The 56,163-nt window shown below is 68.0% G+C and carries 55 protein-coding genes and 2 tRNA genes (2 of these 57 running past the window's edge); 37 read left to right on the top strand and 20 right to left on the bottom strand.

All coding sequences use genetic code 11. The annotated features are described in order from the left end of the window. A protein-coding gene (locus QM841_RS37200) for an HNH endonuclease (RefSeq protein ID WP_283335873.1) crosses the window boundary here: on the top strand, positions 1 to 84 show its final stretch. It extends 1,239 nt beyond the left edge of the window; only the last 84 of its 1,323 coding nucleotides appear in the window; its start codon lies beyond the left edge, outside the window; the stop codon is at positions 82 to 84. A gap of 36 nt (positions 85 to 120) precedes the next feature. Further along, positions 121 to 612, top strand: a complete 492-nt coding sequence (locus QM841_RS37205) for a pyridoxamine 5'-phosphate oxidase family protein (RefSeq protein ID WP_005252867.1) — start codon at positions 121 to 123, stop codon at positions 610 to 612. 4 nt (positions 613 to 616) lie between these two features. Here the strand turns inward: QM841_RS37205 and QM841_RS37210 are convergent, their stop codons facing one another. Continuing rightward, a complete protein-coding gene (locus QM841_RS37210) occupies positions 617 to 1,204 on the bottom strand; it encodes a nucleotidyltransferase family protein (RefSeq protein WP_283335874.1) in 588 nt (195 codons plus the stop codon). 99 nt (positions 1,205 to 1,303) lie between these two features. Here QM841_RS37210 and QM841_RS37215 point away from each other — a divergent pair, with 99 nt between their 5' ends. The 5 genes from QM841_RS37215 to QM841_RS37235 are packed head-to-tail and all read left to right on the top strand — an operon-like array spanning position 1,304 to position 6,737. After that, positions 1,304 to 2,806, top strand: coding sequence for a CoA-acylating methylmalonate-semialdehyde dehydrogenase (locus QM841_RS37215; RefSeq protein ID WP_283335875.1), 1,503 nt, complete (start codon positions 1,304 to 1,306; stop codon positions 2,804 to 2,806). A gap of 10 nt (positions 2,807 to 2,816) precedes the next feature. Then, complete coding sequence (locus QM841_RS37220; RefSeq protein WP_283332169.1) at positions 2,817 to 3,968, top strand: isobutyryl-CoA dehydrogenase; 1,152 nt, start codon at positions 2,817 to 2,819, stop codon at positions 3,966 to 3,968. 5 nt (positions 3,969 to 3,973) lie between these two features. Further along, positions 3,974 to 5,032 (top strand): enoyl-CoA hydratase/isomerase family protein, encoded by a 1,059-nt coding sequence (locus tag QM841_RS37225; RefSeq protein ID WP_283335876.1) that lies wholly within the window; start codon positions 3,974 to 3,976, stop codon positions 5,030 to 5,032. Next, positions 5,029 to 5,964 carry a 3-hydroxyisobutyrate dehydrogenase gene (gene mmsB, locus QM841_RS37230; protein WP_274542891.1) on the top strand — a complete coding sequence of 312 codons (936 nt, stop codon included), beginning with the start codon at positions 5,029 to 5,031 and terminating at the stop codon, positions 5,962 to 5,964. The genes QM841_RS37225 and mmsB overlap by 4 nt, the downstream gene beginning before the upstream one ends. After that, positions 5,961 to 6,737, top strand: coding sequence for an enoyl-CoA hydratase (locus QM841_RS37235; RefSeq protein ID WP_283335877.1), 777 nt, complete (start codon positions 5,961 to 5,963; stop codon positions 6,735 to 6,737). The genes mmsB and QM841_RS37235 overlap by 4 nt, the downstream gene beginning before the upstream one ends. Positions 6,738 to 6,795: 58 nt before the next feature. On the opposite strand, the gene QM841_RS37240 is transcribed toward QM841_RS37235, so the two are convergent. Both QM841_RS37240 and QM841_RS37245 read right to left on the bottom strand, forming a co-directional pair. Further along, positions 6,796 to 7,329, bottom strand: a complete 534-nt coding sequence (locus tag QM841_RS37240; RefSeq protein ID WP_009474224.1) for a MarR family winged helix-turn-helix transcriptional regulator — start codon at positions 7,327 to 7,329, stop codon at positions 6,796 to 6,798. Between the two features lie 54 nt (positions 7,330 to 7,383). After that, the gene (locus QM841_RS37245; RefSeq protein ID WP_283335878.1) at positions 7,384 to 8,634 is read right to left on the bottom strand and encodes a multidrug effflux MFS transporter; all 1,251 of its coding nucleotides are present in this window, start codon (positions 8,632 to 8,634) and stop codon (positions 7,384 to 7,386) included. A gap of 93 nt (positions 8,635 to 8,727) precedes the next feature. Here QM841_RS37245 and QM841_RS37250 point away from each other — a divergent pair. Continuing rightward, positions 8,728 to 8,799 (top strand) — tRNA-Cys (locus tag QM841_RS37250). Positions 8,800 to 8,847: 48 nt separating this feature from the next. On the opposite strand, the gene QM841_RS37255 is transcribed toward QM841_RS37250, so the two are convergent. Then, the gene (locus tag QM841_RS37255) at positions 8,848 to 10,152 is read right to left on the bottom strand and encodes an MFS transporter (protein WP_283335879.1); all 1,305 of its coding nucleotides are present in this window, start codon (positions 10,150 to 10,152) and stop codon (positions 8,848 to 8,850) included. 53 nt (positions 10,153 to 10,205) lie between these two features. Beyond that, positions 10,206 to 11,819, bottom strand: a complete 1,614-nt coding sequence (locus QM841_RS37260; protein WP_283335880.1) for a class I adenylate-forming enzyme family protein — start codon at positions 11,817 to 11,819, stop codon at positions 10,206 to 10,208. 207 nt (positions 11,820 to 12,026) lie between these two features. Here QM841_RS37260 and QM841_RS37265 point away from each other — a divergent pair, with 207 nt between their 5' ends. After that, positions 12,027 to 12,329: an ArsR/SmtB family transcription factor gene (locus QM841_RS37265; protein ID WP_280783645.1), complete on the top strand. Its 303-nt coding sequence runs from the start codon at positions 12,027 to 12,029 to the stop codon at positions 12,327 to 12,329. After that, positions 12,326 to 12,844 (top strand): SRPBCC domain-containing protein, encoded by a 519-nt coding sequence (locus QM841_RS37270; protein WP_283335881.1) that lies wholly within the window; start codon positions 12,326 to 12,328, stop codon positions 12,842 to 12,844. Before QM841_RS37265 ends, QM841_RS37270 begins: the two co-directional genes overlap by 4 nt. A gap of 188 nt (positions 12,845 to 13,032) precedes the next feature. Here the strand turns inward: QM841_RS37270 and QM841_RS37275 are convergent, their stop codons facing one another. Continuing rightward, the gene (locus QM841_RS37275) at positions 13,033 to 13,641 is read right to left on the bottom strand and encodes a TetR/AcrR family transcriptional regulator (protein WP_283335882.1); all 609 of its coding nucleotides are present in this window, start codon (positions 13,639 to 13,641) and stop codon (positions 13,033 to 13,035) included. Positions 13,642 to 13,740: 99 nt separating this feature from the next. Between QM841_RS37275 and QM841_RS37280 the strand changes: the two genes are divergently transcribed. The 3 genes from QM841_RS37280 (at position 13,741) to QM841_RS37290 (ending at position 16,827) form a co-directional block, all read left to right on the top strand. Next, positions 13,741 to 15,528, top strand: coding sequence for an N-acyl-D-amino-acid deacylase family protein (locus QM841_RS37280; RefSeq protein WP_283335883.1), 1,788 nt, complete (start codon positions 13,741 to 13,743; stop codon positions 15,526 to 15,528). Further along, positions 15,525 to 16,373 (top strand): alpha/beta fold hydrolase, encoded by an 849-nt coding sequence (locus QM841_RS37285; protein ID WP_280783641.1) that lies wholly within the window; start codon positions 15,525 to 15,527, stop codon positions 16,371 to 16,373. Before QM841_RS37280 ends, QM841_RS37285 begins: the two co-directional genes overlap by 4 nt. Positions 16,374 to 16,479: 106 nt before the next feature. Beyond that, positions 16,480 to 16,827, top strand: a complete 348-nt coding sequence (locus QM841_RS37290) for a helix-turn-helix domain-containing protein (protein WP_280783710.1) — start codon at positions 16,480 to 16,482, stop codon at positions 16,825 to 16,827. Between the two features lie 8 nt (positions 16,828 to 16,835). On the opposite strand, the gene QM841_RS37295 is transcribed toward QM841_RS37290, so the two are convergent. Both QM841_RS37295 and QM841_RS37300 read right to left on the bottom strand, forming a co-directional pair. Then, positions 16,836 to 17,420 (bottom strand): ATP-dependent Clp protease proteolytic subunit, encoded by a 585-nt coding sequence (locus QM841_RS37295; protein WP_005264590.1) that lies wholly within the window; start codon positions 17,418 to 17,420, stop codon positions 16,836 to 16,838. A 4-nt stretch (positions 17,421 to 17,424) separates the two neighbouring features. Next, a complete protein-coding gene (locus QM841_RS37300) occupies positions 17,425 to 18,033 on the bottom strand; it encodes a ClpP family protease (RefSeq protein ID WP_005568279.1) in 609 nt (202 codons plus the stop codon). A 305-nt stretch (positions 18,034 to 18,338) separates the two neighbouring features. On the opposite strand from QM841_RS37300, the gene QM841_RS37305 reads away from it, so the two are divergent. Then, the gene (locus tag QM841_RS37305) at positions 18,339 to 19,028 is read left to right on the top strand and encodes an arsenate reductase/protein-tyrosine-phosphatase family protein (RefSeq protein ID WP_283335884.1); all 690 of its coding nucleotides are present in this window, start codon (positions 18,339 to 18,341) and stop codon (positions 19,026 to 19,028) included. On the opposite strand, the gene QM841_RS37310 is transcribed toward QM841_RS37305, so the two are convergent. Genes QM841_RS37310 through QM841_RS37320 form a run of 3 tightly spaced genes read right to left on the bottom strand, consistent with a single transcriptional unit; the run spans position 19,012 to position 22,149 of the window. Further along, the gene (locus tag QM841_RS37310) at positions 19,012 to 20,169 is read right to left on the bottom strand and encodes a sulfotransferase family protein (protein ID WP_283335885.1); all 1,158 of its coding nucleotides are present in this window, start codon (positions 20,167 to 20,169) and stop codon (positions 19,012 to 19,014) included. The genes QM841_RS37305 and QM841_RS37310 overlap by 17 nt on opposite strands. 19 nt (positions 20,170 to 20,188) lie before the next feature. Continuing rightward, the gene (locus tag QM841_RS37315; protein WP_283335886.1) at positions 20,189 to 20,977 is read right to left on the bottom strand and encodes an SDR family oxidoreductase; all 789 of its coding nucleotides are present in this window, start codon (positions 20,975 to 20,977) and stop codon (positions 20,189 to 20,191) included. A gap of 5 nt (positions 20,978 to 20,982) precedes the next feature. After that, positions 20,983 to 22,149: a hypothetical protein gene (locus tag QM841_RS37320; protein ID WP_280783637.1), complete on the bottom strand. Its 1,167-nt coding sequence runs from the start codon at positions 22,147 to 22,149 to the stop codon at positions 20,983 to 20,985. A gap of 93 nt (positions 22,150 to 22,242) precedes the next feature. Between QM841_RS37320 and QM841_RS37325 the strand changes: the two genes are divergently transcribed. The 8 genes from QM841_RS37325 (at position 22,243) to QM841_RS37360 (ending at position 29,940) form a co-directional block, all read left to right on the top strand. Further along, positions 22,243 to 23,163 (top strand): helix-turn-helix domain-containing protein, encoded by a 921-nt coding sequence (locus tag QM841_RS37325; protein WP_283335887.1) that lies wholly within the window; start codon positions 22,243 to 22,245, stop codon positions 23,161 to 23,163. A 120-nt stretch (positions 23,164 to 23,283) separates the two neighbouring features. Beyond that, positions 23,284 to 24,201: a sulfate adenylyltransferase subunit CysD gene (cysD, locus tag QM841_RS37330; protein WP_065491817.1), complete on the top strand. Its 918-nt coding sequence runs from the start codon at positions 23,284 to 23,286 to the stop codon at positions 24,199 to 24,201. Beyond that, on the top strand, positions 24,201 to 26,051 hold the full coding sequence (gene cysC / locus QM841_RS37335) for an adenylyl-sulfate kinase (protein ID WP_280783634.1): 1,851 nt from the start codon (positions 24,201 to 24,203) through the stop codon (positions 26,049 to 26,051). Before cysD ends, cysC begins: the two co-directional genes overlap by 1 nt. Further along, positions 26,041 to 27,171, top strand: coding sequence for a 3'(2'),5'-bisphosphate nucleotidase CysQ (locus tag QM841_RS37340; RefSeq protein ID WP_065491815.1), 1,131 nt, complete (start codon positions 26,041 to 26,043; stop codon positions 27,169 to 27,171). Before cysC ends, QM841_RS37340 begins: the two co-directional genes overlap by 11 nt. Further along, positions 27,168 to 27,569, top strand: a complete 402-nt coding sequence (locus tag QM841_RS37345; RefSeq protein WP_005252906.1) for a nuclear transport factor 2 family protein — start codon at positions 27,168 to 27,170, stop codon at positions 27,567 to 27,569. The genes QM841_RS37340 and QM841_RS37345 overlap by 4 nt, the downstream gene beginning before the upstream one ends. Positions 27,570 to 27,576: 7 nt before the next feature. Continuing rightward, complete coding sequence (locus QM841_RS37350) at positions 27,577 to 28,227, top strand: formylglycine-generating enzyme family protein (protein WP_283335888.1); 651 nt, start codon at positions 27,577 to 27,579, stop codon at positions 28,225 to 28,227. 80 nt (positions 28,228 to 28,307) lie between these two features. Next, entirely contained in the window at positions 28,308 to 29,300 is a 993-nt protein-coding gene (locus QM841_RS37355; RefSeq protein ID WP_283335890.1) for a phosphotriesterase family protein, read from the top strand. A gap of 1 nt (position 29,301) precedes the next feature. After that, positions 29,302 to 29,940: a TetR/AcrR family transcriptional regulator gene (locus tag QM841_RS37360; RefSeq protein ID WP_283335891.1), complete on the top strand. Its 639-nt coding sequence runs from the start codon at positions 29,302 to 29,304 to the stop codon at positions 29,938 to 29,940. 7 nt (positions 29,941 to 29,947) lie between these two features. Here the strand turns inward: QM841_RS37360 and QM841_RS37365 are convergent, their stop codons facing one another. Then, positions 29,948 to 30,574: a TetR/AcrR family transcriptional regulator gene (locus tag QM841_RS37365; RefSeq protein WP_283335892.1), complete on the bottom strand. Its 627-nt coding sequence runs from the start codon at positions 30,572 to 30,574 to the stop codon at positions 29,948 to 29,950. Between the two features lie 191 nt (positions 30,575 to 30,765). On the opposite strand from QM841_RS37365, the gene QM841_RS37370 reads away from it, so the two are divergent. Beyond that, positions 30,766 to 32,142, top strand: a complete 1,377-nt coding sequence (locus QM841_RS37370; RefSeq protein WP_280783629.1) for an MFS transporter — start codon at positions 30,766 to 30,768, stop codon at positions 32,140 to 32,142. Between the two features lie 52 nt (positions 32,143 to 32,194). On the opposite strand, the gene QM841_RS37375 is transcribed toward QM841_RS37370, so the two are convergent. The 4 genes from QM841_RS37375 to QM841_RS37390 form a co-directional block, all read right to left on the bottom strand. Beyond that, a complete protein-coding gene (locus QM841_RS37375; protein WP_283335893.1) occupies positions 32,195 to 33,178 on the bottom strand; it encodes a quinone oxidoreductase family protein in 984 nt (327 codons plus the stop codon). Positions 33,179 to 33,266: 88 nt separating this feature from the next. Beyond that, the gene (locus QM841_RS37380; protein ID WP_009474199.1) at positions 33,267 to 34,280 is read right to left on the bottom strand and encodes an NADP-dependent oxidoreductase; all 1,014 of its coding nucleotides are present in this window, start codon (positions 34,278 to 34,280) and stop codon (positions 33,267 to 33,269) included. Positions 34,281 to 34,285: 5 nt separating this feature from the next. Beyond that, positions 34,286 to 35,806, bottom strand: a complete 1,521-nt coding sequence (locus tag QM841_RS37385; protein WP_283335894.1) for an AMP-binding protein — start codon at positions 35,804 to 35,806, stop codon at positions 34,286 to 34,288. A 28-nt stretch (positions 35,807 to 35,834) separates the two neighbouring features. Next, entirely contained in the window at positions 35,835 to 36,314 is a 480-nt protein-coding gene (locus QM841_RS37390; protein ID WP_005252926.1) for a MaoC family dehydratase, read from the bottom strand. A 162-nt stretch (positions 36,315 to 36,476) separates the two neighbouring features. On the opposite strand from QM841_RS37390, the gene QM841_RS37395 reads away from it, so the two are divergent. Genes QM841_RS37395 through QM841_RS37445 form a run of 11 tightly spaced genes read left to right on the top strand, consistent with a single transcriptional unit; the run spans position 36,477 to position 47,751 of the window. Beyond that, positions 36,477 to 37,295, top strand: coding sequence for an SDR family oxidoreductase (locus QM841_RS37395; protein WP_283335895.1), 819 nt, complete (start codon positions 36,477 to 36,479; stop codon positions 37,293 to 37,295). Next, the gene (locus QM841_RS37400) at positions 37,292 to 38,104 is read left to right on the top strand and encodes an enoyl-CoA hydratase-related protein (RefSeq protein ID WP_283335896.1); all 813 of its coding nucleotides are present in this window, start codon (positions 37,292 to 37,294) and stop codon (positions 38,102 to 38,104) included. Before QM841_RS37395 ends, QM841_RS37400 begins: the two co-directional genes overlap by 4 nt. Continuing rightward, positions 38,091 to 39,344, top strand: a complete 1,254-nt coding sequence (locus QM841_RS37405; protein ID WP_283335897.1) for an acyl-CoA dehydrogenase family protein — start codon at positions 38,091 to 38,093, stop codon at positions 39,342 to 39,344. The genes QM841_RS37400 and QM841_RS37405 overlap by 14 nt, the downstream gene beginning before the upstream one ends. A 1-nt stretch (position 39,345) precedes the next feature. Beyond that, on the top strand, positions 39,346 to 40,128 hold the full coding sequence (locus tag QM841_RS37410) for an SDR family oxidoreductase (protein WP_283335898.1): 783 nt from the start codon (positions 39,346 to 39,348) through the stop codon (positions 40,126 to 40,128). Continuing rightward, complete coding sequence (locus QM841_RS37415) at positions 40,121 to 41,155, top strand: phosphotransferase family protein (RefSeq protein WP_283335899.1); 1,035 nt, start codon at positions 40,121 to 40,123, stop codon at positions 41,153 to 41,155. The genes QM841_RS37410 and QM841_RS37415 overlap by 8 nt, the downstream gene beginning before the upstream one ends. 10 nt (positions 41,156 to 41,165) lie before the next feature. Further along, positions 41,166 to 41,927, top strand: a complete 762-nt coding sequence (gene fabG / locus QM841_RS37420) for a 3-oxoacyl-ACP reductase FabG (RefSeq protein ID WP_271212546.1) — start codon at positions 41,166 to 41,168, stop codon at positions 41,925 to 41,927. A 5-nt stretch (positions 41,928 to 41,932) separates the two neighbouring features. Then, a complete protein-coding gene (locus tag QM841_RS37425) occupies positions 41,933 to 43,123 on the top strand; it encodes an acyl-CoA dehydrogenase family protein (protein ID WP_283335900.1) in 1,191 nt (396 codons plus the stop codon). Next, on the top strand, positions 43,120 to 44,220 hold the full coding sequence (locus QM841_RS37430) for an acyl-CoA dehydrogenase family protein (RefSeq protein WP_283335901.1): 1,101 nt from the start codon (positions 43,120 to 43,122) through the stop codon (positions 44,218 to 44,220). The genes QM841_RS37425 and QM841_RS37430 overlap by 4 nt, the downstream gene beginning before the upstream one ends. 35 nt (positions 44,221 to 44,255) lie before the next feature. Further along, positions 44,256 to 45,239 (top strand): NADPH:quinone oxidoreductase family protein, encoded by a 984-nt coding sequence (locus QM841_RS37435; protein ID WP_283335902.1) that lies wholly within the window; start codon positions 44,256 to 44,258, stop codon positions 45,237 to 45,239. Positions 45,240 to 45,250: 11 nt separating this feature from the next. After that, a complete protein-coding gene (locus QM841_RS37440) occupies positions 45,251 to 46,039 on the top strand; it encodes a RhlG family 3-oxoacyl-ACP reductase (protein WP_280783618.1) in 789 nt (262 codons plus the stop codon). 53 nt (positions 46,040 to 46,092) lie between these two features. Then, complete coding sequence (locus QM841_RS37445; RefSeq protein ID WP_283335903.1) at positions 46,093 to 47,751, top strand: AMP-binding protein; 1,659 nt, start codon at positions 46,093 to 46,095, stop codon at positions 47,749 to 47,751. A gap of 71 nt (positions 47,752 to 47,822) precedes the next feature. On the opposite strand, the gene QM841_RS37450 is transcribed toward QM841_RS37445, so the two are convergent. Both QM841_RS37450 and QM841_RS37455 read right to left on the bottom strand, forming a co-directional pair. Next, on the bottom strand, positions 47,823 to 48,983 hold the full coding sequence (locus QM841_RS37450) for a N(5)-(carboxyethyl)ornithine synthase (protein ID WP_280783616.1): 1,161 nt from the start codon (positions 48,981 to 48,983) through the stop codon (positions 47,823 to 47,825). Positions 48,984 to 49,194: 211 nt separating this feature from the next. Further along, a tRNA-Arg gene (locus tag QM841_RS37455) sits at positions 49,195 to 49,270 on the bottom strand. 166 nt (positions 49,271 to 49,436) lie between these two features. Between QM841_RS37455 and QM841_RS37460 the strand changes: the two genes are divergently transcribed. Beyond that, complete coding sequence (locus QM841_RS37460; protein WP_283335905.1) at positions 49,437 to 51,839, top strand: phosphoketolase family protein; 2,403 nt, start codon at positions 49,437 to 49,439, stop codon at positions 51,837 to 51,839. Between the two features lie 9 nt (positions 51,840 to 51,848). Here QM841_RS37460 and QM841_RS37465 read toward each other — a convergent pair whose 3' ends face one another. Next, complete coding sequence (locus QM841_RS37465; RefSeq protein ID WP_280783614.1) at positions 51,849 to 52,559, bottom strand: DUF305 domain-containing protein; 711 nt, start codon at positions 52,557 to 52,559, stop codon at positions 51,849 to 51,851. After that, positions 52,552 to 53,472, bottom strand: coding sequence for a thioredoxin-like domain-containing protein (locus tag QM841_RS37470; RefSeq protein WP_283335907.1), 921 nt, complete (start codon positions 53,470 to 53,472; stop codon positions 52,552 to 52,554). Before QM841_RS37470 ends, QM841_RS37465 begins: the two co-directional genes overlap by 8 nt. A gap of 218 nt (positions 53,473 to 53,690) precedes the next feature. Here QM841_RS37470 and argS point away from each other — a divergent pair, with 218 nt between their 5' ends. Both argS and lysA read left to right on the top strand, forming a co-directional pair. Beyond that, a complete protein-coding gene (gene argS / locus QM841_RS37475; RefSeq protein WP_283335908.1) occupies positions 53,691 to 55,343 on the top strand; it encodes an arginine--tRNA ligase in 1,653 nt (550 codons plus the stop codon). Further along, on the top strand, positions 55,340 to 56,163 hold the 5' portion of the coding sequence (lysA, locus tag QM841_RS37480) for a diaminopimelate decarboxylase (RefSeq protein WP_283335909.1). 598 nt of this gene lie beyond the right edge of the window; the window shows 824 of its 1,422 coding nt (coding positions 1–824); it begins with the start codon at positions 55,340 to 55,342; its stop codon lies beyond the right edge, outside the window. The genes argS and lysA overlap by 4 nt, the downstream gene beginning before the upstream one ends.

Here is a 56,163-nt window from a genome sequence, read left to right on the forward strand (position 1 = left end):
CGGTCGGCGGCCCCGCCGCTCCCGGCCGCGGCACGACAGTCGGAGGTCGAGGCGGTGCTCATCGCGCAATTGCGGGCGTCCTGACCCGGCGGCCACGGGATTCGTCGTAGGGTCGTGTGCATGGCCAGCTGGAATGAGTTCGCCGAAGCTGCTCCGCGGATTGCCGCTATTTTCTCCCGCAGACACGCGGCGACCGGAAACCTCTGCATGCTCGGCACGCTTCGCTCCGACGGATTCCCGCGGATCAGCCCGGTCGAGCCGAGATTCTTCGAGAATCAGTTGTGGATCGCCGGAATGCCGAACACCACGAAGTTCCGGGATCTGGCTCGCGATCCGCGCTTCTGCCTGCACACCGCGACAGTCGACACCGAGGTGAAGGAGGGCGACGCGAAACTGTGGGGTGTCGTCGACGACGTCCAGGACAAGGCCCTGCATCAGCGTTTCGCGCAGGCACTGTTCGACGAGACCGGGTTCGACATCCGGGGGCAGGAATTCGATCACTGCTACCGTGCCGACCTGACCGGCGGCTCGGCAGTGGAGGTCGGCGACGGTCACATGGACATCACCATCTGGAAACCGGGAGAGCCCGAGCACGTCGTGCGGAAGCACTGACTGCTCACTCCGGCCACGGCACCACCGTCAGGCGAGGCCATTCCCTCTGCCACCGGGCGGCTTTGGATTCGTACACCTCCCGCGGGGCGAGGACGGGGTTCGGGCGCAGGATCATGTCGAAGAGGTCGGCGAATCCGTGGGGAGCGTAGATCTCGTCGTCTCCGCTGGGTGTTCTCCGGATGCCGTAGCAGCAGGTGGTGGAGGCGAAGTGATCGATGGCGTCCTTGCAGTCGGTGAAGGGTGTCGAGGGCACGCCGAAGTGGTCTTCGTACCAAAGATGCACCCGTGCTTCGTTTCTGACCTCGACACGCACGTCGAGGTCGTCGAACAGTGCGCCGGCCTTGCGGATGACGTCGTCTTCGGCCTCGTAGCTGGTGTCGCTGTCGTCGAAGTAGAAGAGGTCGTAGTCGTTGATTCCCGACTGCGGGTCGCGGCCGTCGAGGTGGTTCCAGACCGTCTGGAACACGGCGCCTGCGGTGAGGTACCACTCCGAGAGGCCGAGTTGGGGTGCGCGGTCCAGGATGGTGGTGATGCACGGGTTGGTCCGGAGGATGCGGACGAAGTTCAGCTCCTCGGGAGAGTGACTCTGCATGATCCGATCGTATGGTCTGGACATACATGGACATCCAACTATAGGATGGGCTACATATTCGGAACTCCTTCATCATCGAGCAGGAAACGGGTTCGCACAATGGTTCAAGAGCTATCCCACTTCGTCGGCGGCAAGCGCGTCCCCGGTGCCTCCAACAAGTTCGGCGACGTCTACGACCCCAACACCGGTGAGGTGCAGGCGCGTGTGCCTCTCGCCGACAAGGCCGAGACCGAGGCGATCATCGCGAACGCGGTGGATGCTCAGCGGGAATGGGCGCTGTTCAATCCGCAGAAGCGGGCCCGCGTCCTGATGAAGTTCCTCCAGCTCGCGCAGGAGGAGATGGATTCACTGGCGCGCCTCCTGTCGTCCGAGCACGGCAAGACGATCCCCGACGCGAAGGGCGACATCCAGCGCGGCCTCGAGGTCATCGAGTTCGCACTCGGCGCCCCGCACCTTCTCAAGGGTGAGTACACGGAATCCGCCGGAACCGGCATCGACGTGTACTCGATGCGTCAGCCGCTCGGTGTCGTCGCGGGCATCACGCCCTTCAACTTCCCGGCCATGATCCCGCTGTGGAAGGCCGGTCCCGCGCTGGCCGCCGGCAACGCGTTCATCCTCAAGCCGTCCGAGCGCGACCCGTCGGTGCCGCTGCGTCTGGCCGAGCTGTTCCTCGAAGCAGGTCTGCCCGCAGGCGTGTTCAACGTGGTCAACGGTGACAAGGAAGTGGTGGACGTCCTGCTCACCGACGACCGCGTCAAGGCTGTCGGCTTCGTCGGCTCCACGCCGATCGCGCAGTACATCTACGAGACCGCCGCGGCCCACGGCAAGCGTGCCCAGTGCTTCGGCGGCGCGAAGAACCACGCGATCATCATGCCCGACGCCGACCTCGACGAGGTGGCAGACGCCCTCATCGGCGCTGGTTACGGCTCCGCGGGTGAGCGGTGCATGGCCATTTCCGTCGCGGTCCCGGTGGGCGAGGAGACGGCGGATGCGCTGGTCGCCAAGCTGACCGAACGGGTCGCCAAGCTCACGATCGGCCGCAGCGACGACGAGTCCGCCGACTTCGGTCCACTCGTCAGCAAGGACGCCCTCGAGCGGGTGAACAGCTACATCCAGATCGGCATCGACGAGGGCGCGGAGGCCGTGATCGACGGCCGCGGCTTCACCCTCGAGGGCCACGAGAACGGCTTCTTCGCCGGCGCGACCCTGTTCGACAAGGTCACCACCGACATGCGCGTCTACAAGGAAGAGATCTTCGGACCCGTCCTGCTCGTCGCCCGTGCCGCGGACTACGAGGAAGCACTCCGCCTGCCCACCGAGCACGAGTACGGCAACGGCGTCGCGATCTTCACCCGCGACGGCGACACCGCCCGCGACTTCACCAACCGCGTGAACGTCGGCATGGTCGGCGTCAACGTCCCGATCCCCGTGCCGATCGCGTACCACACGTTCGGCGGCTGGAAGCGCTCCGGCTTCGGCGACCTGAATCAGCACGGTCCCGACTCGTTCCGCTTCTACACCAAGACCAAGACCGTGACGCAGCGTTGGCCCTCAGGCAAGAAGGAACAGACCAACCACTTCGTCATCCCCACCATGAACTGAACGGACCTCCATGTTCACCTTGACCGATGACGAGCGGGCGATCAGCGACACTGCCCGCGACTTCGCGGCCGAGCATCTCGCGCCGCACGCCGTGGAATGGGATCAGGCCAAGCATTTCCCTGTGGATGTCCTGCGTAAGGCGGCGTCGTTGGGGATGGGTGGGATCTACATCCGCGAGGACGTGGGTGGATCCGAGCTCACTCGTGTCGACGCGGCCCGCATCTTCGAGCAGCTCGCGAAGGGGTGCCCGTCGATCGCCGCCTACATTTCCATCCACAACATGGTCACGTGGATGATCGACAGGTTCGGCACCGACGAGCAGCGCCGTGCGTGGGTGCCGGGGTTGTGTTCGATGGATCAGCTGGGCAGTTACTGCCTGACCGAGCCGGGGGCCGGTTCGGATGCGGCGGCGCTGAGTACCCGGGCGGTCCGCGACGGCGACGACTACGTCCTGAACGGGGTCAAGCAGTTCATCTCCGGTGCCGGCACGTCCGAGGTGTACGTGGTGATGGCCCGGACCGGGGAGGGCGGGCCGCGGGGGATTTCGGCGTTCATCGTCCCGAAGGGGTCGCCGGGTCTGTCGTTCGGGCCGAACGAGGTGAAGATGGGCTGGAACGCCCAGCCCACCCGTCAGGTGATCTTCGAGGACGTGCGGGTGCCGGCGGCGAATCTGCTCGGTTCCGAGGGCGGTGGCTTCCGGATCGCGATGGCCGGCCTCAACGGTGGCCGGCTCAACATCGCGGCGTGCTCGGTGGGCGGCGCGCAGACCGCGCTGGAGCGGGCCGTCGCCTACCTGACGGACCGGAAGGCGTTCGGTTCGCCGCTGATCGACTCGCAGGCGCTGCAGTTTCAGCTCGCCGACATGCGCACCGAACTGGAGGCGGCCCGCACCCTGCTGTGGCGGGCGGCGGCCGCGCTCGAGGACGGCGCCCCCGACGTCGTCGAACTGTGTGCGATGGCCAAACGCTTCGCCACCGACACCGGTTTCGAGGTGGCCAACAAGGCGCTGCAACTGCACGGCGGTTACGGCTATCTTGCCGAGTACGGAATCGAGAAGATCGTCCGGGACCTGCGCGTCCACCAGATCCTCGAAGGCAGCAACGAGATCATGCGGGTGGTCATCGCCCGCAGCGTCGTCGGAAATAGCGGAACGGCAGGGTGACCTACGTGAATTCTGAATCTGAGGTAATTGTCGAGAAGCGGGACGGGCTGGGCCGCATCGTGCTCAATCGGCCCAAGGCGATCAACGCCCTCAACCATGCGATGGTGCGGCAGATCGCGGCGGCCCTGACCGAATGGTCCGGCGACGACGAGGTGCGGGCGGTGGTGATCACCGGTGCGGGTGAGCGTGGCCTGTGCGCCGGCGGCGACATCGTCTCGATCTACCACGACGCCAAGGACGGGGGCACCGGTTCGCGGGAGTTCTGGCGCGAGGAGTACCTCCTCAACGCGGCCATCGCGGGCTACGGCAAACCGTATGTGGCGATCATGGACGGCATCGTGATGGGCGGTGGGGTCGGGGTGTCGGCGCACGGCAGCGTGCGGATCGTCACCGAGCGGTCGATGATCGGGATGCCCGAGACCGGGATCGGTTTCGTCCCCGATGTCGGGGGCACCTACCTGCTCGCCCGCACCCCGGGCGAGTTGGGCACCCACATCGCCCTGACCACCGCCCGGCTCAGTGCCGGCGACGCGATCGCGTGCGGGTTCGCCGACCACTTCATCCCGTCGGAGAAGATCGAGCAGTTCCTCGACGCGCTGTCGGCCACGTCGGTTCAGGAGGCGCTCGCACAGTTCACCGAACCGGCACCGGCATCGGAGTTGCTGGGCCAGCAGGGCTGGATCGACGCCGCGTACTCGGCGAACAGTGTCGCCGACATCGTCGCCCGGCTGCGCGGCAGTGGGGTGCCCGAGGCGGAGAAGGCGGCCGAGCAGGTGCGGGCGAAGTCGCCGACCGCGTGCGCGGTCACCCTGACATCGCTGCGCCGCGCACGGCAGGCCGGCAGCCTCGAGGAAGTACTCGATGACGAGTTCCGGGTGTCCGTCGCCTGCCTGAGCTCGCCCGACCTCGTCGAGGGCATCCGGGCGCAGGTCGTGGACAAGGACCGCAACCCGCAGTGGTCGCCCGCCACGATCGAGGAGGTCGACCCGGCGCGGGTCGACGCGTTCTTCGCCCCACTCGGCGACCTCGAACTCGGCCTGACGGCCCTGCAGCGCCAGCACTGACCACCAGCCACACGCGTCCAGGAGGGACTGCTATGAGCACTACCGTCGGATTTCTGGGACTCGGTCACATGGGTGGTCCCATGGCGGCCAACCTCGTCAAGGCGGGGCACACGGTGGTCGGCTTCGACCTCGCGCCCGCCGCACTCGAACAGGCAGTGAAAGACGGTGTCACCGTCGCTGATTCGGCCGTCGAGGCCGTGCGCGAGGTGGACGTCGTGATCACGATGCTGCCGAGCGGCAAGCACGTTCTCGGGCTCTACGCGGAGATCCTGCCCGCCGCGAAGCCGGGCACCCTGTTCATCGATTCGTCCACCATCGACGTCGCGGACGCCCGGGCGGCGCACGACGAGGCGGTCGAGGCGGGCCACCGTTCGGTGGACGCACCCGTCTCCGGCGGCGTCGTCGGCGCCACCGCGGGAACGCTCGCGTTCATGGTCGGCGGCACGGCGGACGACTTCGAGTCCGCGAAGCCGCTGCTGGACGTGATGGGCAAGAAGGTCGTCCACTGCGGAGATCCGGGCAACGGTCAGGCCGCGAAGATCTGCAACAACATGATTCTGGGCGTGTCGATGATCGCCATCAGTGAGGCGTTCGTCCTCGGCGAGAAGCTGGGTCTGAGCAACCAGGCCCTGTTCGACGTCGCGTCCAACGCGTCGGGTCAGTGCTGGGCGCTCACCACCAACTGTCCTGTGCCCGGACCGGTTCCGACGAGCCCGGCCAACAACGACTACCAGCCGGGCTTCGCGGCCGCGCTGATGGACAAGGACCTCGGTCTCGCCGCGAACGCGCTGAAGACCAACGGCGTCGAGGCCGACCTCGGGCTGCGGGCCGCCGAGCTGTACAGCCGGTTCCACGCCGCCGGTGGTGGTGGCCAGGACTTCTCGGCCATCATCAACGACATCCGCGACCGTTCTACCAAGGGAGACCAGTGACCGACTTCGAGACCATCCTGCTCGAACGCAAGGGCCGGGTGGGGATCATCACCCTCAACCGTCCGAAAGCGCTCAACGCACTGAACTCCGAGCTGATGCGCGAGGTCGTGTCGGCGGTGGAGGAGTTGGAGAAGGATTCGGAGATCGGTGCCATTCTGATCACCGGTTCCGATCGGGCATTCGCGGCGGGCGCCGACATCAAGGAGATGCAGCCCAAGTCGTACATGGACGTCTACCTGGACGACTTCTTCGCCGCGTGGGATCGCCTCGCCGCGGCCCGCAAGCCGACGATCGCTGCCGTCGCCGGTTACGCACTCGGCGGCGGATGCGAACTGGCGATGCTCTGTGACATCCTGATCGCCGCCGACACCGCGAAGTTCGGTCAGCCGGAGATCAAGCTCGGTGTCATCCCGGGCATCGGCGGTTCGCAGCGGCTGACGCGCGCGGTGGGGAAGGCCAAGGCCATGGAACTGTGCCTGACCGGCCGGAACATGGACGCCGAGGAGGCCGAACGCGCCGGACTGGTGTCGCGGATCGTGCCCGCCGTGGATCTCCTGGACGAGGCGCTGCAGACGGCGACCACCATCGCCGAAATGTCGCTTCCGGTCGCGATGATGGCGAAGGAAGCCGTCAACCGCTCGTTCGAGACCACCCTCACCGAAGGTGTCCGGTTCGAGCGTCGGGTGTTCCATTCGACGTTCGCCACCGAAGATCAGAAGGAAGGGATGGCGGCGTTCGTCGAGAAGCGTGCGCCCGTCTTCAAGCACCGCTAGAAGCCCTGAAAACGACTGTCGCCCCGCACCGGATCCGGTGCGGGGCGACAGTCGTCTCTCACCACTTGGTGGGGGCGTCTCCGGTGTCGAAATCGCCTGCCTCGCGGCGCAGTTCGGCGAGGATCGTGACCAGTTGTTCCAGCTTGTCACCGGACACCCCGGGGCGCGAGAACACCTGGGCGTTGAGTCGCTCGGTGGACTCGACGGCCAGTTTCCTTCCCGCGTCGGTGATTTCGATCAGGGTCGCGCGGCGATCGCTCGGATGCGGGACACGTCGCACGAGATTCGCCGTCTCGAGCCGGTCGACGGCGTTCGTCACGCTGGTCGGGTGAACCTGAAGGCGCGCGCTGGCCTTCGCCATCGGGAGCGCACCCGTACGCGTGAACGTCAGCAGCGTCAGCAATTCGTACCGGGCGAACGTGAGCCCCGACGGCTTGAGCACCTCTTCCACCCGGGCCATCATGATCTGCTGTGCCCGCATCACCGAGGTCACCGCGGCCATGCCGTCGGCGACATCACCCCAGCCGTGCTTCGTCCACTGCCGGTGGGCCTCTTCGATGGGGTCGAGATGAAGTGGTGACGGTGGTGGCATGCGTCGATCATCCCATGACGGGTGATGGGCCGCGAAAATCTGCCGAACGTGTCGTCAGTGCGCTTCCGCCTTCGCGGCGGCCGCCAACGCCACGAGTCCGAGTCCCGCGCACGCAGTCATCGTGACCGCGAGTGCGACGCCGGTGTTGCCGAGCACGCCGACCAGGGGAGCGATCAGCGCGCCGACACCGAACTGCAGGGCGCCGAGCAGCGCGGCCGCCGTACCGGCCGCCTCCCCGTGCCGGCCGAGAGCCAGTGCCGGGGCGTTCGGCAGGACGAAGCCGACACCGGCGAGGAGGAACCACAGCGGAACGACGAACCCGACGAGCCCGCCGAACTCGAAGTGGGCGGTGGTGACCAGCGCCAGCCCGGCCACCGTCGCGAAGGCGAGGGCCGACACCGTGATCTGCAGCGGTGACCACCGTGCGAGGGCGCGGACGTTGAGTTGCGAGGCGCCGATCAGAGCGATCGCGCCGGAGCTGAACAGCAGCGCGAACTGCTGCTCGTCCAGGCCGTACTGGTCCTGGAACACGAACGACGCACCGGAGACGTACGAGAACAACGATCCCATCGCCACACTCGACACGAGGGCGAGCACCATGAACGCGCGGTCGCCCAGCAGGCTCTTGTAGGTGCCCAGCACGGCGCGCAGATTGCTCTTGCGCCGCCGCTCCGGCGGCAGCGTCTCCGTCAGACCCCACACACCGATCAACGCCGTCAGCATGCCGATCACGGCGAGGACGACGAAGATCCCGCGCCAGTCGACGGCGATGAGGAGCGCCCCACCGATACTCGGGGCGAGAACGGGTGCGACCCCGAGCACGAGCATCAGTCGCGACATCACGACGGCCACGGTGTTCCCCGAGAAAAGGTCGCGGACGACGGCGAGCGCGACCACCGCTGCGGCGGCGGCCCCTATGCCCTGGAAGACGCGGAGCACACCCAGCACGGCCACGGTCGGCGCGAAGACCGCGAGCACGGACGCGACGACGTGGACACCGATACCGGCGATCAGGGGACGCCTGCGCCCGAGGCTGTCCGCGAGCGGTCCGACGATCAACTGCCCCAGCGCGAGGCCGAGCAGGGTGCCGGTGATGGTCAGCTGGACCGCGGACGAGGACGCGCCGAGGTCGGTTCCGATGTCCGGAAGCGCGGGCAGGTACATGTCGATGGTGAAGGGGCCGAGGGCCACCATTGCGCCGAGTACCAGGATCACCCGAAGGCTGGGACGGGTGGTTGTCCGGTCGGCGGTCGGGGCGGCGCGTTCTTCGGTGTCGGTCACGAAGCAACACAGCAACGAGGGCACGTGGTTTGTTCCCGCCCCGGCGTGTCGGTTTCAGAATCACCGTGAGCGCAACCCTCGCGCCCGGGGCACCGGCCGGGCACAGTAATCATCGATGCGGGTGTGACTGAGTGGTTGAGGTACCGGCCTGCAAAGCCGTTCACACGGGTTCGAATCCCGTCACTCGCTCGGGTGAGAACCGGCAGGTGATGCACCTGCCGGTTCTCTTTCGCGTGGTCACACGTCTTCGAGGCGAATGCCCTTGGTCTCCTTCATGAACAGGCACGCGACGCCGGTGAGGACGGCCAGCACCATGATGTAGACGCCGAACACCCAGCCGAGGTCGAGTCCGAGGAGAAGCTGGTTCAGGTACGGGGCGGTGCCACCGAACACCGCTACGGAGAACGAGTACGCGAATCCGATCGCCTGGGTGCGTAGTCGCGTCGGGAAGCTCTCCGACAGCGTGGAGGACAGAATCGACGCCGGGACCGCGACGATCAGCAGGGCGGCGGTGGTGGCGACGAGCAGGGTCCACCCGTCGGACGTGATCATCATCGTCAGCGGCAACTGCAGGACGAACATCAGAACCGCGAAGGCCCCCAGCATGGGCCGTCGGCCGATCTTGTCGGAGAGCAACCCGAGGAACGGCAGCGAGACCAGAGCGATCAGCTGAGCGATCACCAGCATCCAGTACGCGGTGTCGGGATTCATGCCCTGCTGCGTGATCGCGTACGTGGAGATGTACGACGTCCACGTGTAGTGCGCGGCCGTGATGCCCGAGGTCATCCCGATCATCAGGAGGATCGCCCGGACGACGGTGCGGCGGGGGATGCTCGGCTGATCGTCATCCTTCTGCGCAGCATCGAAGACGTCGCTCTCGTCCATGCTGCGGCGCAGGTACAGGGCGAACAGTGCCAGGAGCGCGCCGATGAGGAAGGGGATACGCCAACCCCATTGACCGACAGCGGTGTCGGACAGGGAGGAGGTGACGACGCCGCCGACGGTGTAGGCCAGCACCGAACCGCCGAAGATCGCGATGAACGCGACGCTGCCCCACATGCCGCGCCGGTGCGGAGGTGCGATCTCACCGACGTAGGAATACGCGGTCGCGGACTCGCCGCCGTGCGCGAAGCCCTGCATGACGCGCGCGGTGAGCAGGATCAGCGACGCCCACGCGCCGATCGTCGAGTAGGTGGGCATCACCCCGATGATCAGGCTGCCGGTGGCCATCATCAGCATGGTCGTGACGAGGACGAACTTGCGTCCGCGCTTGTCGGCGATCCGGCCGAAGATGATCCCGCCGAGCGGGCGCATCAGGAACCCGACCGCGAACACGGCGAGCGTGGACAGCAGGGCCGAGACCGGGTCCGAGTTGCTGAACATCGCCGCCGCGATGAACGGGGCGAACACCGCGTACGCGCTCCACTCGTACCACTCGAGGACGTTGCCGACGGAGCTGGCGAGGAGCGATTTCTTGCGGGAGGCGAGGGTGGTGCCGGAATGGGTGTCAGGCTGCGCCTGGCGAGTGAGGTCGACGTTCACGTGCAGTCACTTTCGTCGGGGTCGCGGAGTCGAGATGTCGAGGGGAGGAGCCGTCAACGCAGGTCGCTGCGACGGATCTTGCCTGTCTGGGTTTTCGGGAGGTCGGTGATGATGTGCACCAGCCGCGGCCGCTTGTACGCGGCGAGCCGGTCGCGGGCGAACGCGACGAGTTCGTCCTCGGTGGCGGTCGCGCCCTTGCGGAGCGAGACGTAGGCCACCACCGATTCGCCCTGGTAGTCGTCGGGTTGCCCGACGACGGCGGCCTCGTGCACGGCCGGGTGTTCGTAGAGGGTGTCCTCGACCTCACGGGGCCACACCTTGTACCCGGACACGTTGATCTGATCCTTGAGCCGGTCGACGAGGTACACCCACCCCGCCTCGTCGATGATCGCGACGTCCCCGGTGCGCAACCGTCCGCCGGGCAGTGTGTCCCGGGAGGCGTCCGGGTTGCGCCAGTAGCCCGAAACAACCTGCGGTCCGGCGATTTCCAGTTCGCCCGCGGTGTGGGGCGGAACAGGGTCACCATTCGGGTCGACGGCGCGGATGTCCACCCGGGGCAGCGGGAGACCGATGGACAGTGAGCCACTCGACGGGTCGACCGGCGCCCGCAGGCCGGGTGGCACCGCAATCACTCCGGCCGTCGTCTCGGTCATCCCGTACGCGTTGTGGATGTACTTGCCGAATCGGGCTTCGAACTTCTCCACGGTGGCAGGCGGGATGGGCGCGCCGCCCGAGTAGAGGGTCTTGACCGAGGCGAAGTGGTCCGCGCTCACGCCCGGAACCTCGGACAGCGCGTTGAACACGGTGATCGAGCCGATCGTGTAGGTCACCCGGTGCTCCACGAGCGTCTCCAGTGCGACGGCCGCGTTGAACCTGTTCGCGAAGACGAGCAGGCAGTCCCGGACGAGGGCGACACCCGCATTGAGCACGGCGCCGGTGATGTGGAACAGGGGAGCGACGGCGAACACGACGTCCCCGTCGACGACGCCGGCGCACTCACCGAAGTCGAGTGCGGTGGCCAGCACGTTCGCGTGGGAGTTGAGCGCGCCCTTCGGTGGGCCGGTGGTCCCGGAGGTGTAGGTGAGCAGCGCGAGGTCGTCCCCGCCGAGTTCGACCAGGGGAGGCCGCCTGCCGCGAAAGCGCGCGAGGAGTTCGACGAGGTCGCCGTCGGCCGCCGGCGTGGCGCGCGTGGTGGACTCGAACACCCGCGGATCGTTGCGGGTCTGGAAATCGAGGGCGCTGGTGCTGATCGAGAATCGCACGCTGCTGCCTCGCAGGGTCTCCGCCGTGGCCGCGGCGCTCACGTCTTCGCAGAGGATGCCGATCGGCTCCGCATCGTCGACGAGGCGGCGGAGTTCGTTTCCGCGGTACATCGGATTGAGCACCAGCGCTGCTGCGCCGACCTTCCACAGCGCCAGCAGAGCGAGGACGTACTGCGGCACATTCTGCAGGTAGATGCCCACCCGGTCACCGCGCCCGACGCCCCACTCGCTCAGCGCGACGGCGACGGCGTCCGACAGGTCGTCGACCTCACGGGCAGTGAGGACACCATCGAAATAGGCCACGGCCGGGTGATCGGGATACGCCTGCACGCGCGCCTGCCACGCGTCGAGCGTGGTCGCCACGGGTGGCTCCTGGATTCCGTCGTTGATGAACGTCGACGACACCGCATGTCCTTTCTCCGGCTCGGTCCGAACGGGATGTCCGAATTCGAGCGGCCGACCGATCACTCGCTCGGTCGGTGTGGGCAAGTGTTGTGTGTCACATGAGGTGTGTCAAGTCGGGGCCCCGCCCGCCGCCCGGAGGAAGCCGGGGTTGCCGTGACGACCTCGGTGACGGTTGCCACTCATATTTCCGTCTGGCAATATGAGGCTATGAGCGCCTACGCCGCCCTGGCCGAGCCGCACCGCAGACAGATTCTCGACCTGCTGCGTGAGGGTGAGCGGCCCGCCGGAGAACTGGTGGAGCGCATCGCGCTCAGTCAGCCCGGCGTGTCCAAGCACCTCAAGGTACTGCGCGAGGCCGGGCTCGTCGTGGTGCGCGTGGACGGCAAGCAACGTCTGTACGCGCTGCGCCCAGAACCCCTCGCCGAGGTCGACCAGTGGCTGGAGCCGTACCGCGCGTACTGGTCGAGGCGCCTCGACGCCCTCGAACGACACCTGGAGGAGAACCCATGACCGACGGAACCCTGGAGACGATCGACGGCCGCCCGGCGCTGCGCTTCGAGCGCACGCTCGCCCACTCGATCGAACGCGTGTGGCGGGCGGTCAGCGTGCCGGCAGAGCTCGAGCGCTGGTTTCCCGCCGCCGCCGAGTGGACACCGGCGACAGGGGAGACCTTCGAGGCCTACGGCGCGACCGGCGAGGTGACCGAGGTCGATGAACCCCATCGGCTGGCGTGGACCTTCGGCGGTGAGCGGTACAGCTTCGATCTGACCGCTGAGGGCGACGGATGCCGGCTGATCTTCATCCATGTCTTCGGCGACCGTGCGATCGCAGCGCAGACCGCGGCCGGCTGGGAGACCTACTTCGCGCGGCTCGAGCCTCATCTCGCAGGCGGGTACCTCTCCGAGGCGGAGGCGCACGGGTCGTGGGACCGGTGGGAGGAACTTCACGAGCGCTACGCCGAGCGCTTCGGCGTCGACCCGACGCCGGGACGGAAATTCCTGGAGGCGCAGCGCGCCGGCCAATGACGTCCGGTAGACCCTCTGCCGAAACGGCGCTCGTCCAGCAGTTCCAGCCTGCACCGGACGCGCTCCGGGAGAGACCGGGTGCCGCCTCTCACGACGACGGGAGCGACGAACACCTGGCACGCGTCGACCAACCCGGCCGCGAAGGCGTGGGAGGCGAGCCCGGGGTTGCTGTCCGGGTGTGATCCGGATCAGCGTGTCACGTCCAGTGCGTCGACGTCGACGCCTGCTGCCGGAAGCAGGTGATAGAAAGCGCGTTCGCAGAGATCGATCATGTCCGTGCGGTCCATGGTCGGCTCGTCGAGCCACGACAGCACGATCTCCTCCATGAACGCCTGCCAGCCCGAGATCGCGGCCTCGAGCGCGGGTGTCGTCGGCACCCCGAACTCGGCCAGCGACGCGCCTATCCAGCGGGTGAACGTGCGCCGCATGCCGCGGTAGATCTGCCGCATCCGCTCGTCGCCACTACCGGCCATCCGCATGACCGCCAGGTAGATGGTGGGGTGCTCGATCACCGCGTCCGCGAACGTTTCGACGCCGGCTCGGAGCTGCCCGGACACGGGGAGCGTCGCGTCGGGTGTCATCCGGCGTTGCAATTCGGAGGCCGAGGTCTCGAGGACGGCGTTGCGAAAACCCTGCTTGTTCTTGAAGTAGTGGAACAGCAGGGGCGGGGAGACGCCCGCCTCGGCCGCCACCTGGTCCATCGACAGGTCGTCGAACGGCACCGTCTCGAGAAGCCGGACGGCCACGTCGAGGATCTGCGCGCGCCGATCTTCGGGAGAGCGGGGTGCGGCGGCCACCCCTGCACTCTATTGAGGAACGCTCTAGCCGTCCATTGACTTTTACTCAACGGGATACGTAACCTCGGGTTACACATACCGAGTGTGAGGAGCGCAACAATGTCGGATTTCGATGTCGTCGTCAATGGTGGGCTGTGGTTCGACGGGACCGGATCCGCGCCCCGGCGGCGCAATCTCGGCATCCGCGACGGTGTCGTCGTCCGCGCATCGATCCGTCCGCTGCCCGTCGGGCCCGACACCGAGATCATCGATGCGGCAGGCAAATGGGTAGTCCCCGGGTTCGTGGACGTGCACACCCACTACGACGCGGAGGTGCTCGTCAGCCCCGGACTACCGGAATCGGTGCGACACGGCGTGACCACCGTCGTCCTCGGAAACTGCTCCCTGTCCACCGTGTACTCGACGCCGCGTGAATGCGCCGACCTGTTCAGCCGGGTCGAGGCCGTGCCACACGACTCCGTGCTCAGGATCCTGGACGAGAACAAGATCTGGCAGAGCCCGGCGGAGTACGTCGAGGCACTCGAATCGCTGCCGCTCGGCCCCAATATCGCCGGTTTCATCGGGCACTCCGACATCCGCACCCACGTGCTCGGCCTCGGCCGGGGCACCGACAAGCGGACCAAGCCGAGCGCCCGCGAACTCGAGCGGATGGGCGCGATGCTCACCGAGGCCGTGGACGCCGGCTTCCTCGGCCTGTCCTCGATGACAAATGCGCTCGACAAGATCGACGGCGACGAATACCGTTCGCGCTCATTGCCGTCCACGTATGCGCGGTGGAAGGAGTTCCGCTTCCTCAACCGCATCCTGCGCGAGCGAGGCAAGATCCTGCAGAGCGCGCCGACGATCAACCTGCACCCCAACATCGCGGGATTCTTCGCGGAGAGTTCGGGTCTGGGACGACGCAAGCCCCTCAAGACGTCGCTGCTGTCGGCCGCGGACTCGAAGGCCTACCCGCCGATCGTGTACTTCATGCTCGCCGCGGCGCCCCTGCTGAACCGCATCGCCAAGACCGACTTCAAGTGGCAGCACCTTCCGGTGCCGTTCACCGTCTACGCGGACGGCATCGACCTCGTGGTGTTCGAGGAGTTCGGCGCCGGCGCGGCGGCACTGCATCTCAAGGACCAGGTGGAGCGAAACGCCCTGCTGCAGGACGAGTCCTACCGACGCCGGTTCCGCAAGGACTACGACAACAAGTTCAGCCCCCGCATCTGGCACCGCAATTTCTACGACGCGGTGATCGTCGGGTGCCCCGACGAGGCGCTGATCGGCAAGACGTTCGGCGCGGTGGGCGACCTGCGTGGCGTCCACCCGGTCGACGCGTATCTCGATCTCGTCGTGAAGTACGGCACCGATCTGCGGTGGCGGACCACCATCGCCAACCATCGTCCCAAGTTCGCGAAGAAGCTCGCGGCCAGTTCCGGCGTACAGATGGGATTCGGCGACGCAGGTGCGCACCTGCGCAACATGGCGTTCTACAACTATCCGATCCGGTTGCTGAAGAAGGTCAAGGACGCGCAATCCGACCGCAAACCGTTCCTGTCCGTCGAGCGTGCCGTCCACCGGCTGACGGGCGAGCTGGCCGACTGGTACGGCATCGATGCCGGCCACCTGCGCGAAGGGGACCGCGCCGACCTCGTCGTCATCGATCCGGCGGGTCTCGACGCGACGGTGGACGGATTGTTCGAGGCCGAGGTCCCCGAGTACGGCGGTCTGCGCCGGATGGTGAACCGCAGTGACGGCGCGGCGGTCGCGACGGTGATCAACGGCAGGCTCGTCTACCGCGACGGGGAGTTCACCGGCGGGTTCGGCGCCACCAAGACAGGACGGTTCCTCCGCGCCGGAGCGTCGGCCGCAGACCACAGCGAGCGTGAGCCGGCCGTCCGATGAGCGGCACGGAACGGATCGGCACGTTCACCCGGGACGGGCTCGTGTTCGACGTTCGCGACGAGGGTCCGATCGACGGCACGCCGGTGGTGCTGTTACATGGATTTCCGCAGGACTCGCGGTCGTGGGACGAACTGGCGCCGCTGCTGCACCGGCGGGGATTTCGCACCCTCGCGCCGGACCAGCGCGGCTATTCGGCCGGGGCCCGGCCCCGCGCCCGCTGGGCGTACCGCACCGCGGAACTGGTCGCGGACGTCGTCGCGCTCATCGACCAGGCGGGCCTCGGGCCGGCACATGTCGTCGGGCACGACTGGGGCGCGGCGGTGGCCTGGGGAATCGCGGCGGAACGGCCCGACCGGGTTCGCACGCTCACGGCGCTGTCGGTGCCGCACCCGGCGGCGTTCGTGCGGGCGATGCTCACCAGTCGCCAGATCCTGAAGTCCTGGTACATGTTCGCGTTCCAGCTGCCGTGGATTCCGGAGCGGCTGATCACCCCGGACGGTTACGGCTACCGGGCACTGCTCGCCAGCGGCCAGTCTGCGGACGGGGCGAAGCGCGACCTGGAGCCCATGCGCGACCGGACGCGGGCCCGGGGCGCCCTGAACTGGTATCGGGCCATGCCGTTCACCGCACCCCGTTCGGCCTCCCGGAAGGTCCGGGTGCCCACGCTCTTCGTGTGGAGCGACGGCGACACGGCGATCGGGCCGGTAGGTCCCGAGCTGACCGCACGCTTCGTCGACGGCCCGTACACCTACGAGGTGTTCCGCGGCGTGAGCCATTGGATTCCGGACGAGGCGGCCGAGCGCGTCGACGAACTACTCGGCAACCACCTGCTCGATGAGTCGTGACGCCGATCGGTCCGTCCGCGCCCCGTCGCCGGGCGGTACTGATCGGCTGTCCGCTGTCGGTGAACGCCGCTCCGTCCGGGTGCGTCGTCTGGAAGACTCCGAAGGTATGGAAGCTCAGCGCAGACTGACGCTGGTGACGGCCGCTCCCGAGCAATCACGGGAGGAGCCGCTGGTGCGTGAGCTGTACGGGCGAGTGCTCCGCGAGGCCCGCCGGGACCAGGATCGGAGCCTCGAGGACGTCGCCGCCGCCGTCGGCATGTCGAAGCAGTACCTCTCCGAGATCGAACGCGGGAAGAAGGAGCCGTCGTCAGAAATGCTGCGCGCGGTGTGCGGCGCGCTCGGTCTGCCGGTGGAACACCTGCTGTTCCGGTCCGGGCGCCGGCTCGGCGCGGCGAACCGGAACCCGGCGACCAGGAGCGTGAACCGGCAGGTGCCCACGCTGCTCGCCGCGTAGCGTCCTCGTCAGGCCGCGACGAGCGTGTCGGCCAGGCCGTACTCGATGGCCTCCTCGGCTGTGAAGATGCGGTCCCGGTCGGTGTCCCGCCGCAGGCGTTCGACGGTCTGACCGGTGTGTTTGCTCAGGATCGCCTCGGTCTGCGAACGGACCCGCATGATTTCCGCGGCCTGGAGCGCCAGGTCGGAGATCGTGCCGTTGCCCTGTGTCGACGGCTGGTGCAGCAGCGTCCGGGAATGGGCCAGGACGTGGCGGTGTCCCTTGGTTCCGGCCGCCAGGAGCACGGCGGCGGCGGACGCGGCCTGACCCATGCAGTACGTGGCGATGGTCGGTCGGAGGAACTGCATCGTGTCGTAGATCGCGAGCATCGCGGTCGTGGAGCCGCCGGGCGAATTGATGTACAGACCGATCTCCTGATCGGAACTGTCCGCCTGGAGGTGGAGTAGCTGTGCCATCACGACATTGGCGACTCCGTCGTCGATCTCGGTGCCCAGGAAGACGATCCGCTCGTTCAGCAGTCGGCTGAAGATGTCGAACGACCGCTCGCCTGCCGGGGTGCGCTCGATGACGTGGGGAATGGTGTATTGGGACATGGCTTCACAATCCAATTCTCGGGGCGGTGGTGTGCGGGGCGATCTCGGCGAACGAGGACACGACGCGGTCGACGATCCCGTAGTCGCGGGCTTCGTCGGCGGTGAACCACCGGTCCCGGTCGCTGTCCTCGGCGATCTGCTCGACCGGATGCCCCGTCTCGGCGGCGAGGATCTCCTGCGACTGTCGTTTCATCCGTTCGAGGCTCTCGGCCTGGATGGCGATGTCGACGGCGGTGCCGCCGATGCCGGCCGAGGGCTGGTGCATCATGATGCGGCTGTGCGCCAGACTGATCCGTTTGCCGTGGGTGCCCGAGCACAGCAGTACCTGGCCCATGCTGGCGGCGAAACCCATGGCGACGGTCACCACGTCGTTGGGAACGAGCTTCATCGTGTCGTAGATGGCCAGGCCGGCGAAGACGGAGCCGCCCGGGGAATTGATGTACAGCACGATGTCGCGTTTGGGGTCGGCGGCCGCGAGCAGCACCAGTTCGGAGCAGGCCCGCTCGGCCATGGCGTCGTCCACCTCGCCGGTGAGGAGGATCGTGCGCTGACGAAATAGTCTGTCCGCCAACAGGTCGCGGTAGTTCAGGTCGGGTAGTGCGGCTGTGGTCATGCCTCCATTACTACCGCCGCGCCGGCGCCGGACCGGCACTTGTCTGCTGTGGGCAGACGACCCGTGCCGGGGAGGTTCCGAACCCCCGGCGACGGCGGGGCGCCCACCCCGGGAAGTGACGCAGATCGCATACGCGGCGACACTCCGGTGTCGACCGCGGTGAACTGGGCGTTCGTGATTCGACGTGACCGCGAGGAGTCCGAGGGGTGAACGACTCACCACGGGCAGGTGAACGTTCGAAACAGACCGCTCGGACAGTGGAATTGCCCGCGCGCGAAGGCGAAGTCGCTGGTTAGGGTGCCCTCATGCACGTTCTGTTCATCTGCAGCGGGAACGTCTGCCGCTCGCCGATCGCAGAGCGGCTGACGCACGCGTTCGCGCTTGCCCACGACCTGCCGCACCTCACCGCGGAGAGCGCCGGCGTCCGAGCCCTCGTGGGCTTTCCGATCGAACCCGTCGCCGCCCGCGTCATCGAAGGCCTCGGCGCGAGCGCCGACGGATTCCGAGCGCGCCGCCTTCGGCCCGAGATGATCAAACGCGCCGACCTCGTCCTCGCGATGACCGAGCAGATCCGGGACCGTTCGATGGAACTGCTCCTCGGGACGAGCCACTGCACGTTCACGCTTCGCGAGGCCCGCCGGATCGCCACCGACACCGGTGCCCGCACCGTCGCCGAACTCGCCATCGCGCGAAGGGAGTACGGCCCCATCGACGACGCGAACATCAGCGACCCCGTCGGCCTCGGCGAGGCGGCGTTCACGCACGTGGGAGATCGGATCGCCGCCGAACTGATGCCGCTGCTCGACGCACTCGACCTCGGCAGCGGCACGAAGATGCGGGAACCCGAACCAGAGCCCGAACCCGAACCAGAGCCCGAACCCGAGCCCGTACCGCTGCCGTCCCCGGTCGTCCACCTGCCGCTGTCGCCCAGGCCGCTGATCGCGGCGCGGGCGGCGTCGTCGATCCTCGACTATCCCGTCAGCTGGTCGCGCTGAACTGATAGTTGGCGAATCTCTCGTCCACCTGCTCGGCCGTCAGCCCGAATTCCTCGAGCGTGTACTTGTGGGACGGGCGGCGGTCGCCGCTGCGACTTTCGGCGTGCATCGCCTCCATCGCCGACTGGGCCGAGGAGCTGAGATCGAGCCCGAAGTGCGTGTAGACCCCTTCGACGGTGCCGAGGGGATCGGCCACGAATTCGTGGTAGTCGACGTCGATGAACTGAGCGGGGTCGTGCCGGGTGCGCGCCGCGGTGAACTGCTCGAGCCCCCGGGCCCACAGCTCGAGCTGGCTCTCACCGATGACGCTGCCCCGGAACTTCTCCGACCACCCTTCCGTCGCCTGTTCCGCCAGGCTGCACACCGACGGGACGATCGTGCGCGGCGGCCGGTGGGTCTGGATGATCAGGGCGTCCGGATAGACGGCGAGCAACTCGTCGAGCGCGAACAGGTGGCTGGGGTTCTTCAGCACCCAGCGGCGGTCCCGGTCGGGAAGCCCGATCAGCTGCAGGTTCTTCTTGTGCCGCTGATAGGCGTTGGTCCAGTCCTGGCCTTCCAGCCAGCGGGAGTACGTCGGGAGAGACGCCAGGCACTCGTAGGAGATCGACTTGAACGTCTGCCGCAGCAGCTGCCAGCACTCCTCGACCTCGCTCGCCGACATATAGTGCACGCCCATGAATTCGGGGCGTTCGATGTGGTGGCGGCTGAAGCCCTCCTCGATCTTCTGGAACACGGGATTCGATTCCCAGGTCTCGCGCGGCGGCCGGGGCTGGGGCATCTCGGTCAGCCACATCTCCAGGCCCTGATGCGACGGGTCCGCGGTGAGCAGCCGGTGCAGCGCCGTCGTTCCGGTGCGGGGAAGCCCGGTGACGAAGATCGGCCGCTCGATCCGCACGTCCGCGTGCTCGGGGTGCTGCTTCCACGCCGCCTCGCTCAGCAGCCGCGCCACCAGGGCGCCGCGGAGGAACACCCGCGACACCTTGCTGCCGAGCGGGGTCAGTTGCTCGTCGACGTGGTAGGAGTCCAGCAGGACGCCGAGGGCCTCGGTGTAGTCGTCCACGCCGAAGTCGGTGAGGCCGGTCAGGCGGGTGGCCGAGGCGTGAAGGTCCTCGACCGTCCCGACGGTGGTGCGCTCGCTCATGATGCTCCGGTTCTCGTCGCTAGTGATGGAATTCGCCGCAGTTGACGTCGAGGCACTGGCCGGTCACGGCGCTCGCCAGCGGTGAGGCCAGGAAGATCACGGCGTCGGCCACTTCCTCGGTGGTGGGGAGCCTCTTCAGGTCGGTGTTCGCGGCGGTGTGTTCGTAGATCTGCTCGACGGTCGTCCCGTACTTCTCGGCCTGGTGCGTGAAGTACTGCTTCAGCGTGTCACCCCAGATGTAGCCGGGGGCAACGGAATTGACGCGGATTCCCTGCGGTCCCAGTTCCGTGGCGAGCGACTGCGACGTCGCGAGCAGGGCGGATTTGGCCATCTTGTAGCTGCCGTACCGTTTCTGGGAGTGCCGGAGCACCATCGAGTTGATGTTCACCACCGCTCCGTTCGCGTCGGCGAGTGCGGGGGTGAACAGCTGGGTCAGCCGCAGCGCCCCGAGCACGGTCAGCTCGAAACTGCTGCGGATGTGGTCGAATTCCGTGCGGGCCAGCGGTTTCATCGACGGAACCGAGAACGCGTTGTTGATCAGCACGTCGACTTTGCCGTACGCGTCGACGGCCGCGGACACCAGATTCTCGGCAGACGCCTGATCCGTGATGTCGGTCGGGACGGTCACCGCGCGGCGGCCGACGGCGATGATCTCCTTGGCCACCTCGTCGAGACGCGATGCGGTGCGGGCGGCCAGCACCACGTCCGCGCCGGCGTCGGCGCAGCGGACGGCGAGGGTGCGGCCCAGGGCCGGTCCGACGCCGGAGATGACGACCACCCTGTCCTGCAGGAGTTGCGGAGTAGTCATGGCGCTCACCCCAGCATCCGGTCCGCGACCGCGGCCTGGCGTGCGGCGATGCGTGCGGCGAAGTCCTCGGGCGAGATCTTGTTGGAGTCGTAGTACGGCAGCGCCCGATGGATCTCGTCGAACTTCACGACCTCGATGCGGGGCCCGTCGTCCGGGGTCAGTTCGCGGGAGACGCGTTGCCAGCGGAACTGCAAGTACCCGCGGAGGTGCCCGACGGTGGCGATCCAGTTGGCCACGCCAGGATTGCGCTCGCTGACGACGAGACGGATGTGGTCGTCCGGATCCACCTGCGACTGGGCGACGTTCAGCGAGGTCTGGTGATTGACGTAGTCGAGGGAGATGTACCACATGCTGCCCAGCTGAAAACCCTGGTAGGGCACATCGGCTTTCGGGACGGTGATGACGATCGCCTCGTCGTCGGCGAGTTCGTAGTGCCCGACGGACGAGTACTGCGTGGCGAGGCCGCCCGGCGTCAGCCGCGGTTCGGTCATCGTGTTCACCGGCAGGTTCAGGTAGAACCACTCCGGGAACTGCAGCCACGTCTTCACCCGGGAGACGAGGGCTCTGCCCGCACGGGCATAACGCTTCTCGACGGCTTCCCGGGTGAGCGGCCCCGGAGCCGTACCCGTCGTATCCGCCCTGGCGATGCGGATGGTGCCGCGCTGCTGGCTCCAGTCGCTGTACACCTCCCGGACCACCAGTTGCGACGAACCCGGCGCGAGGGTGAAGTAGTTGCGCCTGCCTGCGCTCTCGTCGGGGCCGAATCGCACCTCGAACGAGCCGTCGGGGGCGATGTCGATCTCCCGGTCGTCGAACGCGGTGACGCTGCCGGGAACGTGTGCGGCCGTGTAGTTTCCGCTCAGCACCTGGAAGCTGAGGTCCGCGGTGGTGCCGCGCCGCCCGGTGACCACGTATTCGACGTCGTCGTTGATCCGGGCGCCGAAGTACAGCGTGTCGGGGTTGTCGAGGCCCATCTTCATGTACGGGCCGGTGCCCGAGATGAACGTCGGGTGCGACCGTTCGGTGGCCCAGGCCGCGTGCGTCGTGGCGAGAATGCCGCCGGCGAGGTACTGGTAGCCCTCCAGTAGATCCTGCTCGGTGCGGATGTGGGGGGCGCTCTCGATCAGTTTCTCGGCCTCGGCCATGGCGTCGGCGAATGGGTCGGTCAGCACACCGTGCTCCTCACGATGGGGGTGGTACAAATATGTACCTGCGTGGTAGAACGTTGATGAACCGAGAATAGAACGTGTTCTAAGGAGTGGTCAATGGGGCACGATGAGGCGCCCGACCGGGCGCAGGGCCGACGGTCGCCGCCCACCGAGCGTGTGGTGCAGGTGCTCGACTTCCTGGTGGCGCGGAAGGAGCACCGCTTCGGTTTGTCGGAGCTGGCCCGGCAACTCGACATCAGCAAGCCCACCTGCCTGGGAATCCTCACAGAACTGGCCCGCGGCGGCTATCTCGTCCGGGATCCCGCCACGAAGACGTACGGCCTCGGGCCCGCCCTCATCGCGGCCGGCCGCGCGGCGCAGCAAGGATTCGCGGCCGGGCCGGTGGCACGCAGGCACCTCGCCGTGCTCAGTGAGAAATTCCGGACGACGTGCACGGCGTCGGCGGTGGTCGGCGACCGCATCGCCGTCCTGGAGTTGACGAGTCCGCCGGGTGTGCGGGCCGCCGCCAAGGTCGGGGAGATGTACCCGTTCGCGCCGCCGGTCGGCCTGATGTACGTGCTGTGGGACGGCGACGACGCGCTGCAGTCGTGGTTGCGGCGGGAGCCGACCCTGCCGGTGCGCCTCGACCGCGACCGGTTGCGCACGGTGGTGGACGAGTGCTCCCGGACCGGGTATCTCGTGGAGACGCTCACTCCGGTCGGCCAGCGCCTGCACACGCTCATGGCCGGCGTCGCCGCGCACGACCTGCCGCCGGAGTTGCGCGACGTGCTCGGTGAGATGGTGTCCAGCCTGGGGGAGCGGGTGTACCTGGACGCCGAACACGCGGACCCCGCCGCGCCGCACCCCGTCAGTCTCATTGCCGCGCCGACATACGACGCCGAGGGTCATCAGGCCATGGTTCTGACGCTCTATGTGGGCGCCGAACTCGCGCCGTCCGACATCGCGCGGCGGGGCAAGGCTCTCGCTGCGGCCGCGGACGCGATCACCGCGGAGGTGGGCGGCCGCCGACCGCGGTGACACAGGGGCATTGACCACAATCTGAAACACGTTCTATTCTCGGAGGTGCAATCATTTTCGACCGAGCTGGTCCAAATATGGACCAGTGACCGGTAAGGCACTCGCGACGAGGAATCGCCCATGACCGCACCGCCCGTGTACGAGTTGTCCCACCTCGGCGCACTCGAAGCCGAAGCCGTGCACATCTTCCGAGAAGTGGCCGCCACGTTCGAGCGTCCGGTTCTGCTGTTCTCCGGCGGCAAGGACTCGGTGGTCATGCTCCACGTGGCCGCCAAGGCGTTCTGGCCGGCACCTCTCCCGTTCGCCGTCATGCACGTCGACACCGGCCACAACTTCGACGAGGTCATCGAATTCCGCGACCGGACCGTCCAACACCTCGACCTGCGGATGGTGGTGTCCAGCGTGCAGGACGACATCGACGCAGGCCGCGTCAGCGAGGAGACGGGTCCGCGGGCCAGCCGCAACCGGCTCCAGACCACGGCGCTGCTGCGCGGGATCCGGGACAACGGTTTCGACGCCGTCTTCGGCGGCGCCCGCCGCGACGAGGAGAAGGCCCGCGCGAAGGAACGGGTGTTCAGCTTCCGCGACGAGTTCGGGCAGTGGGATCCGCGGGCGCAGCGCCCCGAGTTGTGGAGCCTCTACAACGGCAGGCACCGCAAGGGGGAGCATATCCGGGTGTTCCCGCTGTCGAACTGGACCGAACTCGACATCTGGCAGTACATCAGCGAGGAGAAGATCGAACTGCCGCCCCTGTACTATGCGCACCGCAGGGAGGTCGTGCCGCGCGACGGAATGCTGTTGGCGCACACCCGGTTCCTGACCCTGCTCCCCGGTGACGAGCCGTACGAGGCCCTCGTCCGATTCCGGACCGTCGGCGACGCCACGTGCACGGGCTGCGTCGAATCGTCGGCAACCACCGCCGCGGCCGTGGTCACCGAGGTCGCCGCGAGCAGGCTGACCGAGCGCGGGGCGACCCGGGCCGACGACCGGATCTCCGAGGCCGGCATGGAAGACCGCAAGAAGGAAGGGTACTTCTGATGCCGCAGCTACTCCGGGTCGCGACCGCGGGCAGCGTCGACGACGGCAAGTCCACCCTGATCGGCCGGCTGCTGTACGACTCGAAGGCAATCTTCGAGGATCAGCTCGAGGCGGTCGAACGCACCAGCCGCGAGCGGGGCGACGAGCACGCCGACCTGGCACTGCTCACCGACGGTCTGCGCGCCGAACGCGAGCAGGGCATCACCATCGACGTCGCGCACCGCTACTTCGCCACACCGCACCGCAAGTTCATCATCGCGGACACGCCGGGGCACGAGCAGTACACCCGGAACATGGTGACCGGCGCGTCCACCGCCGACTTGGCCCTGATCCTCGTCGACGCCCGCAAGGGGATTCTCGAGCAGACGCGCCGCCACGCGTTCATCGCCAGCCTCCTCGGAATTCCCCACCTCGTGCTGTGCGTCAACAAGATGGATCTCGTCGGGTGGTCCGAGGACCGGTTCGAGGAGATCAAGGAGGAGTTCCGGCAGTTCGCGATCAAACTCGAGGTCCACGACCTCACGTTCATCCCGGTGTCGGCACTGCGCGGCGACAACATCGCGCAACGCACCGTCAACATGCCGTGGTACGAGGGCGCGTCGCTGCTGCACTACCTCGAGCAGGTCCACGTGGCATCCGACCGCAACCTCATCGACGCGCGGTTTCCGGTGCAGTACGTGGTCCGGCCGCAGCGCCGGACCGATTCCGCGCTGCACGATTTCCGTGGGTACGCGGGCACGGTCGCCAGCGGCGTGTTCAAGCCGGGCGACGAGGTGGTGGTACTGCCGTCCGGATTCACCTCCACCGTCAGCGCCATCTGGGGTCCCGGCGGAACCCGCCTCGACGAGGCGTTCGCACCGTCGGCGGTGTGCGTGCAGCTCGCCGACCAGCTGGACGTGAGCCGCGGAGACGTGCTGTGCCGCCCCAACAACCGTCCGCTCGTCGGGCAGGAACTCGACGCGATGGTCTGCTGGTTCAGCGAACAGTCCTCGCTGACGCCGGACGCGCGGTACACGCTGCTGCACACCACCCGCGCCACCAGGGCGTCCGTCGTGCGGCTCGACTACCGCCTCGACGTGAACACCCTGCACCGCGACGAGTCCGCACAGTCGCTCTCGCTCAACGAGATCGGCCGTATCCAGTTGAGGACGTCGCAGCCGCTGATGTTCGACCCGTACCGCCGCAACCACGTGACGGGCAGTTTCATCCTCGTCGACGAGTCGACCCACAACACCGTCGCCGCCGGCATGATCACCGGGCCGACGCTGTCGCGTTCGAAGGTGGTGTGGCACGCCGCGGCCGTCTCGCGGGACGAGCGGGCGACGCGGGGTCGCACGGTGTGGCTGACGGGACTGTCGGCGTCGGGAAAGTCGACGGTCGCGGTGGAACTCGAGCGACGCCTGGTCGCGGCCGGGGTGCCCGCCTACCGGCTGGACGGCGACAACCTACGTCACGGTCTCAACGCCGACCTCGGTTTCAGTGCCGAGGACCGCGCCGAGAACGTGCGCCGCGTCGGCGCCGTGGCACAACTGCTCGCCGACTCCGGGGTGGTCGCGATCGCGTCGCTGATCAGCCCGTACCGCGCCGACCGGGACCGCGTCCGGGAGCAGCACCGGGCTGCCGGCCTCGACTTCGTCGAGGTGTTCGTCGACACGCCGGTAGAGCAGTGCGAGGCGCGGGACCCGAAGGGCATGTACGCGAAAGCCCGCGCGGGGGAGATCACCGGATTTACCGGGGTCGACGACCCGTACGAGGCCCCGGAGAACGCCGAACTCGTCCTCCGGCCCGGGGACGGCACGCCGACCGAACAAGCCGAGAGAATTATGGAATTGTTGAGACGTGATCACTGACGCACGACTCGCGGCCGACATCGCCTCCGGTGCCGGTGCCCTGCTGCTGGACATCCGCACCGCGGGACTCGGATCGGCGGACGGTCGTGAACTGGGCAGGCGCGGCGACGTCGCCGCCGACGCGTTCATTCTCGGCAAGCTCTCCGCGGAGCGACCCGACGACGCGATCCTCTCCGAGGAGTCGGCCGACGACAGGTCGCGCCTGGAGAGTTCCCGGGTGTGGATCATCGACCCGCTCGACGGTTCCAAGGAGTACGGACTGCCCGGTCACTCGGACTGGGCGGTGCACGTCGCGCTGTGGGAACGCGGTCGGGGGATCACGGCGGCAGCGGTCGCGCAACCGGCGCTGGGCGCGGTGTATGCCAGTGACGACGACAGCCACGCGGTGCATACCGAACAACTCCCGGCACGGCCCCGGATCGTCGTGTCCGCCAGCAGGCCGCCTGCCTTCGTCGACGCCGTCGCGACGGAGATCGGCGCCGAGGTCACCACCATGGGTTCGGCCGGAGCGAAGGCGATGGCGGTGCTCCGCGGAGACGTGGACGCCTACATCCACTCGGGCGGTCAGTGGGAATGGGACTCGGCCGCGCCCGTCGGCGTCGCCGAGGCTGCGGGCCTGCACTGCTCGCGGATCGATGGAACCCCGTTGGACTACAACGAGTCCCACCCCTATCTGCCCGACCTCCTGATCTGCCGGCCGGAGCTGGCTCGGCCGCTGCTCGCCGCGATCGCGACACATGCCACCGACACGGCCGACAGCGGCCGGGTCGCGATGGCCCGGGCCTACATCGATGCACTGGTCAGCCACGACGCCACCAAGGTGCGTCTCGCGGACAACGCCTGGCGGGTGGAGAACGGGCAGCACACGGGCGAATCGGGGGCGTTCATCCGGGACGAACTCGAGAACGGCCTGCAGTATCAGGCCATCCAGGCCGTGCGCGAACTCTCCTTCCACGAGTGGGGCGACAACGTGGTGGCCCGGTTCGTGCTCGACCTCGGGGCCACGCCCACCGAGGTGACGTCCGTCCGGATCACGGAACATTTCGACATCCCGGCCGGGGCGATCCAGTCCGTCATGGCCATCATCGAACCGTCCGCGATCGAAAGGGAGAACCGATGACCCCGGATCAACTGGTCACCCAATTCTGTGCCGAGTGGATCGAGCCCGATCCGGCGAAGATCGCGGAGTATTTCGCGGAAGACGCCGTCTACCACAATATTCCGATGGAACCCGTCATCGGGCGTGACGCGATCCGTGAGTTCGTCGCCGGCTTCATCGCGGCCTTCGGCGGAATCGACTTCCGGGTGCACCGGCAGGTCACCGACGGCGGGCAGAGTCCCAACGCCGAGGAATCGAGCGGCGTGGTGATGAACGAGCGGATCGACGTGTTCACGCTGAACGGCAACGTCGTCGAACTGCCCGTCGTCGGCGTCTTCGAGATCACCGACGGCAAGATCACCACCTGGCGCGACTACTTCGACATGGCGCCGATCCAGGCTGCTGCCGGCGGTGGATAGCGGCCCGATGATCGCCGTCCCGGCCGGGCAGGTCACGCTGTCGGATCGGCGAACCACCCGCAGCTGGAGCGTCGAGCTGAATGCCTTCGAGATCGCCGTCCACCCTGTGACGCAGGGAGAGTACGCCGAGATCACCGGCGAGTGGCCGGGCACGACGCGGGGAACGCGGCTGCCGGTCGACGGAGTGTCGTGGCGGGACGCGATCCTGTTCTGCAACACCCTGTCCGAGCGCGGCGGGCTCGCCGCCGCCTATCGCGTGACCGGCGACGACGTCGTGTGGGACACCACGGCCGACGGGTACCGGCTTCCGGCCGAGGCGGAGTGGGAACGCGCCTGCCGGGCGGGCACCACGGGTCCGCGGTACGGCCCGCTCGACGCGATCGCGTGGTACCGCGGCAACTCCGACGGCCGGTCGCGGGACGTGGGCGGGAAGCACCCGAACGCCTGGGGCCTGCACGACACCCTGGGCAATGTGTGGGAGTGGTGCTGGGATCTGTACGACCCCGAGGTGTACGGCACGTACCGGGTGCTGCGCGGCGGTGGGTGGTTCGACGAGCACTGGAGTTGCCGTGCCTCCGTGCGTCGGCGCAGTCACCCGACCTATCGCATCGACGACGTCGGATTCCGTCTCGCCCGGGGCGTATTCACTCCTGACTAAATGTTGACGTCAGGTTCAAGTTAGCTCTACGCTGAGCTCGGGAGTATGACGACGGTCACACCCGGAGAGGGCGAGTCTGCATGAGCCAGATCAACACGGTCCGCGGACCGATCGACAGCGCCGAACTCGGACGCACCTACATGCACGAGCACGTGTTCGTGCTTACGCCCGACGTGCAGCAGAACTACCCGGACGAGTGGGGGAGCGAGGACGAGCGGGTCGCCGACGCCGTCACCAAACTGCGCGCGCTGGCGGAGCAGGGTGTCCGGACCATCGTCGACCCCACTGTCGTCGGCCTCGGCCGGTACATTCCGCGCATCCAGCGGGTCGCGGAACAGCTACCCGAGCTGAACATCGTTGCGGCAACGGGGCTGTACACCTACGACGACGTGCCGTTCTTCTTCCACTACCGCGGTCCGGCGCTGGATGCGATCGTCGGTGCCGAGGTCCCCGACCCGATGGTGGACATGTTCGTGAAGGACATCGAAGAGGGGATCGGCGACACCGGGGTCCGCGCGGGACTGCTCAAGTGCGCGATCGACCACCAGGGGCCCACGCCCGGTGTCGAGCGGGTGATGCGGGCCGTCGCGAAGGCACATCGGCGCACCGGCGTGCCCATCACCGTGCACACCCACCCCGGTAGTGAGGCCGGAGTGCACGTCAAACGTGTGATGTGCGACGAGGAGGGGGTGCGGCCGGACCGGATCGTGCTCGGGCACAGCGGAGACAGCACCGACATCGAGCATCTGACCAGCCTCGCCGAGGCCGGCTTCGTCCTCGGGATGGACCGGTTCGGGATCAACCTCGAGACGACGTTCGAGGCCCGTGCCGACACGCTCGTCGAGATGTGCCGCCGGGGATTCGCGGGGCAGATGGTCCTGTCGCAGGACGCCTCCTGCTACATCGACTGGATCGACCCCGCCCTGATGTCCGCGCTCCCGCAGTGGCACTACCTGCACATCGAGAACGACGTGCTGCCCTACGTCCGCGAGCGGGGTGTCACCGAGAAGATGATCACCGAGATGCTGGTCGAGGTGCCTCGGCGATACTTCGAGAACGTCGACCCCTACTGACATGTCGCGCCCGCGAATCGCACCCACACCCCCGGTCACGGCCCGGGGCGTCCGCACCCGAGATCGTCTCGTCGCCGCCGCCCGGGTCGTGTTCGAGCGCGAGGGGTACCTCGACGCCCGTCTCGTCGACATCAGCAAGGAGGCCGGACTCTCGACCGGATCGTTCTACACCTACTTCACCAACAAGGAGGAGGCGTTCGCGGCGGTCGTCGAGGTGACGCAGAACGACCTGCTGCATCCGGGCATGGGACGGGTCGCGGACGAAGGCGACGTGCACGCGGTGGTGGAGGCGAGCATCCGCGCCTACCTGCACGCGTGCCGCCGGAATGCGCGACTGCTGGCCCTGCTCGAGCAGGTCGCGCACGTCGACCCCGCATTCCGTGAACTGGAACGCTCACGGGACGAGACGTTCTACCGCCGCAACGCGCGGGCGATCGCCGATCTGCAGGACCGCGGTCTCGCCGACGCGTCGCTCGACCCGATGCTGACGTCGAAGGCGTTGTCCGCCATGGTCGGAAGGATGGCCTACAGCTATTTCGTCGGACCGCCGAGCGAGCGGAGATCGCTCACGTTCGAGCAGTTGACCGCCGGACTCGCGCGGATGTGGACGAACGCGCTACGCGTCCCCGACCGCATGTGAGGAGCTGTCAGTAGCCGGGTGCGTGGAGGATGCGCAGAACGAGGTCGGCGTTGATGTCGCCCAACTCCTCCGGTGTGAATTCGCCGTCGGGGCTGTACCACCGGCAGATGTCCACCGCGAGCGACATGATCGCCAGAACCGCGACGCGGGGGTCGGGGATCAGGAACACCCCCTGATCGATCCCGTTCTGCACCTCCCGGATTGCCGCCACCCGGATCTGGAGCCGGGTCTCGGCGACCACCTCGCGGTGTTCGGGGTCGAGATGCCTGCTCTCGTACTGGGCGATGCGGGCGCGGCGGAAGTTCCGGGCGTGCATGATGCTGAACTCGCGGACCAGTGCCCGGACACGGTCGATGGGGTCGGTGAACGGCGCCACGGCCTCCAGCACCAGCGCGAGCGCGCGTTCGTTCGACCGGCGGACGAGCTGGAACAGCAGATCCTCCTTGGAGGGGAAGTGCACGTACATCGCGGAGGGGCTCATCCCGGCCATGGTGGAGATGTCCCTCGTGCGGGTGGCTTCGAAACCCTTGTCGGAGAACAGTGTCGTCGCCGCCCGGAGCAGGCGTTCCTCGGATGTCGGCGGACCCGGGCTCGGCTCCTCGGTCGCGGACACGTCGTCTCGCAGTTCGGTCATCGGTGGTCCTCTCCGCCGTTTCGAGCTTCGTCCGCACCGGCGGATCCGGCAAGATCAATCCCCTCGAGTGATTGACATCACACAGCTATTCAAACACACTAAGCAAGCGCTCACTGACTTGAAGTTGGCGTCATGTTCTGAAAAGTCTCATTCCCACATCCATACGAAGACCTATCTCGAGGAGTGATCGGATGACTACATCCGCGGTGCAGCCGAGTAAGGACGCAGCCGGCGACACAGCCGTCTCGCGCAAGCGTGCGCATCGGAAACTGCTTGCGGCGGGGCTCGTCGGCAGCTCGATCGAGTGGTACGACTTCTTCCTGTACGGAACCGCTGCGGCACTGGTCTTTCCCCACGTCTTCTTCCCCGACTCGTCGGCGTTGATGGGCACCCTGCTCTCGTTCAGCACGTTCTGGGCGGGTTTCGTCGCACGCCCACTCGGCGGCCTCGTGGCCGGGCACTTCGGCGACAAGTACGGCCGCAAGCCGGCCGTCGTCACCTGCCTGCTGTTCATGGGACTGGCGACGTTCCTCATCGGCTGCCTTCCGGGTGCCGCGACCATCGGCGTCGCGGCCCCGATCCTGCTGGTGGCCCTGCGGTTCGTCCAGGGCCTCGCCTGCGGTGGTCAATGGGGCGGGATCGTCCTGCTGCTGACCGAATCGGCGAGCCCGAAGCGCCGGGGATTCTCCGGGACCTTCGGCCAGATGGGCGTCTCCTTCGGCGTCCTGCTCGGCAACCTCGTGTTCCTCGGCGCCACCGCGGCGATCTCGAACGAGGCGTTCCTCAGCTGGGGCTGGCGGATCCCGTTCTTGGCGAGCGCACTGCTGTTCCCGGTTGTGCTCTACATCCAGACCAAGGTCGAGGACACCCCCGAATTCCGGGACCTGCAGGAGGAGGCGCAGAAGAAGAACAAGACCGTCGTCCGCGCACCGCTGACGGAGGCGATCAAGGAACACTGGCGCAAGATCCTGCTCGGCTGCGGCCTGCTCGCGGCCACCAACTCCCTGTTCTACATCTCCATCGCCGGCGTGCTCAGCTACGGCACCGCGGAACTGGGAATGAAGCGCAACGACCTGCTCGCGATCTCGCTGCTCAGCGCCGGACTCACGGTCGGTGTCGTGCTGTGGTCCGGGCACATGTCCGACAAGATCGGGCGCAGGCCGATGATCCTGATCGGCGCGGCGATGATCATCGTGTGGGCGTTCCCGTACTTCTGGCTGATCAACACCCGGAACCTGCTGCTGTTCTTCATCGCCGTCACGGTCGGCAGCGTCTTCCAGTCCATGACCTACGGGCCGATCGCCGCATACATGGGTGAACTGTTCGCGCCCAACGTCCGGTACTCGGCGGCGTCCCTCGCGTACCAGCTGGCGGCGATCACGGTGAGCGGCGGCACTCCGTTCATCATGACCGCGCTGATTGCCAAGACCGGAACCACCACGTTCGTCGCCGTCTTCGTCGCACTGATGGGGCTGGTCACGTTCCTCTGCGCGTGGAAGCTCCGCGAGACCAACACCGCCGAGGTCCGGAACGATCCCACCGCCGTACCCGGCGCCCAGTTCTACTAGCCGGGACTACCGGGCGGCGTGGGGTGGCTGGCATCCAGCCACCCCACAGCCGTCAGTCCGGCACCGTCAGCACGATCCGGCCCTCGCAGTCCCCGGATTCGAGCAGGCGGTGCGCCTCGGCGGCCTGCGCCAGCGGCAGCGTGGTGTGCGGCATGCTCACCGCGCCCGCGGCCACCCACTCGATCGCGCGGCGCGCGGCGGCCTCCGCGGCAGTCGGATCCTGCATCAGCAGTCCGCCGACGTTGAAACCCAGGACGGCGCGGTTGGCGAGCCACAACTCGTTGGCACCGACCTTCACGTCGTCCTCTCCGCTCGCATTGCCCACGGCGAGAAGCCGGCCCAGCGGCGCGAGCACGTCGAGACTCTCGGCGCGCAACCGGCCGCCGACCGGGTCCACGACGATGTCCACCGAATCGATGCCCGCGTCCGACAGGGCGCTGGGAAATCCGTTGCTCGACACCACCAGGTCGTATCCGTACCGCTCGGCCTCCGCCGCACGCCGGGAGGACCGGACCGTGCCCAGCACCTGCGCGGCGCCGAGCCGACGGGCCACCTGTGCGGTGATGCCCGAGAGGGCACCTGCGGCGCCGTGGATCAGCACCTGGCTTCCCGGACCGACATTGCCCACGAGTTCCAGTGACAGCAGCGCCGTGGTCGTGTTCGGGACCACCGCCACCGCCTCGGCGGCATCGAGGCGAGGGTCGACGGAATCCAGCGGGATCGTGATGGCCGCATCGGCCACCGACACTTCGGCATAGCCGCCCGCGGTGGGGCGAGAGAGCGTCACGACGGGCTGGCCGACCCGCAGATGATGCACGCCGGCACCGACTTCCCGCACCGTTCCCGCCACCTCGAGGCCGGGCACGATCGGTGGTGTCCCGCCGAATTCACCACGCCGCATGAGGACGTCCGCCAACCCGACCGCCGCGTGCGACACATCGATACTCACCTGGCCGGGCCCCGGCTCCGGAACGGCGAGGTCGGCCGCCTCGAGGACGTCTACCGCGCCGAAGCGTGAAATGGTGATCGCGCGCATGCCTACCTCGTCATCTCGTCGTCGCACGGGTACGGCCGCCACCGTAGTACGGTGACGGCCGCGGCGAGCCCTCCGGGCGGGTGTGCTGTCAGTGGTCGCCGATCTCCAGCACGAGCTTGCCGGTGTTGGCGCCGTCGAACAGCAGATTGAGTGTGCGGCCGAAGGCCTCGACGCCGCCGGTCTCGACCTGCTCGCGGGTCACGATCTCCCCGGCGCGGATCCACTCCGACATCGCCTCCATCCCCTCGGGGAACCGGTCGAGGTAGTCGAACACGATGAACCCGGTCATCGACGCCCGGTTGACCAGCAGCGACAGGTACCGGGACGGGCCGGGCTGCGGGTCGGTGGCGTTGTATCCGGAGATCGCACCGCACAGCGCGACCCGGGCGTTCTTGCGGAGCCGGGCCAGTGCGGCGTCGAGGATCTCGCCGCCGACGTTGTCGAAATAGATGTCGATTCCGTCCGGGGCCGCGGCGCGCAGCGCCTTCCCGACCGATTCGGATTTGTAGTCGATCGCCGCGTCGAAACCCAGATCCTCGGTCAGCCACGCACACTTCTCCGGGCCGCCGGCGATGCCGATCACGGTGGCGCCCTTCAGCTTGGCGATCTGCCCGGCGATACTCCCGACCGCTCCGGCCGCCCCCGAGATGAGCACGGTGTCGCCCTTCTCCAGCTTGCCGACATCGGTGAGGCCGAAATAGGCGGTCATGCCGGGGAAACCGAGCGCGCCCAGCCACGTCGGTGCCGGGGCGAGCGACTCGTCGACGGCGAGAGCGCCGCGGCCGTCGGAGAGCGCGAACTCCTGCACACCGAACTGCCCGGAGACGAGCTGTCCCTCCGGGAACTTCGCGTTCTTCGACGCCACCACCCGGCCGACGGCGTGGGTGCGCATCACCTCACCGATCGCCACCGGCGGCACGTACGACTTCACGTCGTCCAGCCACCCGCGCATCGCGGGGTCGAGCGACACGTAGTCCACCTTCACGGTGAATTCGCCGTCCGCGGGTTCGGGAATCGGTTCCGATGTGATCTCCCAGGTGGAGTCGTCGGGACGGCCGACCGGGCGCTTCGCCAGTCGGACCTGCCTGTTCACGGATGTCACGGTGTTCACCTTTCGGGTACTTCTGCGGTCAGTGCGTCGTTCTTCAGTGCGGTCCGGTCGATCGACCGCTTGAGGATCTTTCCGGTCGACCCCTTCGGGAGGGAATCGACGATCGCGACGATCCGGGGAATCTTGTATGCGGACAGTCGCTCTCGCGCCCAGCTGGTCAGTTCGCCGCCGTCCAGGCCGGAACCGGGGACGGTGGCCACGACCGCGGCCACCTCCTCGCCGTAGTGATCGTCGGGAACACCCACGACGGCGGCCTCGAGGATGTCGGGGTGTGTGTACAGCACCTCCTCGACTTCGCTCGGGTACACGTTGTAGCCGCCGCGGATGATGAGGTCCTTCACCCGGTCGACGATGCGCAGATCCCCGTCCGCATCGATCTCGCCCAGATCCCCCGTGCGCAGCCAGCCGTCCGAGTCCAGGACGGCTGCGGTGTCGGACGGCCGGTTCCAGTAGCCCTTCATCACGGTCGCCCCCTTCACGAACACCTCACCGACGGTGCCGGGAGGGCAGGCGGTGTCGTCGTGGTCCCGCACCTCGACCTCCAGCCGGGGCACCGCGCGTCCGGTGTAGCCGATCTTGCCGCCGCGGTCGATGTCGTTGAACGTGCCGAACGCGGTGGTCTCGGTGAGCCCGTATCCCTCGAGGATGGTGCACCCGAAGCGGGACTCGAATTCGCGGGCCACTTCGCCCGGCAGCGACGCGCCCCCGGAGATGGCGATGCGGAGTTGCGTGAAGTCCTGCGAGTCGGCGCCGTCCGCGGCGTGGAGCATCGCGTTCCACATCGTCGGCACCCCGGCCATGATCGTGAGCCGGTCGCGTCGCAGGAGGGCGAGCATCGCGGCCGGGTCGAACCTCGCCAGCAGCGACAGCGACCCGCCGCCCGTGAACGTCGCCATCATGACCGAGGCCTGGCCGAAGACGTGGAAAAGGGGAAGCCCGGTGCCCGTCCGGTCGTCGCCGGAACCGCGACTGCATTCGGCGCCGATCTCACCGCCGGACAACAGGTTCCCGACCGTCAGCTCCGCGCCCTTCGGCCGCCCGGTGGTGCCCGACGTGTAGAGGATGGCGGCGGTGTCGTCGCGGCTCCGCTCGACGACGGGAACCGGCTCGGCGTCCGGTGTGGCGGCGTCGGGTGCGAGCGTCCAGGCGGGGATGTCCAACGCCGACGCGGCGTCGCCGATCGCGGGCTCGAGTTCGTGCCACACGATGGCGAGCGCGGCGCCGGCGTCGGCGAGGACGTACTCGGTCTCGGGCCGGGTGGACATCGTGTTCACCGGGACGACGACGCACCCCGCCGCCTGAATTCCCAGATACGCCACCACGAATTCGGGCACGGAGGGTGCGGCCAGGAGGACTCTGCTGCCGGGGGACAGGCCCGCTCGGGTGAGTGCGCCCGCATACCGGGTGCTCGCGTCGCGCAACTGTCCGTAGGTCAGGGTGCTGTCCGCGCCCCGTAGTGCGATGTTGCCGGGAGTGGCGTCCGCGTGGCGGGACACCGGATCGATCACATTTGCCATGTCGTCAACCTCCGACGCGGTAGCAGGATTATCCGGCCTCGACGACGCGGGCGACGGACTCGGACACGACCACCGGCTTGTCGGAGCCCTCGCGCTCGACGACCTGGCTCATCGTCACCTGGATGCCGCCCCCGACCTGTTCCGCGGACTGCACGGTGGCGCGCATCCGGATGCGTGAACCCACCGGTACCGGCGCGGGGAAACGGACCTTGTTGTAGCCGTAGTTCAGGCTGTGGGCGAAACCGTCGAACCGCAGCAGGGTCGCCGACAGCGCCGGTCCGAGGGACAGGCTGTACAGCCCGTGCGCGATGGTGCCGCCGAGTGGGCTGGCGGCGGCGCGCTCGGGATCGATGTGAATCCACTGGTGGTCGCCGGTCGCGTCGGCGAAGGCGTTGACGCGTTCCTGGGTGACGTCGTGCCAGTCGGTGGGGCCCAGCTCCTTGCCGATCAGCGCCGTGAGCTCGTCGAAGCTCGCGGGGCGAACGGGCAGTGCGGTGGTGTCGGTCATCTGTCTCCCTCAATTCCGGGTGGTGCAGGGCCTGGATGTGTCACGTTGGCTGCATCGAACTTCGAGGTGTTCGTCGAAATCCGACACTTGAACTTGACGACGGATTCAACTATACAAAAGAGAGACGCGAGTCACAACGCACGGCGAAGGAGAGGACACCTCGTGAAGGTTGCACAGAAGGTCGCCATCGTGACCGGCGGTGGAGGCGGTATCGGCGGGGCGATCGCAGACCGTCTCGCCGACCAGGGCGCCAAGGTGCTGGTCGCCGATCTCGATCCGAACGCCGCCGCCGCGGTTGCGGACGGAATCAACGCACGCCACCCCGGATCGGCCGTCGCCGAGGGTGCCGACGTCGCGGACGCCGATCAGATCCGGCGCATCATCGAGCGCGCCGAGACCGAGTTCGGCCCGGTCGATCTCTACTTCGCCAACGCCGGCATCGCGGGGGCACCCGGTCTCGACGCCGACGACGCCGGCTGGGATCTCGCGATCGACGTCAACGTCCGCGCCCACATCCGCGCCGCCCGGCAACTCGTGCCGAAGTGGATCGAGCGGGGCGAGGGGTACTTCGTGTCGACCGCGTCCGCGGCCGGGCTCCTCACTCAGATCGGCTCGGCCACCTATGCGGTCACCAAGCATGCGGCTGTCGCGTTCTCCGAATGGCTGTCGGTCACTTACGGGGACAACGGAGTCCGGGTCAGCTGCCTCTGTCCGATGGGAGTCGAGACGAAGTTGATGCGCTCGGGTGAGAACTCGGGTGATCCACTCGGCATCGCGGCCACCCGCGCCGTCGTCTCGGCAGGCGACGTGTTGCAGCCCGAGCAGGTCGCCGACATCGTGCTCGACGCCGTGGACCGGGAGACGTTCCTGATCCTGCCCCACGAGAGCGTCCTCACCATGTACCGGCAGAAGGGGTCCGACTACGACCGCTGGCTGCGCGGGATGCGCCGCTACCAGAGTTCGCTGCTGGAGCACGCATGACACCCGAGCACGCAGACCTGGTCCTCGCCGAGCGGCGTGGACCGGTCCTGGTGCTCACGTTCAACCGGCCGGACAAGCTGAACGCCTGGACCGACGACCTCGAGGACCGCTACTTCACGCTGCTGAGCGACGCCGAGGACGACCCCGGCGTACGCGCGATCGTCGTGACCGGCGCCGGGCGCGGGTTCTGCGCAGGCGCCGACCTCGGACGCCTGCAGGCCGTCGGTGACGTCTCCGAAGAAGACCTCCTCCGGCCGCGCCCCCGCGACCTTCCCGCGACACTGCGCAAGCCGCTGATCGGGGCGATCAACGGGGTCGCCGCCGGTCTCGGAATGGTGGAAGCCCTCTACTGCGACGTCCGGTTCGCCTCGGCGTCCGCCCGGTTCACGACCGCCTTCGCCAAGCGGGGACTGATCGCCGAATACGGCATCTCCTGGCTGCTGCCCCGGCTCGTGGGACGCAGCCGCGCCACCGACCTGTTGCTGTCGAGCCGCATGGTGGACGCCGAGGAGGCACTGCGCATCGGACTCGTCGACCACCTCGTGCCGGACGGGGTGGTCGTCGACGCCGCGGTCGCCTATGCCGAGGGGCTGTCGACGCACTGCTCCCCGACGTCGATGGCCGTCATCAAGGACCAATTACAGAACGATGCGGACGGCACCTACGCCGAGTCCGTGGCCCGCGCGGAAGGCCTGATGTTGCAGGCGTTCCGCGGGGCCGATCTCGTCGAGGGCGTACAGAGTCACCTCGACAAGCGCACACCCACGTTTCCCTCACTACCCGTCAGGAGTTCCCATGTCCCTGTTTGACATCTCGGATCGCGCCCAGCAGTTGCAGACCGATCTGCTGGAGTTCATGGATTCGCATGTGTATCCGGCGGAGGCGGTGTACGAGGAGCAGATGCGGGAGTCGGGGGATCCGCATTTCCAGCCGCCGGTGTTGGAGGAGTTGAAGGTTGAGGCGCGGCGTCGGGGGTTGTGGAATCTGTTTCATCCGCATCCGGGGACGGGTGCGGGGTTGACGAATCTCGAGTATGCGCCGTTGGCGGAGATCATGGGGCGCAGTCATATTGCGTCGGAGGCGTGCAATTGTAATGCGCCGGATACGGGCAACATGGAGGTGCTCGAGTTGTTCGGTACGGCGGAGCACAAGGAGAAGTATCTGACGCCGTTGCTGGAGGGGACGATGGCGTCGGCGTTCGCGATGACGGAGCCGGCGGTGGCGAGTTCGGATGCGACGAATGTGGAGTTGTCGATGGTCCGGGACGGTGACGAGTATGTGCTGAACGGGCGGAAGTGGTTTGCGTCGAATGCGTTGCACCGGAATTGCCGGGTGTTGATCGTGATGGGGAAGACGGATCCGTCGGCGGCGCCGCATCGGCAGCAGTCGATGATGGTGGTGCCGATCGATGCGCCGGGGGTGACGGTGATGCGGGGGTTGCCGGTGTTCGGGTATCAGGATCGGGAGGGGCATGCGGAGATCGATTTCGCCGATGTTCGGGTGCCGGCCAAGGATGTGCTGAAGGGCGAGGGGGAGGGTTTCGCGATTTCGCAGGCGCGGTTGGGTCCGGGTCGGATTCACCATTGCATGCGGGCGATCGGGATGGCGGAGCGGGCGTTGGAGTTGATGTGTCGTCGGGCGTCGTCGCGGGTGACGTTCGGTAAGCCGGTCAGTGAGAATGCGAATGTTCAGGATTGGATTGCGGAGGCGCGGATCGAGATCGAGATGATTCGGTTGTTGACGCTGAAGGCGGCGTATCTGATGGATACGGTGGGGAACAAGGAGGCGCGGACGGAGATCGCGGCGATCAAGGTGGCGGCTCCGAATATTGCGTTGAAGATTGTGGATCGGGCGATTCAGGTGCACGGTGGGGCCGGTGTGACCGACGACTTCCCGCTCGCCATGGCCTGGGCGCACCTGCGCACGCTGCGCCTGGCGGATGGTCCCGACGAGGTCCACAAGCGCGCCATCGCGCGGCAGGAACTCCGGCCCTACCGCGACACCGCCGTCAACGCCTCCACCAACGGACACAAGGTTGCGGTGAGCTGACATGGCCGGACTCGACCTCAGCGGACGCACCGCGATCGTCACCGGCGCCTCGCGGGGCATCGGTCTGGCCGTCGCCAAGGCCATCGCGGCCGTTGGCGGCAACGTGGTGCTCACCTCACGGTCCCAGGAATCGGCCGACGCCGCCGCGGCCGAGGTCGGGGGCACCGCGATCGGAATTGCCGCCCACGCCGTCGACGAAGAGGCCGCCCGGCGCTGCGTCGACGTCACCCTCGACCGCTTCGGCAGCCTGGACATCCTGGTCAACAATGCGGGAACGAACCCTTCGTACGGGCCGATCATCGACCAGGACCACGCACGATTCGCCAAGACCTTCGACGTGAATCTCTGGGCGCCGGTGCTGTGGACCGGGCTCGTCACGAAGGCGTGGATGGGCGAGCACGGCGGCGCCGTGGTCAACACCGCCTCCATCGGCGGCATGGCCTTCGAGGCGAACATCGGCCTGTACAACGCGTCCAAGTCCGCGCTGATTCACGTCACCAAGCAACTGGCACTGGAACTCTCACCGAAGGTGCGGGTCAACGCCGTCGCCCCGGGTGTGGTGCGGACCAAGCTGGCCGAGGCACTGTGGAAGGAACACGAGCAGGCCGTGTCGGCGTCCGCGGCCCTGGGACGGATCGGTGAACCCGAGGACATCGCGTCCGCGGTCGCGTTCCTCGTCTCCGATGCCGCGAGCTGGATCACCGGCGAAACCATGGTGATCGACGGCGGTCAACTGCTCGGCGACGCCCTCCCGTTCCGGCAGGGGGCCCAGCTCGGTGTCTAGCGTGGACGTCGTCGGCATCGACATCGAGGCCGTGAGCCGCTGGTTCGGCACGCTCGGCATCGACAGTGCCGGACCGCTGACCTTCGACCGGATCGGCCTCGGACAGTCGAACCTCACCTACCTCGTCCGGGACGAGGCAGGTGGCAGATGGGTGCTCCGGCGCCCGCCTCTCGGACACCTGCTGGCGTCGGCCCACGACGTCGCCCGGGAGGCGCGGATCCTCTCCGCTCTCGAGGACACCGCAGTGCCCACCCCGCGGGTGTTCGGGCTCACCGACGACCCGGAGGTGACCGAGGTACCGCTGCTGCTGATGGAATTCGTCGACGGACAGGTCGTCGATCGAATGTCGATCGCGGAGTCCCTGACGCCGGAACGTCGCCGGGTGATCGGTCTGTCGCTGCCGCGGACGCTCGCGAAGATCCACGCGGTGGACCTCGACCGGACCGGGCTGACCGACCTGGCCAGCCACAAGCCGTACGCGCAGCGTCAGCTCAAGCGGTGGTCGGGGCAGTGGGAGAAGTCGAAGACCCGCGAGCTGCCCGCCCTCGACGACCTGACGCGACGGCTCACCGATTCGGTACCGGAGCAGCGGGAACTGACACTGGTGCATGGCGACTTCCACCTGCGCAACGTCATCACGTCCCACCGGACCGGGGAGGTGACCGCGGCGCTGGACTGGGAGTTGTGCACCCTCGGCGACCCGCTCGCCGACGTCGGCAGCCTGCTCGCGTACTGGCCGGAGCCGGGCGAGACCACCGGCGGCGACTTCCCCGCGTCCACCCTCGACGGTTTCCCGGATCGGGTGGAGATCGCCGGGGTGTACCTCGACGAGACCGGACGCGACCCGGAGGCCCTGGCGTTCTGGCACGTCCTCGGCCTGTGGAAGGTCGCGGTCATCGCCGAGGGCGTCATGCGCCGCGCGCGGGACGAACCGCAGAACAAGGCGGCCGCGGGCACCCCGACCGTCGAGCGCATCGACGACCTCGTGGCCAAGGCGTGCGACATCGCCGCCCGGGCCGGAATCTGATCACACGACGATGGAGAACTTCATGAAGAGAACGGCAATCGTCACCGGCGGGGCACGGGGCATCGGTGCCGCGGTGGCGAAGAAACTGGCGAGCGACGGGTACGGGGTGGCCGTGCTCGACCTCGACGAGTCCGCCTGCGCGGCAACCGTCGACGCGATCGAGTCCACCGGAGGCCGGGCACTCGCCGTGGGCGCGAACGTCGCCGACGAGGCGTCGGTCGCGGCGGCGGTCGAGCGGGTGGCGACCGAACTCGGTGCCCCGACGATCCTGATCAACAACGCCGGGATCACCCGCGACAACCTGCTGTTCAAGATGACCGTCGACGACTGGGACGCCGTGATGAACGTGCACCTGCGCGGTGCGTTCCTGATGTCGCGGGCCGTGCAGCAGCACATGGTCGACGCGGGGTTCGGCCGCATCGTGAACCTGTCGAGCACGTCCGCGCTCGGCAACCGCGGGCAGGTCAACTACTCCGCCGCCAAGGCTGGCATGCAGGGCTTCACCAAGACGCTCGCCATCGAACTGGGCAAGTTCGGGGTCACCGCGAACGCGATTGCGCCCGGCTTCATCGAAACCGAGATGACCGCTGCCACCGCCGAGCGGGTGGGTGTCGGCTTCGAGGACTTCAAGAAGGCGGCGGCGTCGCAGATCCCCGTGAACCGCGTCGGACAGCCCGAGGACATCGCCAACACTGCGTCGTTCCTGGCGAGTGAGGGTGCCGGATTCGTGTCCGGACAAGTGATCTACGTGGCCGGCGGACCGAAGGACTGAGGAACATGACCACTGACGAACAGGCGATCGCACGCGACCTCAGTGGCCGCGTCGCGACTCTCGTCGAACAGAACGACCTGTCGGATCCGGCCGGATTCCTCGGAGCCCGATTCGACGCCGGCCTCGCGTGGGTCCACTTCCCGCCGGGACGCGGCGGACTCGGTCTGCCGCAGAGCTTCCAGGCGCAGGTCGACGCCGAACTCGCGGCCGCCGGAGCGCCCGGTCCGGCGAAGGGCCGCAACGGAATCGGATTGGGCATGGCCGCTCCGACCATCGCCGCGTTCGGCACCGAGGAACAACAGCAGAAGTACCTTCGGCCGATCTTCACCAGCGAGCACATCTACTGCCAGTTGTTCAGCGAACCGGGGGCGGGCTCCGACCTGGCCGCGGTCGCGACGCGAGCCGTCCGTGAGGGTGACGGCTGGCGGGTCAACGGGCAGAAGGTGTGGACGTCGGGGGCGCAGAACGCGCAGATGGCGATCCTCGTGGCCCGGACGGATCCGACGGTGCCCAAGCACGCCGGGCTCACCTACTTCCTGTGCGACATGAGCGATCCGGGTATCGACGTCCGGCCGTTGCGGCAGATCACCGGTGAAGCCGAGTTCAACGAAGTGTTCCTCACCGACGTCCGCATTCCCGATTCCGATCGGCTCGGCGACGAGGGACAGGGCTGGCGGGTGGCCACCGCGACCCTCAACAACGAGCGCGTCGCGATCGGTGGTTCCGCGGCCGCCCGCGAGAGCGGCATGATCGGACCGGTCGCACAGGCCTGGCGGGAGCAACCCGAACTCCGCGACCCGGCGATGCACGACGAACTGCTGCGGCTGTGGGTCGAAGCGGAGGTCGCCCGGCTGACCGGGGAACGCCTGCGGCAGCAACTCGAGGCCGGGCAACCCGGCCCGGAGGGGTCCGGCCTGAAGCTGGCCTTTGCCCGGCTCGCGCAGACCATCTCGGGTTTCGACATCGAACTCCACGGCGAGGCCGGGCTGCGGTACGACGACTGGACGATGCGCCGCCCCGACAAAGTCGACTTCACCGGCCGTGAACCCGGCTACCGGTACCTGCGCGCGAAAGGCAATTCGATCGAGGGCGGCACGTCCGAGATCCTGCGCAACGTCATCGCAGAACGCGTCCTCGGGCTCCCGCCGGAGCACCGCGTCGACAAGGATATCGCCTGGAAGGACCTGCCCCGATGAGCACCGCAGATCTGCTGTACTCCGACACGGAAGACGCCCTGCGCGACTCCGTCCGCCGCCTCCTCGCCGACCGCTGCCCACCGGAACTGGTGGTCGGGGCGTACGACCGGGCACCCGCCGACTTCTCCGGAGTATGGAAATCCCTCGCCGTCGAACTCGGACTGGCGGGCCTGCTCGTTCCCGAGGACCTGGGTGGCGCCGGAGCCGGCGCACGCGAGGCCGCGGTGGTCATGGAGGAGATCGGACGTGCCGTCGCGCCCGTCCCGTACCTTTCCAGTGCCGTACTCGCGACGGTCGCGCTGCTGAAGGCGGGGGACACGCGAACGGTCGGCGCACTCGCCGACGGGACGACCACCGGTGCGCTCACGGTCGGGCTCGCGACCGCACCGGGGCGGTTCACCCCGACCGTGCGCCGAGAGGGCGACGCCCTGACCGGCACCGTGACCAGCGTCGCGGGCGTCTCGGAGGCCGACATCCTGATCGTGCCCGCCCTGGGTCCGGGCGGACTCGAACTGCACACGGTGCCCGCCGGCACCGCCGGCGTCTCGGTCACGCCCGTGCTCGCGCTCGACATGACCCGGCCACTGTCGGATGTCGCGTTCGACGGCGCCGCATCCACCCGCATCGATGACGGCAACGCCGCGGCGGCGGTCCGGGAGGCCCTCGTCGTCGGCGCCGCACTGCTCGCCTCCGAGCAGCTCGGGCTTGCGCAGTGGTGCTTCGAGACCACCCTGGCGTACGTCAAGGAGCGAACCCAGTTCGGCCGCGCCGTCGGGTCGTTCCAGGCGATCAAGCACCGCCTCGCCGACCTGTGGCTCGAGGTCACCTCCGCGGCCGCCGCTGCCCGCTACGCCGCGGACACCGCCGCCCGGGGCGACGCGGACGCCGAGGTCGCGGCCGCCGTCGCGCAGGCGTACTGCAGCGACGTCGCCGTCCACGCCGCCGAGGAGTGCGTCCAGCTGCACGGCGGCATCGGAATGACCTGGGAATACCCCGCGCACCTGTATTTGAAGAGGGCGAAGAGCGATCAGCTCGCGTTCGGCACCGCCTACCGTCACCGCGCGCACCTCGCCGACCTGATCGACCTGCCCGCGTAACCCGAGCTCCATCATCGACAGTCAGGAAACAATCCATGAAGGCATGGCGTGTCCACGAACTCGGCGAGCCGCGCACCGCGCTGCAACTCGAGGAAGTCCCGGACCCGACTGCAGGCCCCGGCCAGGTGCTGGTGAAGGTTCTCGCCGCACCGGCGAACTTCCCCGACGTGCTGCTGTGCCGGGGCGAATACCAGATCAAGCCGCCGCTGCCGTTCACACCCGGAGTCGAGCTGTGCGGTGAGGTGCTGGCGGTCGGTGACGGCGTGACCCGCTTCGCCGTCGGCGACCGGGTGATCGGCAACCCCAACCTGCCCGGCGGCGGATTCGCCCAGCTGGCCGTGATGGACGAGGCCAACACGTTCGCCGCACCGTCCGCGCTCGACGACGCCGAGGCGTCGGCGTTGAGCATCGGCTACCAGACGAGCTGGTTCGCCCTGCACCGGCGCACCCAGCTGAAGCCGGGCGAGACGCTGCTCGTCCACGCCGCCGCGGGCGGAGTGGGCAGCGCCGCAGTGCAATTGGGCAAAGCCGCGGGAGCGAAGGTGATCGGCGTCGTCGGCGGCGCCGACAAGGTCGAGTACTGCCGCCGGCTGGGGGCGGATCTGGTGATCGACCGGCACACCGACGATTTCGTTCCGCTGGTCAAGGAATTCACCGGCGGACGCGGCGCGGACGTTGTCTACGACCCGGTCGGCGGCGACGCCTACGCGAAGTCCACCAAGTGCATCGCGTTCGAAGGCCGGATCCTGATCATCGGTTTCGCCGGCGGCACCATCCCGACACCCGGCCTCAATCACGCCCTGATCAAGAACTACTCGATCATCGGCCTGCACTGGGGCCTGTACAAGCAGTACAACCAGCAGGCGATCGCCGACTGCCACGAGGAACTGACCCGTCTCGCCGACTCCGGTGCGATCACGCCGCTCATCAGCGAGCGGCTCTCGCTCGCTGACGTCGCCGACGGCATCGGCCGGCTCGGTGACGGCAGCACCGTCGGCCGCCTCGTCTTCCAACCCTGAAGGGAACGCACATGGACATAGGTTCGCTGTTCGACGTCGCAGGCAAAACCGTGGTGGTCACCGGAGGTTCGCGGGGTATCGGCCGGATGATCGCGCAAGGATTCACCCTGGCCGGAGCGACCGTGATCATCTCCGCCCGCAAGGCCGAGGCGTGCGAGAAGGCCGCGGCCGAACTGTCCGCCGCCGGGCCGGGGACGTGTCACGCACACCCCGCCGACCTGTCCACCGAGGAGGGGATCGAGGGGCTCGTCGCGCGGGTCGCCGAGTTGTCGCCCCGACTGGACGTCCTGGTGAACAACGCCGGAGCGACGTGGGGTGCGCCGGTCGACGATTTCCCCGCCGCCGGTTTCGACAAGATCTTCGACATCAACGTCAAGGGCGTGTTCATGCTCACCCAGGCGTTGCTGCCGAGTCTGCGGGCCGCGGCGACGGACGGTGACCCCGCCCGGGTGATCAACATCGGGTCGATCGACGGACTCGTGGTGTCGGGTAGCGAGAACTTCTCGTACGGGGCGAGCAAGGCCGCGGTCCACATGCTCACCCGCAAGCTCGCAGCGACGCTGGCCGCCGAGCGAATCACCGTCAATGCCATTGCCCCCGGACCGTTTCCGAGCAAGATGATGGCGTTCGTCCTCGACGACCCGGAGCGGAAGGAGGCGGTCGAGGGATCGGTCCCGCTCGGCCGGGTCGGCACACCGGAAGACGTCGCGGGCACCGCGATCTTCCTTTCCTCGCGCGCCGGGGCCTACCTCACCGGCACCGTCGTCCCCGTCGACGGCGGGATCTCGGGAACACGCTGAACAGCACGTCACACAGTCGGAATACGGAACGAGCGAGAGGCGGCACGGCGGCGATGAGCTGGTACGACGACAGGCCCTGGATGGAACGGTACGACGAGAACACGCGTTCCGTGGGGGAGATCCCCGCCCGGACAGCGCTCGACATGTTCTCGGCCGCGGTCGAATCCGCCCCGGACGGGCCGGCGATCCGGTACCTCGGCGGCACCCTCGACTACCGCGAGGTCGACGAACTCAGCGACGGTGTGGCCGCCTACCTCACCGAGAACGGATTCGGGAAGGGCGACCGGCTCGCCATCTACCTGCAGAACGTCCCGCAGTTCCTGCTCGCGTTGCTCGGCACATGGAAGGCAGGCGGTGTCGTCGTCCCGCTGAACCCGATGTACCGGGACGAGCTCTCCCACATCCTCACCGACGCCGGAGTCACCGCGATCGTGTGCAGCGAGAACGCGTGGGCCGATCGGGTGGCGGAGCGGGCGTCCGCCGCGGGTGTGCGGATCGCGATGACCGCCAGCGAACTCGACATCCAGACGTCCGGCGACCCACGGGTGTTCGGGGGCGTGACCCGGGTGCGCGCCGAGGGCGTGCCGGACCTGCTCGAGGTGGCCCGGGCGCGCGCGGGAGCCGACGTGGCGGACCCCGGCCTGGTCCCGGACGACGTCGCGCTCGTGTCCTACACGTCCGGAACGAGTGGAGTCCCCAAGGGAGCGACCAACACCCACCGGAATCTCACCGTCAACAGTTCGATCCTGCGCCTGTACGAGAGCAAGCCCGCAGGTTCGCCGATCTTCGCGCTCGCGCCGCTGTTCCACATCACGGGCATGGTGTGCCAGTTGCTCACCGCGATCGACCTGGCGTCGCCGCTGATCCTCGCGTACCGGTTCGAGGCAGGGGTCGTCCTCGACGCCCTCGAGCGGGAGCGGCCGGTGTTCATGGTCGGCCCGTCCACCGCCTACATGGCGCTGATGGCCCACCCCGACTTCTCCGGTGAGCGCTTCGCTTCGCTGGAGGCCGTGATGTCCGGTGGCGCCCCACTACCCCCGGCAATCGTCGAACGGTTCCGGGAGCTGACCGGGAAGTACATCCGCAACGGCTACGGGCTCACCGAGACCAGCGCACCGTGCGTCGTCGTCCCGCCGAACCTGGAGGCGCCGGTCGATCCGTCGTCGGGCACGCTGGCGATCGGCCTGCCCCTTCCCTCCGCCGTGATCCGGATCGTCGGGGAGGACGGGCACGACCTCGGCCCGCTCGAGGTCGGGGAGATCGCCGTCGACGGGCCGATGGTCGTGCCCGCGTACTGGAACAAACCGGACGCCACGGCGCAGTCGCTGCCCGGCGGCCGGCTGCTCACCGGCGACGTGGGATTCATGGACGCCCAGGGCTGGGTGTACGTCGTCGACCGCAAGAAGGACATGATCAACGCGTCCGGGTTCAAGGTCTGGCCCCGCGAGGTCGAGGACGTCCTGTACCAGCATCCCGCGGTCCGGGAGGCCGCGGTCGTCGGCGAGCCGGACAGCTACCGCGGCGAGACGGTCGCCGCGTTCGTCAGCCTCCGCCCCGGGCAGACGGTCGAGACGGACGACCTCGTCGAGTACTGCCGGGAGCGGCTGGCCAGCTACAAGGCCCCGAGGCGCGTCGAGATCGTCGACGAACTGCCCAAGACGGCCAGTGGGAAAATCCTCCGACGCGAAATGCGCCGCAGCACTCCGGCCTGAACAGTCGCCCTCCCGGACGAACGGGACGCTCGTCGCGTCAGATCGAACGAGCGTCCCGTTCGTCCCGACGATCAGGCGAGAACGGGGTGCGGGTAGTCCGCCGCGCGGTGCTGGAACGACAGGATCCGGGGGTTCTGCACGACTCCGTCGCGGATCTCGACGGCCCGCCGGATCGTGTCGCTGCGGTCCCAGGCGGCGGGTCCGTCGAGGACCGTCCCCAGATGGGGGAGCAGGGCCTCGCTGATCTCCCAGGTCGCCGAATTCCACAGGTAGGACGGGCTGTGGTCGACCGCGTAGTAGCGGACGTTCTCACTGATCATGAACGTCGGATCGGCGAACGACGTGGGCCGGGCCCAGCTGAAGCCCATTCCCTCGTCGCAGGACACGTCGACGACGAGGCTGCCGGGCAGGAGGGTCTCGATGTCCGAGTCGATCAGGAACGTCAGCGGCGATTCCGTGTCCTGCAGGACGCAGTTGACGATGATGTCGTGCCGGGCGAGGAACCCGGCGAGCGGCATCCGGCCCTCGTCCGTGGTGACGTGGCTGCGGCGCGGATCGGCGTCGTCGTGATCGAACTGCACGATCTCCGCGGAATGGATCGGCGAGCTCACGGCGGTGACCCCGCGTTGCGTGACGACGTGGACGTCGTGGATGCCCAGGGCGTTCAGCGCGGTGACGGCGCCGCGGGCGGTGGCACCGAAGCCGAGTACCACGGCGCGCAGGCGGCGGCCGTAGTCGCCGGTCGAACCCGCGATCGACAGGGCGTGCAGCACCGAGCTGTATCCGGCGAGTTCGTTGTTCTTGTGGAAGACATGGAGCTGGAACGACCCCTCGACGCTCCAGTGGTTCATGGCCTCGAACGCGATCAACGTGAGGTGGCGATCGACGGCCACCTGGGTGAGCTCCGTGTCCTGGACGCAGTGCGGCCACCCCCACAGGATCTGGCCGTCACGCAGGTCCGCCAGATCCTTCGCGAGAGGTTTGGGCAGCAGGAGGACGTCGGAGTGCTCGATCAGCTGCTCCCGGGTGCGCAGCCCGCCCACCGAGAGGGCCAGCTGCTCGTCGGAGACACCGAAGGGCTCGCCGTAGCCGTACTCGAGGTGGATGCGGCCACGGAGGTCGGGGTCGATCCGGTCGAAGTGGAGCGGATGGATCGGGAGCCGGCGTTCGTCGGGCTTACTCGAACGTGCGACGACGCCGAGGGTGAGTGGATGAGAGCGGTGTTGCTGCACAGGGGTGTCCCTTGGTCGACACTGCCGGAGAGAGTCTTCGGCAGAGAGTTCTTACCGCGGAACCCGCAATGGAGGAGGCCAGCGTTCGATCGGTGGGCGCGGCATCTGCCGGCGCGGCTGCAGCTCTCGACAAAGCCCGAGGAGATCACTCGGGGAAGACTGGTAGCACCAGAGAGAAAGGCTGCGCCGCGACAGGCGACGCAGTTTCTCGTGGTGCCCCCGGCAGGATTCGAACCTGCGACCTTTCGCTCCGGAGGCGAACGCTCTATCCCCTGAGCTACGGGGGCGCACCGGAAAACCGGTGTGCCGATTGGGCTGGCCAATCGTAGCGCATGGGTAGTGGGATCGACCAAATCGGTCCCCCTACTTTGTGGACTCGCCCCGGTAGCGGCCCGGACACGCCTAGTGTCGGGAGGACGTGGACGCTCGCGAACTCCCGGGGAGGCGTCGAGAATGACCGATGGACGGCAGTTGGGGTCGCAGGACTCCGACGGGCACTATTCCGATTCCGATCTCGAGCTGGACCTGCGGTGGTGGGCGGCGGCCAACTATCTGACGGTCGCGCAGATCTACCTGCAGGACAACGCGCTTCTGCGTGAGCCGCTGCGCCCGGAACACATCAAACCCCGGCTGCTCGGGCACTGGGGGACGAGCCCGGGTCTGTCGATGATCTACGCCCTGCTGAACCGCCTCATCCGCCGGACCGACACCGATTGTCTCTACGTGACGGGTCCCGGACACGGTGGTCCGGCGCTCGTCGCCGCCACGTACCTGGAGGGGACGTACTCGGAGGTGTATCCGGGCGTGTCCCGCGACGCCGCGGGTATCCACCGGCTCTGCCGGCAGTTCTCGACGCCCGGTGGCATCCCGAGTCACGTCAGTGTGCAGACACCGGGCAGCATCCACGAGGGCGGCGAACTCGGCTACGCCCTCGCGCATGCCGCCGGGGCGGCGTTCGATCACCCGAATCTGTTGGTGGCGTGCGTGATCGGAGACGGTGAGGCCGAGACGGGACCGCTGTCCGGTTCGTGGAAACTTCCCGCCTTCCTCAATCCGGAACGTGACGGAGCGGTGCTGCCGATCCTGCACGTCAACGGAGCGAAGATCGCCGGGCCCACCGTCTACGGCCGCAGCAGCGACGCGGACGTCGAGGCGTTCCTCGGCGGTCAGGGCTGGGCGCCGACCGTCGTCTCCGGCGACGACCCGCGGCAGGTCTTCCCGGCGCTGCATCGCGCCCTCACCGACGCGCACACCGCGATCTCCGACCTGCAGCGGGAGGCGCGGGCCGGCAGGCGCAGCGCCGCCAAGTGGCCGGCGATCGTGCTGCGGACCCCGAAGGGCTGGACCGGTCCGCGGACCGTCGACGGCGTGCTCGTCGAGGGCACGCACCGGGCCCATCAGGTTCCGCTGTCGGGGGTGCGGACCGACGAGGCGCATCTGCGTCAGCTCGAGGAGTGGATGCGGTCGTACGGACCGGACGCACTGTTCGACTCGTTCGGCGCACTCGTTCCGGACCTCGAGCGGCTGGCGCCGCAGGGCGACAAGCGGATGGGTTCGTCGCCGTACGCGAACGGCGGCCGCCTGCGTGCGGATCTTCCCGTGCCGCCGCTGGAGAAGTACGCGCTTGCGATCGAGAAGCCCGGCACCACCCACCACGAGACCACCCGGGTGCTCGGGGAACTGCTCCGCGACCTGTACGCCGCCACCACCACGCCCGACGGCGGCGGCTACTTCCGGTTGTTCTGCCCGGACGAAACGTCCAGCAACCGGTTGGGCGCCGTGTTCGAGGTGACCGACCGCTGCTGGCAGCTGCCGGTCACGGACTACGACGACGGGCTGTCGGCCCGCGGCCGGGTGATGGAGGTGCTCAGCGAGCACCTCTGCGAGGGGTGGCTCGAGGGGTATCTGCTGTCGGGACGGCACGGGCTGTTCGCCAGCTACGAGGCGTTCGCGATGGTGAGCGTGTCGATGCTCGTCCAGCACACGAAGTGGTTGCAGCATGCGGTGGATCTGCCGTGGCGGGCGCCGGTGGCGTCGCTGAACGTCCTGCTGACCAGTACCTGCTGGCGCAACGACCACAACGGGTTCAGTCATCAGGGGCCGGGCATGATCGACGCCGTCATCCCGCTCGCACCGGACGTCGTCCGGATCTGGCTGCCACCGGACTCGAACACCTTACTCTCCATCTCCGACCACTGCCTCCGCAGCACCGACCACGTCAATCTCATCGTCGTCGACAAGCAGCCGCACCTGCAGTACCTGACCCTCGCGGAGGCGCATGCGCACTGCGCGGCCGGGGCGTCGGTGTGGGCGTGGGCGGGGACGGAAGCCCCGGCGGGCGCCGACCCGGACGTCGTGCTCGCGGCCGCCGGGGACGTTCCGACCCAGGAGATCCTCGCCGCGGCGCAGTTGCTGCGCGAGCACACGCCGGAACTGGTCACCCGGGTGGTCAACGTCGTCGACCTCATGGGGTTGCTCACACCCACGGAACATCCGCACGGATTCGACGCGCGCATGTTCCTGGACCTGTTCACCGCGGACACGGACGTGGTGTTCGCGTTTCACGGGTACTCGCGCGCCGTCCACGAGCTGATCCACGGGCGTCCCGCCCCGGACCGGTTCCACGTTCGCGGCTTCAGCGAACAGGGCACGACGACCACCCCGTTCGACATGGTCGTGCTCAACCGGATGAGTCGCTATCACCTGGTCCTCGAGGCGCTGCGACGCACGCGGAGGGAACCGTCCGGTGCCGGCGAACTGGCCGACTTCTGCCTCCGGCAACTCGAACGGCACGGCGAATACGTCGTCGCGCACCTCGAGGACATGCCCGAGGTGCGCGACTGGACGTGGTCGTGAGGCCGGAGATCAGTTCATCGGGAGGGGAGCGGCGCCCTTCGCGGTGAGCATGTTCGTCATCACCGTCGACTCGCTCTGCTGCGTGTCCACCATCGTCTGCGCGAGAGAGCGCACCGCGTCCTCCGACGCGTGCTGGGCCGCGTACTCCATCATCGGGAGGCCGCCCTGGTGGTGGCGCAACATCAGCTGCAGGTACAGGACGTCGACGGCCGGTCCGGTGGCCTGACGCAGCGCGGCCATGTCCTCCGAGGACGCCATGCCCGGCATCTTCGACATCGAACCCATGTGCCCGCTGTCGGCGGACCCGTGGTCGTGACCGTCGGAGTGCTCGGCTTCCATCCAGCCCATGTAGCCGCCGGACGGCAGCGCCGGCTGATCCCACATCGCGAGCCAGCCTTGCATCTGCCCGAGCTGATTCTGCTGCGTGGTGAGGATGTCGTACGCGAGGCCGCGCACCGCCGGGTCGGTGGCGCCCGCCAGCGCGATCGCCGACATCTCCACCGCCTGGCTGTGGTGCACGCTCATGTCCTGCGCGAATCCGACATCCACGGAACCGGCCTCGGGGACCGGGGCCCCGTTGTCCTCGAGCGGAAGCCGGGCGAGGAACCCGAGCGCGAATCCGAGGGCGATGGCGCCGATCAACCCGATGACCAGCAGCGCTGTGCGCTGACTGGGCCGGGACGGGGCTGGAGCGTCTGCGGGTTCGGCAGGGCTAGCCATTGCCACCCTCGGCCGGCGCCTGCTGCAGATCGGACGGCAACTGCAGGTCGCTCGGGAGCTGCATGCCGCTGGGCAGCTGCGCTCCCGCACCACCGGATTCCGACTGGTCCGGGGCGATGCCGCCACCGTCCATCGGCACCGCGTCCGCGCCGGGTGTACTCGGGTCGAACGGCGGCGGGTTGTCCGGATCGAAACCGGAGCCCGGGATGGACGAGCAGCTCGCGCCGACCTCCGGGTAGGTGTTCTTGTTGATCCGCAGCGCGGTGATGAACTGGTCGATGCGCTCGTCGTCGACGCTGTCCAGCTTCAGCTGGTGGCCCCACGACTGCAGCGAGACCGGGCTGTCGAGGCCAGGGAACGGCGACATCAGCGTGTACGTCTCGCCGTCCACCTTGCCCTTCAGCGTCTCGACCTGATCGGCGGACAGCTCGTCCGGGTTGTAGGCGATCCACACGGCGCCGTGCTCGAGCGAGTGCACGGCATTCTCGGTGCGGATCGCGTTCGGGTAGACCGTGCCGGTGCACGTCGCCCAGATGGCGTCGTGCGGGCCGCCGAACGGGGGCGACTGGTCGTACGCGACGCGCTGCGTCGGCTGGATGTGGATGCCGGCCGGGTAGTCGACCTTGACGACGCCGTCGATGTTGACCGACGGGTCGGGATTTTCGGCGCTCGGCGCGTACTTCGCGGCTTCTTCCTTGGCCTGGTACTTGGGGACCAGGTTGATCGCGAGGACCGCCACGAGTGCGAGAACGGCAGCTCCGGCGCCGATCGTCAGCCAGGGGATGTTCCGCGGAGCGGACGCGCCACCCTTGACTTTCGCGCCGCCGCTATTCTTCTTGGCGGCCTTGATGGCCTTCGCCGACTTCGCGCCCGAGTTCTTATCGGGACCGCGACTTTCCGAACCGCTTGGCATCGATTGTGATCTTTCGGTGTGTGGGTTACGGGCGCTCGACCCCCGGTAACCGGAAGCTGAGGGCCGGGACTCAGGGCGACACCACTGTACTTTCCCACCCTGAGCGCAACCTGGGAGAGTGGCCGCCGCCACGCTCGCCGGCAGTCGCCGGGTCCGCGACGGGACTCGCGGCAAGGCGGATCACCGCCCGGGACGCGTTGGCCATAGGATAGATACCTGTGACTCCAGCTGACCTTGCCGAACTGCTCCGCGGAACCGCCGCGAAAGTGCTCGCCGAACACGGACTCGACGTGTCCGTGCTTCCCGAAACTCTCACGGTCGAGCGTCCGCGCAATCCCGAGCACGGCGATTACGCCACCAACGTCGCGATGCAGGTGGCCAAGAAGGTCGGTACCAATCCGCGTGAGCTGGCCGGCTGGCTCGCCGAGGCGCTGACCGCGGCCGCGGGCATCGACAGCGCCGACATCGCGGGCCCGGGCTTCCTCAACATCCGCCTGGCCGCCGACGCGCAGGGCGCGATCGTCGCGAAGATCCTCGAGGAGGGTGCCGCCTTCGGGTCCGGACACACGCTCGACGGCAAGAAGATCAACCTCGAGTTCGTCTCGGCCAACCCCACCGGCCCCATCCACCTCGGTGGAACGCGCTGGGCCGCCGTGGGCGACGCGCTGGGCCGGATCCTGTCCACCCAGGGCGCGGCGGTCACCCGCGAGTACTACTTCAATGACCACGGCGCCCAGATCGACCGGTTCTCCCGCTCGCTGATCGCGGCCGCCAAGGGCGAACCCGCCCCCGAGGACGGCTACGCGGGTGCGTACATCGCCGACATCGCCGCCCAGGTCCAGTCCCAGCGCCCCGACGTGCTGGAACTGCCCGCGGGCGAGCAGCAGGAAGTCTTCCGCGCCATCGGCGTCGACCTGATGTTCGCCCACATCAAGCGCACCCTGCACGAGTTCGGCGTGGACTTCGACGTCTACTTCCACGAGAACTCGTTGTTCGAGTCCGGTGCGGTGGAGAAGGCCGTCGAGACGCTCAAGGACTCCGGCAACCTGTTCCAGGAGGACGGCGCCTGGTGGCTCAAGAGCACCGACTTCGGCGACGACAAGGACCGCGTCGTCATCAAGAGCGACGGCAACGCGGCGTACATCGCCGGTGACATCGCCTACTTCCAGGACAAGCGCTCCCGCGGCTTCGACCTGTGCATCTACATGCTCGGTGCCGACCACCACGGGTACATCGGCCGGCTCAAGGCGGCTGCGGCCGCGTTCGGCGACGACCCCGACACCGTCGAGGTGCTGATCGGCCAGATGGTGAACCTCGTCCGCGACGGTGTGGCCGTGAAGATGAGCAAGCGCGCCGGGACGGTCATCACCCTCGACGACCTCGTCGAGGCGATCGGCGTCGACGCGTCGCGGTACGCGATGATCCGGTCGTCGGTGGATTCGAGCATCGACATCGACCTCGAACTGTGGACGAGCACCGGCAACGAGAACCCGGTGTACTACGTGCAATACGCGCACGCCCGCCTGTCGGCCATCGCCCGTAACGCCGCCGACCTCGGTATCGCGGTCACGGATCCCGACTTCTCGCTGCTCGTCTCGGAGCAGGAGGGCGATCTGATCCGCACCCTCGGCGAGTACCCGCGCGTCGTCACCAGTGCCGCGAATCTGCGTGAGCCGCACCGCATTGCGCGGTACCTCGAGGAGCTGGCCGGTGCCTATCACCGGTTCTACGGCGCCTGCCGGATCCTGCCCCAGGGCGACGAGGAGGTCGGCCCGCTGCACATCGCGCGACTGGCGTTGTGTGACGCGTCCCGGCAGGTCCTGTCCAACGGACTGGCCCTGCTCGGCGTCAGTGCACCGGAGCAGATGTGAACGCGCACCCCGCAGGTCCCAAGCACGCCGAACAGCTGCACGCACCCGGTCTGCCGGAACGTCCCGCCGACGCGGTCGCATTCGCCGCACTCTCGCCCGAGGTGTGGCCCCGCAACGCCCACCGCGGCGCAGACGGGGTCGTCAGCCTGGCGGGCATCCCGGTCACCGAACTGGCCGAGAAGTACGGCACCCCACTGTTCGTGGTCGACGAGGACGACTTCCGGTCCCGCTGCCGCGACATGGCCCGTGCGTTCGGGCCCACCGCCAAGGTGCACTACGCGTCCAAGGCGTTCCTGTGCGGCGAGATCGCCCGCTGGGTCGCCGACGAGGGCCTGTCCCTGGACGTCGCGTCGGGCGGCGAACTGGCGGTCGCCCTGCACGCCGGATTCCCGGCTGAGCGAATTGCCATGCACGGCAACAACAAATCGGTCGCCGAGCTGAACGCCGCCGTGTCGGCCCGGGTCGGGCACATCGTGCTCGACTCCGCCACGGAGATCGACCGCCTCGACAAGGTGGCCGCCGAAGCCGGTGTGGTGCAGGACGTTCTGATCCGCGTGACGGTCGGAGTCGAGGCGCACACCCATGAGTTCATCTCCACTGCCCACGAGGACCAGAAGTTCGGGTTCTCGCTCGCCGGCGGAAAGGCGATCGACGCGGTCCGCCGGGTCTTCGCCGCCGGCAACCTGCGGCTGGTGGGACTCCACAGCCACATCGGTTCGCAGATCTTCGACGTCGACGGATTCGAGTTGGCCGCGCACCGCGTGATCGGGCTGCTGCGGGACGTCGTCGCGGAGTTCGGTGTGGAGAAGACCGCCCAGAT

The sequence above is a fragment of the Rhodococcus sp. IEGM 1307 genome, from assembly GCF_030056915.1.
In the GTDB taxonomy this organism is placed as follows: domain Bacteria; phylum Actinomycetota; class Actinomycetes; order Mycobacteriales; family Mycobacteriaceae; genus Rhodococcus_F; species Rhodococcus_F opacus_D.

Excerpts from the sequence above, each read along its gene's own strand:
- QM841_RS37205 (WP_005252867.1), top strand. The coding sequence starts at position 121 with ATGGCCAGCTGGAATGAGTTCGCCGAAGCTGCTCCGCGGATTGCCGCT.
- QM841_RS37210 (WP_283335874.1), bottom strand. The coding sequence starts at position 1,204 with ATGCAGAGTCACTCTCCCGAGGAGCTGAACTTCGTCCGCATCCTCCGG.
- QM841_RS37215 (WP_283335875.1), top strand. The coding sequence starts at position 1,304 with ATGGTTCAAGAGCTATCCCACTTCGTCGGCGGCAAGCGCGTCCCCGGT.
- QM841_RS37220 (WP_283332169.1), top strand. The coding sequence starts at position 2,817 with ATGTTCACCTTGACCGATGACGAGCGGGCGATCAGCGACACTGCCCGC.
- QM841_RS37240 (WP_009474224.1), bottom strand. The coding sequence starts at position 7,329 with ATGCCACCACCGTCACCACTTCATCTCGACCCCATCGAAGAGGCCCAC.
- QM841_RS37265 (WP_280783645.1), top strand. The coding sequence starts at position 12,027 with ATGAGCGCCTACGCCGCCCTGGCCGAGCCGCACCGCAGACAGATTCTC.
- QM841_RS37270 (WP_283335881.1), top strand. The coding sequence starts at position 12,326 with ATGACCGACGGAACCCTGGAGACGATCGACGGCCGCCCGGCGCTGCGC.
- QM841_RS37280 (WP_283335883.1), top strand. The coding sequence starts at position 13,741 with ATGTCGGATTTCGATGTCGTCGTCAATGGTGGGCTGTGGTTCGACGGG.
- QM841_RS37285 (WP_280783641.1), top strand. The coding sequence starts at position 15,525 with ATGAGCGGCACGGAACGGATCGGCACGTTCACCCGGGACGGGCTCGTG.
- QM841_RS37290 (WP_280783710.1), top strand. The coding sequence starts at position 16,480 with ATGGAAGCTCAGCGCAGACTGACGCTGGTGACGGCCGCTCCCGAGCAA.
- QM841_RS37295 (WP_005264590.1), bottom strand. The coding sequence starts at position 17,420 with ATGTCCCAATACACCATTCCCCACGTCATCGAGCGCACCCCGGCAGGC.
- QM841_RS37300 (WP_005568279.1), bottom strand. The coding sequence starts at position 18,033 with ATGACCACAGCCGCACTACCCGACCTGAACTACCGCGACCTGTTGGCG.
- QM841_RS37305 (WP_283335884.1), top strand. The coding sequence starts at position 18,339 with ATGCACGTTCTGTTCATCTGCAGCGGGAACGTCTGCCGCTCGCCGATC.
- QM841_RS37310 (WP_283335885.1), bottom strand. The coding sequence starts at position 20,169 with ATGAGCGAGCGCACCACCGTCGGGACGGTCGAGGACCTTCACGCCTCG.
- QM841_RS37315 (WP_283335886.1), bottom strand. The coding sequence starts at position 20,977 with ATGACTACTCCGCAACTCCTGCAGGACAGGGTGGTCGTCATCTCCGGC.
- QM841_RS37325 (WP_283335887.1), top strand. The coding sequence starts at position 22,243 with ATGGGGCACGATGAGGCGCCCGACCGGGCGCAGGGCCGACGGTCGCCG.
- cysD (WP_065491817.1), top strand. The coding sequence starts at position 23,284 with ATGACCGCACCGCCCGTGTACGAGTTGTCCCACCTCGGCGCACTCGAA.
- cysC (WP_280783634.1), top strand. The coding sequence starts at position 24,201 with ATGCCGCAGCTACTCCGGGTCGCGACCGCGGGCAGCGTCGACGACGGC.
- QM841_RS37345 (WP_005252906.1), top strand. The coding sequence starts at position 27,168 with ATGACCCCGGATCAACTGGTCACCCAATTCTGTGCCGAGTGGATCGAG.
- QM841_RS37350 (WP_283335888.1), top strand. The coding sequence starts at position 27,577 with ATGATCGCCGTCCCGGCCGGGCAGGTCACGCTGTCGGATCGGCGAACC.
- QM841_RS37355 (WP_283335890.1), top strand. The coding sequence starts at position 28,308 with ATGAGCCAGATCAACACGGTCCGCGGACCGATCGACAGCGCCGAACTC.
- QM841_RS37360 (WP_283335891.1), top strand. The coding sequence starts at position 29,302 with ATGTCGCGCCCGCGAATCGCACCCACACCCCCGGTCACGGCCCGGGGC.
- QM841_RS37365 (WP_283335892.1), bottom strand. The coding sequence starts at position 30,574 with ATGACCGAACTGCGAGACGACGTGTCCGCGACCGAGGAGCCGAGCCCG.
- QM841_RS37370 (WP_280783629.1), top strand. The coding sequence starts at position 30,766 with ATGACTACATCCGCGGTGCAGCCGAGTAAGGACGCAGCCGGCGACACA.
- QM841_RS37375 (WP_283335893.1), bottom strand. The coding sequence starts at position 33,178 with ATGCGCGCGATCACCATTTCACGCTTCGGCGCGGTAGACGTCCTCGAG.
- QM841_RS37385 (WP_283335894.1), bottom strand. The coding sequence starts at position 35,806 with ATGGCAAATGTGATCGATCCGGTGTCCCGCCACGCGGACGCCACTCCC.
- QM841_RS37390 (WP_005252926.1), bottom strand. The coding sequence starts at position 36,314 with ATGACCGACACCACCGCACTGCCCGTTCGCCCCGCGAGCTTCGACGAG.
- QM841_RS37400 (WP_283335896.1), top strand. The coding sequence starts at position 37,292 with ATGACACCCGAGCACGCAGACCTGGTCCTCGCCGAGCGGCGTGGACCG.
- QM841_RS37405 (WP_283335897.1), top strand. The coding sequence starts at position 38,091 with ATGTCCCTGTTTGACATCTCGGATCGCGCCCAGCAGTTGCAGACCGAT.
- QM841_RS37410 (WP_283335898.1), top strand. The coding sequence starts at position 39,346 with ATGGCCGGACTCGACCTCAGCGGACGCACCGCGATCGTCACCGGCGCC.
- fabG (WP_271212546.1), top strand. The coding sequence starts at position 41,166 with ATGGAGAACTTCATGAAGAGAACGGCAATCGTCACCGGCGGGGCACGG.
- QM841_RS37425 (WP_283335900.1), top strand. The coding sequence starts at position 41,933 with ATGACCACTGACGAACAGGCGATCGCACGCGACCTCAGTGGCCGCGTC.
- QM841_RS37430 (WP_283335901.1), top strand. The coding sequence starts at position 43,120 with ATGAGCACCGCAGATCTGCTGTACTCCGACACGGAAGACGCCCTGCGC.
- QM841_RS37435 (WP_283335902.1), top strand. The coding sequence starts at position 44,256 with ATGAAGGCATGGCGTGTCCACGAACTCGGCGAGCCGCGCACCGCGCTG.
- QM841_RS37440 (WP_280783618.1), top strand. The coding sequence starts at position 45,251 with ATGGACATAGGTTCGCTGTTCGACGTCGCAGGCAAAACCGTGGTGGTC.
- QM841_RS37445 (WP_283335903.1), top strand. The coding sequence starts at position 46,093 with ATGAGCTGGTACGACGACAGGCCCTGGATGGAACGGTACGACGAGAAC.
- QM841_RS37460 (WP_283335905.1), top strand. The coding sequence starts at position 49,437 with ATGACCGATGGACGGCAGTTGGGGTCGCAGGACTCCGACGGGCACTAT.
- QM841_RS37465 (WP_280783614.1), bottom strand. The coding sequence starts at position 52,559 with ATGGCTAGCCCTGCCGAACCCGCAGACGCTCCAGCCCCGTCCCGGCCC.
- QM841_RS37470 (WP_283335907.1), bottom strand. The coding sequence starts at position 53,472 with ATGCCAAGCGGTTCGGAAAGTCGCGGTCCCGATAAGAACTCGGGCGCG.